This window comes from Streptomyces sp. NPDC059499 (assembly GCF_042749285.1).
Lineage (GTDB): Bacteria > Actinomycetota > Actinomycetes > Streptomycetales > Streptomycetaceae > Streptomyces.
In genome coordinates, this window is the sequence record NZ_JBHYTT010000016.1 from 57,672 (window position 1) to 113,779 (window position 56,108).

53 protein-coding genes (2 of these 53 cut by a window edge) are annotated in these 56,108 nt (G+C 70.4%); 33 read left to right on the forward strand and 20 right to left on the reverse strand.

Going from position 1 to position 56,108, the window contains the following annotated elements:
* From ACFW9O_RS29390 to ACFW9O_RS29435, 10 genes are all read left to right on the forward strand, one after another.
* Positions 1-51: the end of a hypothetical protein gene (locus ACFW9O_RS29390; protein WP_384613490.1), read on the forward strand. 387 nt of this gene lie to the left of the window's left edge; 51 of the gene's 438 nt are visible here — the last part of the coding sequence; its start codon lies off the left edge, out of view; the stop codon is at positions 49-51.
* 225 nt (positions 52-276) lie between these two features.
* Positions 277-1,098: a F0F1 ATP synthase subunit A gene (atpB, locus tag ACFW9O_RS29395; RefSeq protein ID WP_384613492.1), complete on the forward strand. Its 822-nt coding sequence runs from the start codon at positions 277-279 to the stop codon at positions 1,096-1,098.
* Positions 1,099-1,169: 71 nt separating this feature from the next.
* A complete protein-coding gene (locus ACFW9O_RS29400) occupies positions 1,170-1,409 on the forward strand; it encodes an ATP synthase subunit C (RefSeq protein WP_005311859.1) in 240 nt (79 codons plus the stop codon).
* A 37-nt stretch (positions 1,410-1,446) separates the two neighbouring features.
* Entirely contained in the window at positions 1,447-1,992 is a 546-nt protein-coding gene (locus ACFW9O_RS29405) for a F0F1 ATP synthase subunit B (protein ID WP_351165893.1), read from the forward strand.
* A complete protein-coding gene (locus ACFW9O_RS29410) occupies positions 1,989-2,804 on the forward strand; it encodes a F0F1 ATP synthase subunit delta (protein ID WP_351165891.1) in 816 nt (271 codons plus the stop codon). The genes ACFW9O_RS29405 and ACFW9O_RS29410 overlap by 4 nt, the downstream gene beginning before the upstream one ends.
* A 143-nt stretch (positions 2,805-2,947) precedes the next feature.
* Positions 2,948-4,519 carry a F0F1 ATP synthase subunit alpha gene (gene atpA / locus ACFW9O_RS29415; RefSeq protein ID WP_329207311.1) on the forward strand — a complete coding sequence of 524 codons (1,572 nt, stop codon included), beginning with the start codon at positions 2,948-2,950 and terminating at the stop codon, positions 4,517-4,519.
* Between the two features lie 3 nt (positions 4,520-4,522).
* On the forward strand, positions 4,523-5,440 hold the full coding sequence (locus ACFW9O_RS29420; protein ID WP_329207309.1) for a F0F1 ATP synthase subunit gamma: 918 nt from the start codon (positions 4,523-4,525) through the stop codon (positions 5,438-5,440).
* Positions 5,440-6,882: a F0F1 ATP synthase subunit beta gene (gene atpD / locus ACFW9O_RS29425; RefSeq protein WP_329207307.1), complete on the forward strand. Its 1,443-nt coding sequence runs from the start codon at positions 5,440-5,442 to the stop codon at positions 6,880-6,882. Before ACFW9O_RS29420 ends, atpD begins: the two co-directional genes overlap by 1 nt.
* A gap of 109 nt (positions 6,883-6,991) precedes the next feature.
* Positions 6,992-7,366, forward strand: coding sequence for a F0F1 ATP synthase subunit epsilon (locus ACFW9O_RS29430; protein WP_351165886.1), 375 nt, complete (start codon positions 6,992-6,994; stop codon positions 7,364-7,366).
* 141 nt (positions 7,367-7,507) lie between these two features.
* Entirely contained in the window at positions 7,508-7,954 is a 447-nt protein-coding gene (locus ACFW9O_RS29435; protein WP_351165883.1) for a DUF2550 domain-containing protein, read from the forward strand.
* Between the two features lie 155 nt (positions 7,955-8,109).
* Here ACFW9O_RS29435 and ACFW9O_RS29440 read toward each other — a convergent pair whose 3' ends face one another.
* The 3 genes from ACFW9O_RS29440 to ACFW9O_RS29450 all read right to left on the reverse strand — a co-directional run bounded on the left by ACFW9O_RS29440 (position 8,110) and on the right by ACFW9O_RS29450 (position 12,007).
* Positions 8,110-9,990, reverse strand: coding sequence for a glycoside hydrolase family 18 chitinase (locus tag ACFW9O_RS29440; protein ID WP_351165881.1), 1,881 nt, complete (start codon positions 9,988-9,990; stop codon positions 8,110-8,112).
* A gap of 173 nt (positions 9,991-10,163) precedes the next feature.
* Positions 10,164-10,814, reverse strand: a complete 651-nt coding sequence (locus ACFW9O_RS29445; protein WP_384613496.1) for a response regulator — start codon at positions 10,812-10,814, stop codon at positions 10,164-10,166.
* Entirely contained in the window at positions 10,811-12,007 is a 1,197-nt protein-coding gene (locus ACFW9O_RS29450; protein WP_384613498.1) for a sensor histidine kinase, read from the reverse strand. The genes ACFW9O_RS29445 and ACFW9O_RS29450 overlap by 4 nt, the downstream gene beginning before the upstream one ends.
* Before the next feature lie 151 nt (positions 12,008-12,158).
* On the opposite strand from ACFW9O_RS29450, the gene ACFW9O_RS29455 reads away from it, so the two are divergent.
* Positions 12,159-12,725, forward strand: a complete 567-nt coding sequence (locus ACFW9O_RS29455) for a hypothetical protein (protein ID WP_329207298.1) — start codon at positions 12,159-12,161, stop codon at positions 12,723-12,725.
* Positions 12,726-12,753: 28 nt separating this feature from the next.
* Here ACFW9O_RS29455 and ACFW9O_RS29460 read toward each other — a convergent pair whose 3' ends face one another.
* Positions 12,754-13,326, reverse strand: a complete 573-nt coding sequence (locus ACFW9O_RS29460) for a cob(I)yrinic acid a,c-diamide adenosyltransferase (RefSeq protein WP_356423850.1) — start codon at positions 13,324-13,326, stop codon at positions 12,754-12,756.
* A 314-nt stretch (positions 13,327-13,640) separates the two neighbouring features.
* Here ACFW9O_RS29460 and ACFW9O_RS29465 point away from each other — a divergent pair, with 314 nt between their 5' ends.
* The 3 genes from ACFW9O_RS29465 to ACFW9O_RS29475 all read left to right on the forward strand — a co-directional run bounded on the left by ACFW9O_RS29465 (position 13,641) and on the right by ACFW9O_RS29475 (position 17,766).
* Positions 13,641-14,489: a 3-hydroxyacyl-CoA dehydrogenase family protein gene (locus ACFW9O_RS29465; RefSeq protein ID WP_384613500.1), complete on the forward strand. Its 849-nt coding sequence runs from the start codon at positions 13,641-13,643 to the stop codon at positions 14,487-14,489.
* Between the two features lie 245 nt (positions 14,490-14,734).
* Positions 14,735-15,058, forward strand: a complete 324-nt coding sequence (locus tag ACFW9O_RS29470; protein ID WP_384613501.1) for an STAS domain-containing protein — start codon at positions 14,735-14,737, stop codon at positions 15,056-15,058.
* A 212-nt stretch (positions 15,059-15,270) separates the two neighbouring features.
* Complete coding sequence (locus ACFW9O_RS29475; RefSeq protein WP_384613503.1) at positions 15,271-17,766, forward strand: ATP-binding protein; 2,496 nt, start codon at positions 15,271-15,273, stop codon at positions 17,764-17,766.
* A gap of 145 nt (positions 17,767-17,911) precedes the next feature.
* On the opposite strand, the gene nucS is transcribed toward ACFW9O_RS29475, so the two are convergent.
* On the reverse strand, positions 17,912-18,583 hold the full coding sequence (nucS, locus tag ACFW9O_RS29480; RefSeq protein ID WP_351165862.1) for an endonuclease NucS: 672 nt from the start codon (positions 18,581-18,583) through the stop codon (positions 17,912-17,914).
* Between the two features lie 262 nt (positions 18,584-18,845).
* Here nucS and ACFW9O_RS29485 point away from each other — a divergent pair, with 262 nt between their 5' ends.
* Complete coding sequence (locus ACFW9O_RS29485) at positions 18,846-19,238, forward strand: SCO5389 family protein (protein WP_014154035.1); 393 nt, start codon at positions 18,846-18,848, stop codon at positions 19,236-19,238.
* Between the two features lie 97 nt (positions 19,239-19,335).
* On the opposite strand, the gene ACFW9O_RS29490 is transcribed toward ACFW9O_RS29485, so the two are convergent.
* Positions 19,336-20,367 carry an LLM class flavin-dependent oxidoreductase gene (locus tag ACFW9O_RS29490; protein WP_351165859.1) on the reverse strand — a complete coding sequence of 344 codons (1,032 nt, stop codon included), beginning with the start codon at positions 20,365-20,367 and terminating at the stop codon, positions 19,336-19,338.
* Positions 20,368-20,585: 218 nt separating this feature from the next.
* Between ACFW9O_RS29490 and ACFW9O_RS29495 the strand changes: the two genes are divergently transcribed.
* A complete protein-coding gene (locus ACFW9O_RS29495; protein ID WP_329207283.1) occupies positions 20,586-20,915 on the forward strand; it encodes an ATP/GTP-binding protein in 330 nt (109 codons plus the stop codon).
* 16 nt (positions 20,916-20,931) lie between these two features.
* On the opposite strand, the gene ACFW9O_RS29500 is transcribed toward ACFW9O_RS29495, so the two are convergent.
* From ACFW9O_RS29500 to mce, 7 genes are all read right to left on the reverse strand, one after another.
* Complete coding sequence (locus ACFW9O_RS29500; protein ID WP_384613506.1) at positions 20,932-21,828, reverse strand: ABC transporter permease subunit; 897 nt, start codon at positions 21,826-21,828, stop codon at positions 20,932-20,934.
* Complete coding sequence (locus tag ACFW9O_RS29505) at positions 21,825-23,009, reverse strand: ATP-binding cassette domain-containing protein (protein WP_384613507.1); 1,185 nt, start codon at positions 23,007-23,009, stop codon at positions 21,825-21,827. Before ACFW9O_RS29505 ends, ACFW9O_RS29500 begins: the two co-directional genes overlap by 4 nt.
* A gap of 162 nt (positions 23,010-23,171) precedes the next feature.
* Entirely contained in the window at positions 23,172-23,951 is a 780-nt protein-coding gene (locus tag ACFW9O_RS29510) for an ABC transporter permease subunit (protein ID WP_384613508.1), read from the reverse strand.
* A 5-nt stretch (positions 23,952-23,956) separates the two neighbouring features.
* Positions 23,957-24,964: an ABC transporter ATP-binding protein gene (locus ACFW9O_RS29515; RefSeq protein ID WP_384613510.1), complete on the reverse strand. Its 1,008-nt coding sequence runs from the start codon at positions 24,962-24,964 to the stop codon at positions 23,957-23,959.
* An 86-nt stretch (positions 24,965-25,050) separates the two neighbouring features.
* Positions 25,051-25,989, reverse strand: a complete 939-nt coding sequence (locus tag ACFW9O_RS29520) for a cellulose-binding protein (RefSeq protein ID WP_329207274.1) — start codon at positions 25,987-25,989, stop codon at positions 25,051-25,053.
* Positions 25,990-26,173: 184 nt separating this feature from the next.
* Complete coding sequence (scy, locus tag ACFW9O_RS29525; protein WP_384613511.1) at positions 26,174-29,968, reverse strand: polarized growth protein Scy; 3,795 nt, start codon at positions 29,966-29,968, stop codon at positions 26,174-26,176.
* Between the two features lie 204 nt (positions 29,969-30,172).
* Positions 30,173-30,601, reverse strand: a complete 429-nt coding sequence (gene mce, locus ACFW9O_RS29530) for a methylmalonyl-CoA epimerase (protein WP_351165844.1) — start codon at positions 30,599-30,601, stop codon at positions 30,173-30,175.
* Positions 30,602-30,735: 134 nt separating this feature from the next.
* Between mce and ACFW9O_RS29535 the strand changes: the two genes are divergently transcribed.
* From ACFW9O_RS29535 to ACFW9O_RS29550, 4 genes are all read left to right on the forward strand, one after another.
* Complete coding sequence (locus ACFW9O_RS29535) at positions 30,736-31,938, forward strand: acetyl-CoA C-acetyltransferase (RefSeq protein WP_351165842.1); 1,203 nt, start codon at positions 30,736-30,738, stop codon at positions 31,936-31,938.
* 38 nt (positions 31,939-31,976) lie between these two features.
* Positions 31,977-32,936, forward strand: coding sequence for a methylmalonyl Co-A mutase-associated GTPase MeaB (meaB, locus tag ACFW9O_RS29540; protein ID WP_384613597.1), 960 nt, complete (start codon positions 31,977-31,979; stop codon positions 32,934-32,936).
* A gap of 193 nt (positions 32,937-33,129) precedes the next feature.
* The gene (locus ACFW9O_RS29545; RefSeq protein ID WP_384613513.1) at positions 33,130-35,595 is read left to right on the forward strand and encodes a protein kinase; all 2,466 of its coding nucleotides are present in this window, start codon (positions 33,130-33,132) and stop codon (positions 35,593-35,595) included.
* The gene (locus ACFW9O_RS29550; protein WP_384613515.1) at positions 35,592-37,847 is read left to right on the forward strand and encodes a protein kinase; all 2,256 of its coding nucleotides are present in this window, start codon (positions 35,592-35,594) and stop codon (positions 37,845-37,847) included. Before ACFW9O_RS29545 ends, ACFW9O_RS29550 begins: the two co-directional genes overlap by 4 nt.
* A gap of 45 nt (positions 37,848-37,892) precedes the next feature.
* On the opposite strand, the gene ACFW9O_RS29555 is transcribed toward ACFW9O_RS29550, so the two are convergent.
* Positions 37,893-38,477, reverse strand: a complete 585-nt coding sequence (locus tag ACFW9O_RS29555; RefSeq protein ID WP_384613517.1) for a PepSY domain-containing protein — start codon at positions 38,475-38,477, stop codon at positions 37,893-37,895.
* 116 nt (positions 38,478-38,593) lie between these two features.
* On the opposite strand from ACFW9O_RS29555, the gene ACFW9O_RS29560 reads away from it, so the two are divergent.
* A complete protein-coding gene (locus ACFW9O_RS29560; RefSeq protein ID WP_356423890.1) occupies positions 38,594-39,256 on the forward strand; it encodes a response regulator transcription factor in 663 nt (220 codons plus the stop codon).
* A complete protein-coding gene (locus ACFW9O_RS29565; protein WP_384613519.1) occupies positions 39,253-40,704 on the forward strand; it encodes an ATP-binding protein in 1,452 nt (483 codons plus the stop codon). The genes ACFW9O_RS29560 and ACFW9O_RS29565 overlap by 4 nt, the downstream gene beginning before the upstream one ends.
* Positions 40,705-40,737: 33 nt before the next feature.
* Here the strand turns inward: ACFW9O_RS29565 and ACFW9O_RS29570 are convergent, their stop codons facing one another.
* The 4 genes from ACFW9O_RS29570 to ACFW9O_RS29585 form a co-directional block, all read right to left on the reverse strand.
* Entirely contained in the window at positions 40,738-41,214 is a 477-nt protein-coding gene (locus ACFW9O_RS29570) for a MarR family transcriptional regulator (RefSeq protein WP_351178559.1), read from the reverse strand.
* Between the two features lie 95 nt (positions 41,215-41,309).
* Entirely contained in the window at positions 41,310-42,080 is a 771-nt protein-coding gene (locus ACFW9O_RS29575) for an AIM24 family protein (protein WP_384613522.1), read from the reverse strand.
* Positions 42,077-42,727 carry an AIM24 family protein gene (locus ACFW9O_RS29580; protein ID WP_329207259.1) on the reverse strand — a complete coding sequence of 217 codons (651 nt, stop codon included), beginning with the start codon at positions 42,725-42,727 and terminating at the stop codon, positions 42,077-42,079. Before ACFW9O_RS29580 ends, ACFW9O_RS29575 begins: the two co-directional genes overlap by 4 nt.
* On the reverse strand, positions 42,727-43,359 hold the full coding sequence (locus tag ACFW9O_RS29585) for an AIM24 family protein (protein ID WP_351178605.1): 633 nt from the start codon (positions 43,357-43,359) through the stop codon (positions 42,727-42,729). Before ACFW9O_RS29585 ends, ACFW9O_RS29580 begins: the two co-directional genes overlap by 1 nt.
* Before the next feature lie 169 nt (positions 43,360-43,528).
* Here ACFW9O_RS29585 and ACFW9O_RS29590 point away from each other — a divergent pair, with 169 nt between their 5' ends.
* The 3 genes from ACFW9O_RS29590 to ACFW9O_RS29600 all read left to right on the forward strand — a co-directional run bounded on the left by ACFW9O_RS29590 (position 43,529) and on the right by ACFW9O_RS29600 (position 46,103).
* Positions 43,529-43,879, forward strand: coding sequence for a DUF3817 domain-containing protein (locus ACFW9O_RS29590; RefSeq protein WP_351178566.1), 351 nt, complete (start codon positions 43,529-43,531; stop codon positions 43,877-43,879).
* The gene (locus ACFW9O_RS29595) at positions 43,876-44,169 is read left to right on the forward strand and encodes an MTH1187 family thiamine-binding protein (RefSeq protein ID WP_351178569.1); all 294 of its coding nucleotides are present in this window, start codon (positions 43,876-43,878) and stop codon (positions 44,167-44,169) included. Before ACFW9O_RS29590 ends, ACFW9O_RS29595 begins: the two co-directional genes overlap by 4 nt.
* Positions 44,170-44,282: 113 nt before the next feature.
* Complete coding sequence (locus tag ACFW9O_RS29600; RefSeq protein WP_384613525.1) at positions 44,283-46,103, forward strand: glycosyltransferase family 2 protein; 1,821 nt, start codon at positions 44,283-44,285, stop codon at positions 46,101-46,103.
* A gap of 6 nt (positions 46,104-46,109) precedes the next feature.
* Here the strand turns inward: ACFW9O_RS29600 and ACFW9O_RS29605 are convergent, their stop codons facing one another.
* Positions 46,110-47,096: a DUF5937 family protein gene (locus ACFW9O_RS29605; RefSeq protein WP_384613527.1), complete on the reverse strand. Its 987-nt coding sequence runs from the start codon at positions 47,094-47,096 to the stop codon at positions 46,110-46,112.
* A 70-nt stretch (positions 47,097-47,166) separates the two neighbouring features.
* Here ACFW9O_RS29605 and ACFW9O_RS29610 point away from each other — a divergent pair, with 70 nt between their 5' ends.
* The 4 genes from ACFW9O_RS29610 to ACFW9O_RS29625 all read left to right on the forward strand — a co-directional run bounded on the left by ACFW9O_RS29610 (position 47,167) and on the right by ACFW9O_RS29625 (position 51,274).
* Positions 47,167-48,537 (forward strand): MFS transporter, encoded by a 1,371-nt coding sequence (locus ACFW9O_RS29610; RefSeq protein ID WP_384613528.1) that lies wholly within the window; start codon positions 47,167-47,169, stop codon positions 48,535-48,537.
* A 31-nt stretch (positions 48,538-48,568) separates the two neighbouring features.
* Positions 48,569-49,078: a MarR family transcriptional regulator gene (locus ACFW9O_RS29615; protein WP_351178581.1), complete on the forward strand. Its 510-nt coding sequence runs from the start codon at positions 48,569-48,571 to the stop codon at positions 49,076-49,078.
* A 56-nt stretch (positions 49,079-49,134) separates the two neighbouring features.
* Complete coding sequence (locus ACFW9O_RS29620; RefSeq protein WP_351178584.1) at positions 49,135-49,467, forward strand: DUF3817 domain-containing protein; 333 nt, start codon at positions 49,135-49,137, stop codon at positions 49,465-49,467.
* 106 nt (positions 49,468-49,573) lie between these two features.
* Positions 49,574-51,274 carry a methylmalonyl-CoA mutase gene (locus tag ACFW9O_RS29625; RefSeq protein ID WP_384613531.1) on the forward strand — a complete coding sequence of 567 codons (1,701 nt, stop codon included), beginning with the start codon at positions 49,574-49,576 and terminating at the stop codon, positions 51,272-51,274.
* A 5-nt stretch (positions 51,275-51,279) separates the two neighbouring features.
* Here the strand turns inward: ACFW9O_RS29625 and ACFW9O_RS29630 are convergent, their stop codons facing one another.
* Positions 51,280-51,909, reverse strand: a complete 630-nt coding sequence (locus tag ACFW9O_RS29630) for a TetR/AcrR family transcriptional regulator (protein WP_351178590.1) — start codon at positions 51,907-51,909, stop codon at positions 51,280-51,282.
* Between the two features lie 316 nt (positions 51,910-52,225).
* On the opposite strand from ACFW9O_RS29630, the gene ACFW9O_RS29635 reads away from it, so the two are divergent.
* The 4 genes from ACFW9O_RS29635 to ACFW9O_RS29650 form a co-directional block, all read left to right on the forward strand.
* Positions 52,226-53,206, forward strand: a complete 981-nt coding sequence (locus tag ACFW9O_RS29635) for a tetratricopeptide repeat protein (RefSeq protein ID WP_351178593.1) — start codon at positions 52,226-52,228, stop codon at positions 53,204-53,206.
* Between the two features lie 598 nt (positions 53,207-53,804).
* A complete protein-coding gene (locus ACFW9O_RS29640; RefSeq protein ID WP_351178596.1) occupies positions 53,805-54,443 on the forward strand; it encodes a DUF6230 family protein in 639 nt (212 codons plus the stop codon).
* A 98-nt stretch (positions 54,444-54,541) separates the two neighbouring features.
* The gene (locus tag ACFW9O_RS29645; RefSeq protein WP_351178599.1) at positions 54,542-55,126 is read left to right on the forward strand and encodes a DUF6114 domain-containing protein; all 585 of its coding nucleotides are present in this window, start codon (positions 54,542-54,544) and stop codon (positions 55,124-55,126) included.
* Positions 55,116-56,108, forward strand: partial view of a hypothetical protein gene (locus ACFW9O_RS29650; protein ID WP_384613534.1) — the 5' portion only. Its footprint extends 291 nt past the window's final position; only the first 993 of its 1,284 coding nucleotides appear in the window; it begins with the start codon at positions 55,116-55,118; the stop codon falls past the right edge of the window. The genes ACFW9O_RS29645 and ACFW9O_RS29650 overlap by 11 nt, the downstream gene beginning before the upstream one ends.

Genomic DNA, 56,108 nt, shown 5'->3' on the forward strand with positions numbered 1-56,108 from the left:
CCCGAGTCCAGCGAGGGTGACAAGCCCAAGAAGAAGGGCCCGTCGGCGTGAAGGGTAGGGGCGGAATAAGGGCGCTCTCCGGACCCTGCTATCGTCCGGTTTCAACTGCGGCACTGCGGGCGCGGGCATGTGAGCTGACGCCTGCTCGATCGCGAGGCTCAATGCCTGACTGCCGCTCACACATTCGTAACACCAGTCCAGTGCCGAACCGCGGCCGTGCGCCGCGCCGACACATCGAGGTTGCCGTACCTATGCGCCACGCTGAAGGAGCCCGCGGTGAGTGCTGACCCGACACAGGTGCTCGCCTTCGAGACCGATTGCCACATCTTCGACGGTTGTGGTTTCCCGGCACCCGGCTTGCACTCGTTCCTGTTCGAGCCGCTGTGGGGTGACCCGGACAGCAACTTGTACTTCAACAAGCCGATGCTGCTGGCGCTCCTCGGCTCGATCATCATCGTCGGTTTCTTCTGGGCGGCGTTCCGGAAGCCCAAGATGGTCCCCGGCAAGCTGCAGTCGATCGCGGAGATGGGCTACGACTTCATCCGTCGCGGCATCGTCTACGAGACCATCGGCAAGCGCGAGGGCGAGAAGTACGTCCCGCTGGTCGTGTCGCTGTTCTTCTTCGTCTGGATGATGAACCTCTGGTCGATCATTCCGGTCGCCCAGTTCCCCGTGACGTCGATCATCGCGTACCCGATCGTGCTGGCCCTGCTCGTGTACGTCCTGTGGGTCAGCCTGACCTTCAAGCGTCACGGTTTCGTCGGCGGGTTCAAGAACATCACCGGCTACGACAAGTCGCTCGGCCCGGTACTGCCGCTCGCCATGACCATCGAGTTCTTCTCGAACCTGCTGGTGCGGCCGTTCACGCACGCGGTCCGACTCTTCGCGAACATGTTCGCAGGCCACACGCTGCTGCTGCTGTTCACGATCGCCAGCTGGTACCTGCTCAACGGCATCGGTATCGCGTACGCAGGCGTCTCGTTCGTCATGGTCATCGTCATGACCGCGTTCGAGCTCTTCGTCCAGGCGCTGCAGGCGTACGTCTTCGTACTCCTGACCTGCACCTTCATCCAGGGCGCGCTCGCCAAGCACCACTGAGCACCGCGCACCGACCCTTATTCGTCCGGTGGCCAACCCCCATCGGTCCTTGAAAGAGAAGGAAGACTGGCATGTCCCAGACCCTCGCCGCTGTCACTGGCGACCTGAAGGCTCTCGGCTCCATCGGTTACGGCCTCGCCGCCATCGGTCCCGGCGTCGGCGTCGGCATCATCTTCGGTAACGGCACCCAGGCCCTCGCCCGCCAGCCCGAGGCCGCCGGCCTCATCCGCGCCAACCAGATCCTCGGCTTCGCCTTCTGTGAGGCGCTCGCCCTCATCGGTCTGGTCATGCCGTTCGTCTACGGCTCCTGATCTTCAGGTCTGACGAACCGAGACGAAAGGCACTGATGTGAGCCAGCTGATTACGGTCGCGGCTGAGGAGTTGGAAAACCCCCTCATCCCGCCGGTTCCAGAGCTCGTCATCGGCCTCATCGCCTTCCTCATCGTCTTCGGCTTCCTCGCCAAGAAGCTCCTCCCGAACATCAACAAGGTTCTGGACGAGCGCCGCGAGGCCATCGAAGGCGGTATCGAAAAGGCCGATGCGGCCCAGACCGAGGCCCAGAGCGTTCTTGAGCAGTACAAGGCTCAGCTCGCCGAGGCCCGCCACGAGGCCGCCCGTCTGCGCCAGGAGGCGCAGGAGCAGGGTGCCGTCATCATCCAGGAGATGAGGACGGAAGGTCAGCGGCAGCGCGAAGAGATCATCGCCGCCGGCCACGCCCAGATCGAGGCCGACCGCAAGGCCGCGGCTTCCGCGCTGCGTCAGGACGTGGGCACGCTCGCCACCGCCCTGGCCGGCAAGCTCGTCGGCGAGTCCCTCGAGGACCACGCCCGGCAGAGCGGCACCGTCGACCGTTTCCTCGACGAGCTCGAGGCGAAGGCCGAGGCTGTCCGATGAACGGAGCGAGCCGCGAGGCACTGGCTGCCGCACGTGAGCGTCTCGACGCGCTGACCGACAACACGTCGGTCGACGCGGCGAAGCTCGCCGAGGAGCTGGCAGCCGTCACCGCGCTGCTCCACCGCGAGGTATCGCTGCGCCGGGTCCTCACCGACCCGTCGCAGGGCGGCGAGGCGAAGGCCGAGCTGGCCGGACGGCTGCTGCGCGGTCAGGTGGGCGGCGAAGCCGTGGACCTGATCTCCGGCATGGTCCGGTCCCGCTGGTCGCAGTCGCGTGACCTGGTCGACTCGGTCGAGGAACTGGCGAACACCGCAGACCTCACCGCCGCCCAGCGCAGCGGCGCACTCGACGATGTCGAGGACGAGCTGTTCCGGTTCGGCCGGATCGTGGGTTCCGACAAGGGACTGCGTTCCGCGCTGACCAGCCGGACGGCGTCCACCGCCGCCAAGGGCGAGCTGCTCCGCAGCCTGCTCGGCGGCAAGGCGCAGCCCGTCACCGAGCGCATCGTCACGCGTCTCGTGACCCAGCCCCGTGGACGTAGCCTGGAAGCGGGACTCGACTCCCTGTCCAGGCTCGCCGCGGAGCGCCGGGACCGCATGGTCGCCGTCGTCACCTCGGCGGTGCCGCTGTCCGATCGCCAGAAGCAGCGCCTCGGCGCCGCCCTGGCGAAGATCTACGGCCGGCAGATGCACCTGAACCTGGACGTGGACCCCGCGGTCCTCGGCGGGATCTCGGTGCGCGTCGGTGACGAGGTCATCAACGGCACGATCGCGGAGCGCCTCGAAGAGGCCACCCGCCGGATGGCCGGCTGACAGCGAGCAGCGCAACCGCACCAACTGAACGAGCAAGAACAGCGGCCCGGTTGGGCCGTGCAGAAATTGCAGAAGATTCCTGGGGGTCGCCCCCAGACCCCCTTAAGAAACTTCGGGCCCAACAAGGAGAGCAGGGAACCCAGATGGCGGAGCTCACGATCCGGCCGGAGGAGATCCGGGACGCACTGGAGAACTTTGTCCAGTCGTACCAGCCGGACGCGGCCTCGCGCGAGGAGGTCGGTACGGTCAGCGTTGCCGGCGACGGCATCGCGAAGGTGGAGGGCCTGCCCTCCGCCATGGCGAACGAGCTGCTGAAGTTCGAGGACGGAACCCTCGGTCTCGCCCTCAACCTCGAGGAGCGCGAGATCGGTGCGATCGTCCTCGGCGAGTTCAGCGGAATCGAGGAGGGCCAGCCGGTGCAGCGCACCGGTGAGGTGCTCTCCGTCGGCGTCGGCGAGGGTTACCTCGGCCGCGTCGTCGACCCGCTCGGCAACCCGATCGACGGTCTCGGCGAGATCGCGACCGAAGGCCGCCGCGCCCTCGAGCTGCAGGCCCCTGGCGTCATGGTCCGCAAGTCGGTGCACGAGCCGATGCAGACCGGCTACAAGGCCGTCGACGCCATGGTGCCGATCGGCCGCGGCCAGCGTCAGCTGATCATCGGTGACCGTCAGACGGGTAAGACCGCTCTGGCTGTCGACACGATCATCAACCAGCGCGACAACTGGCGCTCGGGCGACGTGAACAAGCAGGTGCGCTGCATCTACGTCGCCATCGGTCAGAAGGGCTCCACCATCGCCTCCGTGCGAGGTGCCCTGGAAGAGGCCGGCGCGCTCGAGTACACGACCATCGTCGCCGCCCCGGCGTCCGACCCGGCCGGCTTCAAGTACCTGGCGCCGTACACCGGTTCGGCCATCGGTCAGCACTGGATGTACGACGGCAAGCACGTTCTGATCATCTTCGACGACCTTTCGAAGCAGGCCGACGCCTACCGCGCCGTGTCGCTTCTGCTGCGCCGTCCGCCGGGCCGCGAGGCCTACCCGGGCGACGTCTTCTACCTGCACTCGCGTCTGCTGGAGCGCTGCGCCAAGCTCTCCGACGACATGGGCGCCGGTTCGATGACGGGCCTCCCGATCGTCGAGACCAAGGCGAACGACGTGTCGGCGTTCATTCCGACCAACGTCATCTCCATCACCGACGGCCAGTGCTTCCTGGAGTCCGACCTGTTCAACGCGGGTCAGCGTCCGGCGCTCAACGTCGGTATCTCGGTCTCCCGAGTCGGTGGCTCCGCCCAGCACAAGGCCATGAAGCAGGTTTCCGGCCGTCTGCGCGTGGACCTCGCCCAGTACCGCGAGCTGGAGGCGTTCGCCGCCTTCGGTTCCGACCTGGACGCGGCCTCCAAGGCTTCGCTGGAGCGCGGTAAGCGCATGGTCGAGCTGCTGAAGCAGCCCCAGTACGCCCCGTTCCCGATGGAGGAGCAGGTCGTCTCCGTCTGGGCCGGCACCACGGGCAAGATGGACGACGTCCCGGTCGAGGACATCCGTCGCTTCGAGGGCGAGCTGCTGGAGTACCTGCGCCGTGAGCGCAAGGACCTCCTGACCAGCATCGCCGAGGGCGGCAAGATGTCCGACGACACGCTGCAGTCGATCGCCGACGCGATCGCAGCCTTCAAGCAGCAGTTCGAGACCTCGGACGGCAAGCTTCTGGGCGAGGGCTGATCGATGGGCGCTCAGCTTCGCGTTTACAAGCGCCGCATCCAAGCCGTCACCGCGACCAAGAAGATCACCAAGGCGATGGAGATGATCGCCGCCTCGCGCATCGTCAAGGCGCAGCGCAAGGTGACGGCGTCGATGCCGTACGCGACCGAGCTCACCCGCGCGGTGACCGCGGTGGCGACCGGCTCCAACACCAAGCACCCGCTCACCACCGAGGCCGACGCCCCGGTGCGGGCCGCGGTCCTGCTCCTCACGAGCGACCGCGGTCTGGCCGGCGGCTACTCCTCCAACGCCATCAAGGCGGCGGAGCGGCTGCGTGAGCGGCTGGCGGCCGAGGGCAAGGAGGTCGACACGTACATCGTCGGCCGCAAGGGTGTCGCCTACTACGGTTTCCGTGAGCGCAAGGTCGCGGAGTCGTGGACCGGCTTCACCGACAGCCCGGAGTACGCGGACGCCAAGAAGATCGCCGCACCCCTGATCGAGTCCATCCAGAAGGACACGGCCGAGGGTGGCGTCGACGAGCTGCACATCGTCTACACCGAGTTCGTGTCGATGATGACGCAGAACGCGGTCGACGGCCGGATGCTGCCGCTCTCGCTCGACCAGGTCGCGGAGGAGAGCGGTGCGAAGGACGAGATCCTTCCGCTGTTCGACTTCGAGCCGTCGGCCGAGGACGTCCTCGACGCTCTTCTGCCGCGCTACGTCGAGAGCCGCATCTACAACGCACTGCTGCAGGCAGCCGCTTCCGAGCACGCTGCCCGCCGCCGCGCGATGAAGTCGGCGACCGACAACGCCGGGGATCTGATCAAGAGCCTCTCCCGGCTTGCCAACGCGGCCCGCCAGGCCGAAATCACCCAGGAAATCAGCGAGATCGTCGGCGGTGCAGGTGCGCTGGCCGACGCGTCCGCGGGGAGTGACAAGTAATGACGACGACAGTTGAGACGGCCGCTGCCACGGGCCGCGTCGCCCGGGTCATCGGCCCGGTCGTCGACGTGGAGTTCCCCGTCGACGCGATGCCGGAGATCTACAACGCCCTGCACGTCGAGGTCGACGACCCGGCCGAGGCCGGCGCTCGTAAGACGCTGACCCTCGAGGTCGCCCAGCACCTGGGTGACGGCGTGGTCCGCGCGATCTCGATGCAGCCCACCGACGGTCTGGTCCGCCAGGCCCCGGTGACCGACACCGGCAAGGGCATCATGGTGCCGGTCGGTGACATCACCAAGGGCAAGGTGTTCAACACCCTCGGTCAGATCCTGAACGAGCCCGAGGCCGAGTCGCAGATCACCGAGCGCTGGCCGATCCACCGCAAGGCCCCGGCCTTCGACCAGCTCGAGTCCAAGACCGAGATGTTCGAGACCGGCCTGAAGGTCGTCGACCTGCTGACCCCGTACGTCAAGGGCGGCAAGATCGGTCTGTTCGGTGGTGCGGGCGTCGGCAAGACGGTCCTCATCCAGGAAATGATCATGCGTGTGGCGAAGCTGCACGACGGTGTGTCGGTGTTCGCCGGTGTCGGCGAGCGCACCCGTGAGGGCAACGACCTCATCGACGAGATGACCGACTCGGGCGTCCTGGAGAAGACCGCGCTGGTCTTCGGCCAGATGGACGAGCCGCCGGGCACCCGTCTTCGGGTCGCGCTGTCCGCCCTGACCATGGCGGAGTACTTCCGCGATGTGCAGAAGCAGGACGTGCTGCTCTTCATCGACAACATCTTCCGCTTCACGCAGGCCGGTTCCGAGGTCTCCACGCTGCTCGGCCGTATGCCGTCCGCAGTGGGTTACCAGCCGACCCTGGCCGACGAGATGGGTGTGCTCCAGGAGCGCATCACCTCGACGCGTGGTCACTCGATCACCTCGATGCAGGCGATCTACGTCCCCGCGGACGACCTGACCGACCCGGCCCCGGCCACCACGTTCGCCCACCTCGACGCGACGACGGTTCTTTCCCGTCCGATCTCCGAGAAGGGCATCTACCCGGCCGTGGACCCGCTGGACTCCACGTCCCGCATCCTGGACCCGCGCTACATCGCGCAGGACCACTACGACACGGCCAGCCGCGTCAAGGGGATCCTGCAGAAGTACAAGGACCTCCAGGACATCATCGCGATCCTCGGTATCGACGAGCTGGGCGAGGAGGACAAGCTCGTTGTCCACCGTGCCCGTCGCGTCGAGCGCTTCCTGTCGCAGAACACCCACGCCGCCAAGCAGTTCACCGGCCTGGACGGTTCGGACGTGCCGCTCGACGAGTCGATCGCCGCGTTCAACTCGATCTGCGACGGTGAGTACGACCACTTCCCCGAGCAGGCGTTCTTCATGTGCGGTGGCATTGAGGACCTCAAGGCCAACGCCAAGGAGCTCGGCGTCTCCTGAGCCTCCGGCTCACCGAGGGGGGTGGGTGTGTCCCGCCCCCCTCACCACGCCCCGTAGAATTGACCCAACACCCGGCATGACCGCCGGGTGGTGACCCGAGGAGCCACCCTTGGCTGCTGAGCTGCATGTCGAGCTGGTCGCCGCGGACCGCAGTGTCTGGTCCGGCGAGGCCACCCTCGTTGTCGCACGTACCACGTCCGGCGACATCGGCGTCATGCCCGGTCACCAGCCGCTCCTGGGTGTGCTGGAATCGGGCCCGGTGACGATCCGTACGAGCGACGGCGGGACTGTTGTCGCCGCTGTGCACGGCGGTTTCATCTCGTTCGCTGACGACAAGCTCTCGCTTCTGGCGGAGATTGCCGAGCTTGCGGACGAGATCGACGTCCAGCGTGCCGAGCGCGCGCTGGACCGTGCGAAGTCGGACACGGACGCCGCCGCCGAGCGGCGTGCCGATGTGCGACTGCGTGCGGTGGCGGTGTCCTGACACCCCCACGATGTGTTTTTTACTCAGCCGCGGCCCGAGCTGGAATTATCCAGACCGTGTCGCGGCTGAGGCGATGCAGGTGCAGTTCGGTTCGGCTCGGTTCGGTATCCGTTACTCGACGATGCGAGGAGGTCGGTGGAGATGGTCCTCGCATTGTGGGTGGGCGGTCTGGTAGTCGTACTGGTCGCGGTGGGTCTGTTCGTCTTCGGCCTGCGCAGGCGGCTGATCCAGCGTTCGGGCGGGACCTTCGACTGCAGTCTGCGCTGGGACGTGTCCCAGGAACCGGACCCGTCCGGCAAGGGCTGGGTGTACGGCGTCGCGCGCTACAGCGGTGACCGTGTCGACTGGTTCCGGGTCTTCTCCTACGCGCCCCGTCCGCGCCGCGGCCTGGAGCGCTCCGCGATCGAGGTGGTCGCGCGCCGGCTGCCCGAGGGCGAGGAGGAGCTGGCACTCCTGTCCGACTCCGTCGTGCTCGGCTGTCTCCACCGGGGGATCCGCCTGGAGCTGGCGATGAGCGAGGACGCGCTGACCGGCTTCCTCGCCTGGCTGGAGGCGGCTCCGCCCGGCCAGCGAGTCAATGTGGCTTAGGCAAAAGGGCGCTCGCTGATTGAGGTCCCCCCGAACGGAACGGGGGACGGCGAACGTGGCCTGACGGCCGCAGACATGCGAAAACCGGGGAGACAGGGGGCGGACCTGTCTCCCCGGCGCTTTTTCGGGGGCGTGCGTGCCTACGGCGTGGGGATCTAGTTGAGGCCGTTGTCCATGGCGCTCACGAGCTCGCCGTTGGTGGTGTCACCACTGAACTCCCAGAAGAACGCGCCTCCCAGGCCCTGGCTGTTCGCCCAGGCCATCTTGGACGTGATCGTCGCCGGGGTGTCGTAGCTCCACCAGTTGGTGCCGCAGTGGGCGTACGCGGTGCCGGCGATGGTGCCGGTGGCGGGGCAGGTGTTCTTGAGGACCTTGTAGTCCTCGTTGCCGGCCTCGTAGGTGCCCGGGGCCGCACCGGTCGCCGTGCCGCCGGGGGCGGACTGGGTGACGCCGGTCCAGCCGCGGCCGTAGAAGCCGATGCCGAGGAGCAGCTTCGAGGCGGGGACGCCCTGGGCCTTCAGCTTGGCGATCGCCGCGGCGGAGTTGAAGCCCTCCTGCGGGATGCCGGTGTACGAGGTCAGCGGCGAGTGCGGGGCCGTCGGGCCCTTGGGTGCGAAGGCGCCGAAGAAGTCGTACGTCATCACGTTGTACCAGTTCATGGACTGCGCGGCGCCGGCGTAGTCGGCGGCGTCGATCTTGCCGCCCGTCGAGCCGTCCGCGGTGATCGCCGCGGTGACCAGGTTGTTGGCGCCGAACTTCGTCCGCAGCGCGGAGGCGACGTTCTTCAGTGCCGCCGGACCGCTGGTGTCACAGGTGAGACCGCAGGCGTTGGGGTACTCCCAGTCGATGTCGATGCCGTCGAAGACATCGGCCCAGCGGGGGTCCTCGACCAGGTCGTAGCAGGACTGCGCGAAGGCGGCCGGGTTCTGGGCTGCCTGCGGGAAGCCGCCGGACCAGGTCCAGCCACCGAAGGACCAGAGGACCTTGATGTGCGGGTACTTGGCCTTCAGCTTGCGCAGCTGGTTGAAGTTGCCGCGCAGCGGCTGGTCCCACGTGTCGGCGACGCCGTCGACCGACTGGTCGGCGGTGTAGGCCTTGTCGTAGTCGGCGTAGGAGTCACCGATGGTGCACCTGCCGTTCTGGACGTTGCCGAACGCGTAGTTGATGTGCGTGATCTTGGCGGCGGAGCCGGAGGTCACGAGGTTCTTCACGTGGTAGTTGCGTCCGTAGACGCCCCACTCGGTGAAGTAACCGAGGTTGATCTTGTCGCCGGTGCCGGGGCCCGGGTCGGTGGTGCCGGTGGTGCGGACGGCCACCGAGGAGCTGACCGGACCGGTCTGGTCGGCGGTGTCGCGGGCCTGCACCGTGTAGGAGTAGTCGGTGCCCTTGGTGAGACCGGTGTCGGTGTACGTCGTCGTGGTGACCGTGGCGACCTTGGCGCCGTCGCGCAGGACGTCGTAGTTCTTGATGCCGTTGTCGTCGGTGGCGGCGCTCCAGGTGAGCTTCGCCGAGGTGTCCGTGACGTTGCTGGCGGTGGGCGTACCGGGCTTGGACGGGGCGTTGTCGCCGGGGACGCTGCCGCCGTCACAGGAGGCGCCGTTCAGCTTGCAGCCGGAGGGGGAGCCGGTGCCGGTGCCGTTGAAGCCGAAGCTGATGCTGGCTCCCGGGGCGACCGTACCGTTCCAGCTGAGGTTCTTGGCGGTCCAGTGGGTTCCGGAGCTGGTGACGGCGGCGTCCCAGGCGGAGCCGACCGCGGTGCCGGAGGGGAAGTCCCACTCGATCGTCCAGGAGGAGAGGGCCGTGGTGCCGGTGTTCTTGACCGTCCACTGGCCCTCGAAGCCGGTGCCCCAGTCGGACTTCTTGACGTAGGTGGCCGTCGCCGAGGTGGCTGCCTCGGCGGGGGAGGCCAGGCCGACCATCGCGGCGAGCGGCAGAAGCAGCGCGGTGAAGCCCGCGACAGCCTTCGATCTGGTGGCTCCGCCGGCTCCGAGTCTCCATCTGAGTCTCGATCGGCGTAGGGGGGTTTCAGTGCTCAACGGTGCTCCTCGGGTGAGGTCCGACAAACGGGGGGTGGTCCGTGGACTGCAAACCCTGCGTCGCCCTGAGAGCGCCTTGTCATGGCGTACTCACCGCAGTGTGCGTGTTCGGTGAGATTAGGAAGGTCTGGACCAATCGTCAAGAGGTCCAGACCAAAGATCAGAGCTAAACCTCAGAGATCCAACTCCTGGGCGAGCACTGCCGCTTGGACCCGGCTCCTCAGTTCCAGCTTGCCCAGCAGCCTGCTGACGTGCGTCTTCGCCGTCGCCTCCGCCATCGAGAGCCTCGCCGCGATCTCCGCGTTCGACAGCCCCTCACCGAGAGCGCCCAGTACCTCGCGTTCCCGCCGGGTCAGTGCGTCGAGCACCGCCGGATCCGGGGCGTCCGGCCGGCGTGCGGGCGCGGTCACGGCGAACTCCGCGATCAGCCGCCGCGTCACGGCCGGCGCGATCATCCCCTCGCCGCGCGCCACCGTACGCACCGCGTCCAGCAGGTCGTGCGCGTCGGTGTCCTTCAGCAGGAAGCCCGCCGCGCCCGCCCGCAGCGCCCCGAAGACGTACTCGTCCAGATCGAACGTCGTCAGCACCAGTACGTCGGCGAGCCGCTCCGCCACGACCTGCCGCGTCGCCGACACCCCGTCGAGCCGGGGCATCTGGACGTCCATCAGCACCAGATCCGGGCGCAGTTCGCGGGCCAGGCGCACCGCGCTCTCGCCGTCCCCCGCCTCGCCCACCACCTCGATGTCCGGTGCGCTGCCCAGGATCAGTACCAGCCCCGCGCGCACCGCCGCCTGGTCCTCGGCGACCAGTACCCGGATCGTCATGTCCCCAACGCCCTCTCCTCGACAGGCAGTTCCGCCCGCACCTGCCAGATCTTCGTACCGTCCCCCGCGGAGACGGGCCCCGCCCCGATCGTTCCGCCGAGCAGGGCCACCCGCTCCCGCATCCCCACCAGGCCGGCTCCCGAACCGGGTGCACGCGGTCCCGGGCGGCTGCCGAACACACTGGTGACCTCCACCGTCAGAAGGTTCCCCGAGCGGCCGAGGCCGACCGCCACCGGGCCCGGCGCGGCATGCTTCAACGCGTTCGTCAGGGACTCCTGGACGATGCGGTACGCGGCCAGCTCCACCGGTGCGGGCAGCCGTCCCGGCTCCTCACGGGTGTCGGTGAGCGTGACGGTCAGTCCGCTGGACGCGGAGTTCGCCCCCGCCTGTTCGACGAGGGCGTCCAGGGACGCCAGGGTCGGTGCCGCGCTCGGCCGGGCGTCGGCGCCGCCGGCGCGCAGCAGCCCGATCAGCCGCCGCATCTCCGCGAGGCCGTCGACGCTGTTCTGCCGGATCACCCCGAGGGCGTCGCGCGAGGTATCCGGTTCGTCGATGGAGAGCGCGGCGGTGGAGTGGATGGCGATCGCCGACAGGTGGTTGGCGACCATGTCGTGCAGTTCGCGGGCCATCCGGGAGCGCTCGGCGGTCACCGCCTGGGCCCGGTCCATCTCCGCCAGCAGCGCCGTCTGGTCGGCGCGCAGCCGGGCGGTCTCGGCGGCGTCGCGGTGGTTGCGGACGCTGACGCCGGTGATGGCGGGGCCGAACGAGACCAGTCCGGTGACGACGCCGATCAGCAGCGCCTCCGCGGTGCGGTACCAGGCGAGGAAACCGATCGTGACCGCGACGGTGACCAGGAACGTGGTCACCGGGATCCGGCGGGCCGCGGCCGGCGTCCCGTACAGCACGGCGGCGTACATGATGTCGGTGAACATCAGCACGGTGGCCAGACTGCCCGTCGTGAACTGATCGGCGACCAGGGTGAGCGTGCCGATGACCAGCGCCGTCCGCGGTGCGCTCCGCCGGAGCAGTTCCAGCCCGGCCATGACCGCGAGCGGCACGAGGGCCACCCAGTGCGCGTCGAGGAGCCTGCCGTTCTGCGTGTGCAGGCCCGCCAGCCAGAGCACCAGACCGCCGGACAGCCCGATGACCGCGATCAGTACGTCGTGGCGGTGCGGGCGCGCGAAGAGGGACACCCGTCCATCCAACACGTCGGGGCGCCGCCGGACGTCCGTACGACGGGTGAGGCGCGGCTACATCGAAGGATGCAGTCACGATTCGTCACTGCCGACGACGCCCCGGGGCCCGGCGGACGGGAGGCTGGAGGGGACCGGGAGGAGAAGTGCCGTGATCGTCACACTGATCGTGCTCTGCGAGGTCGGCTTCTGGGTGCTGCTCGCAGCCGGACTGGCGCTGCGGTACGTCGCGAGGAAGCCCCGGCTGGGTGCGGCCGTGCTGCTGTGCGAGCCCCTGCTGGAGGTCGTCCTGCTGGTGGTGACGGCCATCGACCTGAAGAACGGCGCGGAGCCGGACTGGAAGCACGGCCTGGCCGCCGTCTACATCGGCTTCACCGTGGGACTCGGCCACTCCACCATCAAGTGGGTCGACGCCAGGGTCGCCCACCGCTTCGCGGGCGGCCCGCCGCCGGTGAGGCCCCCGAAGTACGGGATGGCGCGTGCCGCCCACGAGTGGCGCACCGCGGCCCGCTGGACGGTGGCCGCCGTGACGGCGACGGCCCTGCTCCAGCTGGCGATCTGGTACGTGGGCGGCGACGGGGACATCGGGTCGCTGCGGATGTGGCAGCAGAAGATGCTCTGGGTGATCGGGATCAACGTGGTCATCGCCGGGAGCTACACGCTGTTCCCCAAGGCGGAACCGGACAACCCCGCGAAGCGGGTGAAGGCGGACCGCTGAGCGCCCGGGCGCCGCAGGGCGGGCGGGCTCAGCGCTCGCCGCCCGGAACCCAGAGCACGTCCCCGACCTCCTTGTTCGCCGTCCTCGCCAGGATGAACAGGAGGTCGGAGAGGCGGTTCAGATAGGTCGCCGTCAGCGCGTTCATCGAGTCCCCGTGCACCTCGAGCGCCGACCAGGTGGACCGCTCCGCCCGCCGCACCACCGTGCACGCCTGGTGCAGCAGGGCCGCTCCCGGGGTGCCGCCCGGCAGGATGAAGCTGCGCAGCTTCTCCAGGTCCTCCAGGAAGGTGTCGCAGTCCCCTTCCAGCTTGTCGATGTAGGACTGCTCGACCCGCAGCGGCGGGTACTCGGGGTTCTCCACGACGGGTGTGCACAGATCGGCGCCCACGTCGAACAGGTCGTTCTGGACGCGGACGAGGACCTTCACGACGTCCTCGGAGAGCTGCCCGAGCGCGATCGCCGCGCCGATGGCCGCGTTGGCCTCGTTGGCGTCGGCGTACGCCGAGATCCGCAGATCGGTCTTGGCGGTCCGGCTCATGTCGCCGAGGGCGGTGGTGCCCTGGTCGCCGGTACGGGTGTAGATGCGCGTCAGATTGACCATGCGGCCAGCCTAGTTACGCTCCGGCCCCGCGGAGGACACGTGTGCCGACCGTCACGGCCAGGAGGCGAAGCCGAGCGGGACGCCGGGCCCACCCCCGGCAGCGTTGCCCGCAGGTCCACGGACAGGGCTGCGAGGACGAGCGGCGGGCGTACCCAACTACGCGCGGCGCGCCGCCGAATGACCTCCGGCGGTGTGATGTCCGTCATGTGAGACGTGACGCGCATCTCTTCGCGGCCCCAGGGCCCCTCACGGGTACTAATCTCCGCCGGAGAGCATGTGGAAGAACCGGTTGTTGAATGCATAGGGGTGCGAACGTGGCCAGGAAGCTCGCCGTCATCGGCGCCGGACTCATGGGGTCCGGTATCGCGCAGGTCTCCGCCCAGGCGGGCTGGGACGTCGTGCTGCGCGATGTCACCGACGAGGCCCTGGCCCGCGGTCGTGGCGGCATCGAGGCCAGCTACGACCGGTTCGTCTCCAAGGGCAAGATGGATGCGGCCGACGCCGAAGCCGCACTCGCCCGGATCACCACGACCACGGATCTCGACGCGGTGGCGGACGCGGATGTCGTCGTCGAGGCCGTCTTCGAGAAGCTCGAGGTCAAGCACGAGATCTTCCGGACGCTCGACAAGGTCGTACGGGAGGACGCCGTCCTCGCCTCCAACACTTCCGCCATCCCGATCACCAAGATCGCGGCCGTGACGGAGCGGCCGGAGCGCGTCGTCGGTGTGCACTTCTTCTCGCCGGTGCCCATGATGCAGCTCTGCGAGCTGGTGCGCGGCTACAAGACGAGCGACGAAACCCTCGCCACCGCGCGGGAGTTCGCCGAGTCCGTCGGCAAGACGTGCATCGTCGTCAACCGTGACGTCGCGGGCTTCGTCACCACCAGGCTGATCTCGGCTCTCGTCGTCGAGGCCGCCAAGCTGTACGAGTCCGGCGTCGCCTCGGCCGAGGACATCGACACCGCGTGCAAGCTGGGCTTCGGCCACGCCATGGGCCCGCTCGCCACGGCCGACCTGACCGGCGTCGACATCCTCCTGCACGCCACCGGCAACATCTACACCGAGTCGCAGGACGAGAAGTTCGCCGCCCCGGAGCTGATGCGCCGGATGGTCGATGCAGGTGACATCGGCCGCAAGAGTGGGCAGGGCTTCTACACCTACTGATCGTTTCCGGGCCCCCGGCCGCCTGATCTGCCGTCGATCAGGCCCGGGAGCCTCGGAGTCCGGCGCGTCGACCGGGATCCGGATCGCGTAGCTCCGGCGGGCCGCCTTCACCCCTCAGGGTGAATTCGGTATCGGTTCGCTTACAGACGGCAACTTCTCCGTCGCCGGGGCAGTCAGTGGTGGCAGAGGCAGAAGAGAAAACCAGACAGACCGACCTTGCTACGGGGTACTTCCGGGGAGCGCATATGTACATCAGGGGCGACCATGCCCAGCTGGTCGTCGGGGGCCGCCTCGACGTCCGAAGCGCGGCGGACGCCCGTACGGTTCTGCACTCGGCCGTCGACGACGGAGCCGGCGACCTCGTGCTGGACCTGACCGAGCTGGACTCGTGGGACGCCACAGGACTCGGCGTCATCATGGGCGCGCACCGCAGAGCCGGCCGGGCAGGCCGGCGGCTGGTGCTGCGCGGGGTGCCGCCGCAGATGCAGCGCCTGCTGGTGGCGACCAGACTGCATCGCATTCTGGCCATCGAGGGCGGAATCGCCGCAGACTCCCTGCCGCGCGTCTGAGGCGACCGCGCCGCGGACCACGCACAATCCTCACGAGACTGTGATGTCTTGGGCGGCGCGGCCCCCCACTCGTTCGTAGATACTGTGCGAGGGTTTAGGGTTCGGCCGTCTGCCGACGACTGACCCGAAGAGCAGACACCGGACCGGAGCGACAGCGGGCGTGCGAGGCCGGGAGGGGCAACCGCGCGCTACGCGTCTGGGGGGCTTTGACGATGGACCCGATCAACCGGGGACCGGATGAGTACGGCCGTGAACACGACCGTTCCGGGGAGGACGCCGCGCGGCGTCGGCAGTCCCGCGATCCTCTGACGCCCGACTTCGGGCACCAGACGCCACAGCAGTCACGCACGGTCCAGCTCATATCGGGCGACTTCCTGCTCACGATCAATCCGGTCGACGGCAGCGAGATCGAGCCCTGCAGGCCGGGCGAGCAGCCCGCCACCCCCGTACGGCACACGGCCGCGGAGCGTGCCGAACACGAGCGCGCCACCGCACCGCCCGTACCGCCGGGGCCTCCGGGACCCCAGCTGCCCCTGCTGGAGCGCCAGGAGGAGCGGGAGCGGCTGGTGCGGCTGCTGGCACGGGGCCGCTCGGTGCGGCTGACCGGTCCGGCCGGCTCCGGCCGCACGGCCCTGCTCAGTGCCGTGGCCGCCGACTGCGCGGACCTGGCACCCGACGGTGTCGTACGCCTCTCCGGCTACAAGCGCACCACCACCGACCTGCTGTACAACCTCTTCGAAGCCGTCCACCAGGCTCCGCTGCACCGGCCCGACCGCGAGGGGCTCCTGGCGCTCGTCCACGGCATCGGCGCCGTCGTCGTCCTCGACGACCTGGAGTTCGGCGGCGCCGCGCTGCAGGAACTCCTCGACGCGACGCCCGAGTGCGCGTTCCTGCTCGGCACGACACCCGACGTCGCCGCGCCCACCGCCGAGTCGAACCTCGAAGAGGTCTTCCTCGCCGGACTCGGCCGCAGCTCCTCGATCGAGCTGCTCGAGCGCGTCGTGGAGCGCCCCCTCACCGACGACGAGGCGAACTGGGCGGGCGACCTCTGGTTCGAGTCGGAAGGGCTGCCGCTGCGCTTCGTCCAGGCGGGCGCGCTGCTGCGCCAGCGCGACGAGCTGCGCACCGACCCGGAGACCTTCGGCGACGAATTCGACGACGAGCCCGGCGACGCGCCGTTCGGCCGGGCCGAGGCCCAGGACACGCCGCTGCCCAGCCTCGGGGAAGGCGCGGCGCCCGCCGCCCTGCTCGCCTCCCGGCTGAGCGAGGCCGCGCGCGACACCCTGCACTTCGCCGTCGCGCTCGGCGGCGAGGTCCCGCACCAGGCGCACCTGCCGGCGTTGGTGGGGGACACCCACGCCGATGCAGCGATGGGCGAACTGGACGCGTGCGGACTGCTCTCCCCGGCGGGCTCCCGCTACCGGCTCGCCGCGGGCATCCTGGCCCAGCTGGAGGCGAGCGGATACGGCGAGGACGCGAACGTGCGCGCCCGTACCGCCGCCCAGCACTACACCTGGTGGGCGGGCCACCCCTCCGTCACTCCCGAGCGTGCGGTCGCCGAGGCCGACGCGGTCCTCGCGGCCATGGCACGCCTCGTCCTGGGCGACCGGGCAGGGCAGGCCAGCGCGGCGGTCCTGCTGGCCCGCAGCGCCTCTCCGGCCTTCGCGGCGGGAATGTACTGGGGCGCCTGGGAGAAGGCCCTCAGGATCGGCCAGGAGGCCGCCAGGATCGCCGGAGAGGTGGCCGAAGAGGCCTACTTCCACCACGAGTTGGGCGTCCTGGCGCTGTGTACCGGCAATCTGGACCGGGCCAGGGCCGAGCTGGAGGCATCCATCGGCATGCGCGGCGCGCTCGCCGACAAGTCCGGCGCGGTCGCCGGACGCAGGGCGCTCGCCCTGGTCGCGGACCGCTCCGGCGGTCCGGGACAGAGCGATCGCACGCCCGCGGGCGAGGAGATACCGGCCGCGCGCCACGACGAGTCGGCCTCGCCGCCCGGCGGCATACCCGCGGCCATGCCCCTGTTCCCCCGCCAGACGGAGGAGCCGGCCACGCTGGTCACCCGGCAGGGTTCCCCCGCGGCGGGCAAGGGCGGGCTCGGCGGATTCAGCGGCCGTGTCGCGGTGCTCCAGGGCGCCCGGCGCAATCTGGTCGCCGTGGGTGCCGGCGCACTGCTGGCCGCCGTCCTCGGCACGGTGGTGACCCTGGGCGCGACGTCCGGCAGCGAGGACCCCGAGGGCCAGAACGTCACGACCGAGCAGTCGGCGAACGAGGACGACAGCGAGAGCGGCCTCTCCGCGGACGAGCCGACCGACGGTGCGGCCTCCGGCGACGCCAAGCCCGGCAAGGACGCCACCCCGGGCGCATCGGGCCGGGCCACCCCGTCCGGCAGCGGCACCCCGTCACCGGGCACATCGGGTTCGGGCTCGGGCCCGACGACGGGCACCACGTCGAGCGGCAGTCCCAGCGGCCGGCCCACGTCCGGCAACCCGTCGCCGACGAAGAAGCCGACGAAGACGCCGACCACTTCGCCCACCACACCGTCGACGCCCCCGACAGAGTCTCCTGACCCGACGGAGTCGCCGACCACGCCGGCGCCCACGACCGACCCGGAAACGTCCGACTCGGCCAGCGGCCCGGCGACCGCCTCGGCGACGAGCCCGGGCACCGGCCAGGCGGAGACGCCCGACAGCACGGCCACCGTGGCCTGAAACGGAACATCGCCGGACGGGACACTCGGGCCCGTCCGGCGATGGCGTGCGAGGGCGCCCGTACACGCCCCGCGGTGGCCGGGACCCGTACCGCCGGACGGTCCGGAATTCAAGCCCGCCCGGCGGCCGAGGACCCCGCCACGGCTCAGAACAGTCGCAGCTTGTCGTCCTCGATGCCCCGCATCGCGTTGTAGTCGAGGACCAGACACCCGATCCCGCGGTCCGTCGCCAGCACGCGGGCCTGCGGCTTGATCTCCTGGGCCGCGAACACACCCTTGACGGGCGCCAGATGAGGGTCCCGGTTGAGCAGCTCCAGGTAGCGGGTCAGCTGCTCCACACCGTCGATGTCGCCCCGCCGCTTCAGCTCGACGGCCACGGTCGCACCGTCCGCGTCCCGGCAGAGGATGTCGACCGGACCGATGGCGGTCGGGTACTCGCGGCGGATCAGGGTGAAGCCCTCACCGAGGATTTCCATCCGGTCGGCGAGAAGCTCCTGGAGGTGCGCTTCCACACCGTCCTTGATGAGCCCTGGATCGACACCCAGCTCATGGGACGAGTCGTGGAGGATTTCCTCCATCGTGATGATCAGTTTCTCGCCCGCTTTGTTCACCACGGTCCAGACGCCTTCGTTGTCGTCGGCGCCCTCCTTCAGGGTGCACGGCGGGGACATCCAGTTGAGGGGTTTGTAGGCCCGGTCGTCGGCGTGGATCGAGACGCTGCCGTCCGCCTTCACCAGGATCAGACGGGGGGCGGAGGGCAGGTGGGCGGTGAGCCGGCCCGCGTAGTCGACGGAGCAACGGGCGATGACGAGACGCATGGTCGGCAACGCTACTCGACTGCGGGCGGTCCACGCGATTCCCGTACGGGCCGCCGGCCCACCCCTTGACGGGCGCGCATCTGGCTTGCCCCTCTTTGCAACCGTTCGTAATTGGCCGGTTGTGTTCCCAATCTCCTGGTGCGGCCCGGACTGCGCCCTTAACGTGGAAGCAGGAGGTCGCCGTCTGTGTACACAGCGTCGCCGTCCTCCTTCCCTGCCCGTAAGGCCCCGGCCACCTGCCGGGGTCGCGAGAGGAGAACCCATGTCGCTCGACGTCTCACCGGCGCTGTTGGAACAGGCCGAGCGAGGCGAGGTCGACGAAGCCGACTTCGTCGACTGCGTCCGGACTTCCCTGCCCTACGCATGGGAGATGATCAGCTCTCTGGTGGCCCAGCTGAAGGTCGACGGCGGTCAGTTCGCCGACAACCAGACGCCCCCGCCGGACGAGCAGGCACGTGGTCAGCTGCTGCGCGCGCTCGCGAGTGATGCGATACGCGGCGCGCTGCAGCGGCACTTCGGGGTGCGCCTGGCATTCCAGAACTGCCACCGCGTCGCAGTGTTCCCGCTGGACGCCTCGGTCGACGAGCGCTTGGCCCGATTCACCTCGGTGAGGGGCCAGTTGCTCAATCAGTCGCCCGAACTACGGGACTGCTGAACGCTCCTGCTGCCGCTTCGGGCCGCGGGAGGTGCAACTGGCTCCGGGGCGGCAGCTCCCGCACCACCGCACCACCGGGACGACCTGTATGAACGGATCACTTCAGCAACGGCAGCACTTCGGTGCCCAGCCGTTGCACGTTCTCCTCGGTCGCCGCGAGATCGCCCGAGCCCTCCACCAGGAGTGCGAAGCGGGTGATGCCCGTGCGCTCCGCCGTGGCCGCGAGCCGGTCGGCCGCGAGCCGGGGCGGACCCACCGGATGCAGACCGCACAGGAACTCCGTGTACGCGACGGGGTCGCGCATCACCCGGTGCCTGCCGTCGACCGTCACATGGGCGTCGAGGCCCTGCCGCAGCCAGCCCGGCATCGCCTTCACGAGGGTCTCCGTCGCGTCGGCGGGACGGTCCGCGATCTGGGCCACCCCTGCGGACACATGTGCGACCGTCTCCACCACGTCCGCCGGCTGACCGGCCTCCCGGGCCGCCGACCGCCACAGCGCGACCATGTCGGCCTTCTCCTCGTCACCGCAGTGCATGCCGAGAAGCATGGGCAAACCCTTCCCAGCGGCGAGTTTCACGCTTTTTGGCGAGGTGCAGGCCACGATCACCTCGGGGCCCGCAGGACCGTCCCCGAGGAGCTCGTCCGCCCGCGGTACGACCGCCACCTCCCGGAAGCCGTAGCGCTCCCCGCGACCCGCCACCCGCGGCTTGCCCAGCCAGTCGAGCAGCAGCTCCAGCGACTCCGGGAAGTGCTTCTCGTACGCCTCCAGGCCGCCTCCGAACACCTCCAGGTCCACCCAGGGCCCGCCGCGCCCCACACCCAGCGTGAAGCGGCCGCCGCTGGTCAGATGCAGCAGTGCCGCCTGCTCGCCGAGCGCGACGGGATGCTGGGACGGCAGCACGCTCACCGCCGTGCCCACGCGGATTCTGCGGGTGCGGCCGAGCAGCAGCGCGGCCAGTGTCACGGCCGACGGGCAGACCCCGTACGGCACGAAATGATGTTCGGCCAGCCAGACCGAATCGAGCCCGGAATCCTCCGCGACCTCGGCGGACCGGACGGCTCGGTGCAGGGCTTCTCCCTGCCCCTGGCCCGGAAACTGGGCTGCCAGTACGAATGTTCCCACGCGCATCGCCTATTGCCTCCTTGCGGCCGACGCGGCTCCCCCTACCCGCAACAACGTCTGACACGTGCCAAAGGCACGGTCCGGAGAGAAGTTGTTGCGATTTTCCGGTAACTCACCCGTCTCGCGGGTGCGCTCACGCCACAACCGGACACGAAGGCTCTTCCGATGGCTCTACGCTGGACGGGATCCGTCCGTACTGCCCGTACCGCCCCGTGAGGTGTCACGTGTCCCCGCGCCGCAACCGCCCCCGAGGCGGCGAGAGTCCCACCGGTAACGCCCGCGAGGCGGCGGAGCGGTACGGCGGGGGCGGAGACACCGAGAGCTGGCAGGGCGAGGAGTGGTCCGTGCGTCCCGTGAGCGGCGCGAGCGCGATGGGCAAGCGGTACCGCTGCCCCGGCTGCGACCAGGAGATCCCGTCCGGTGTGCCGCACCTCGTCGCCTGGCCGGAGTTCGGCGGGATCGACGACCGCAGGCACTGGCACAAGGCCTGCTGGAACGCGAAGGACCGCCGCACCACGAGGGTGCAGCGGTCCAGGAACGCGCCACGCTACTGACCGGGCGCCGCGTGCGTCACACGTCGCGCCGGTCCAGGGACGCGAAGGCGCCGGCCATGGCCACCGCGGTCACGCCGAGGATGATCCACAGCGGGTCCCAGCCGGTCGGTCCCGACGAGGTCATCGACTCACCGTAGAAGGCGCTGAGCTGGCTGGGGATCGAGTACTCGAAGAGCGCCTTCTGGAGGTCGGCCAGCGTCTCGGAGAACATGAACATCGCCAGTACGAGCGGCAGCAGCACCACCGCGATCATGATCGTGATCGCGCCCGCGGAGTGCCGGATGAGCGCACCGAGCGCCAGCGAGAGCAGCCCGAGCGTCGCGATGTAGAGGCCGACACCCACCGTGGCGCGCAGCCAGTCGCTGCCGCTGGGCGTCCCGCCGTCCAGCATGGCCGTCTGCAGCACACCGACGATCCCGGTCGTGACCGTCGTGATGGTGAAGGAGAGCAGGAAGAAGACGATCGACTTCGCGATCAGCACCCGCGCCCGGCTGGGGCAGGCGGTCAGCGTCGTACGGATCATTCCCGTGCCGTACTCGGAGGCGATGGTCAGCACGCCGAGGGTGATCACGCAGATCGAACCGAGCAGCACCCCGAAGAAGCCGAGGCTGAGCACCGGGGTGTCGCCGAGATCGGCGTCGGAGGCGCTGACGGCGAACGCGGACAGCAGCCCGATGCCGAGCAGCAGCACGATCATCACGCCGAGGGTCCACATCGTGGAGCGGACCGAGCGGATCTTCGTCCACTCGGAGGAGATCGCGTCCCCCAGGCCGGGACTCCGCACGGGAATCGGCGAGGCGTACTGGCCGACCGGGCCGCCACCCTGCCAGTTCTGCTGGGCCGGGGGCCGGTGCGGCTGCTGGTAGGGCGCCTGGGGTGCCTGCGGGGACGGCGGGGTTGCCGGCGTAGTCATCGGGAGTCCTCGCTGGTCTCGCTCTTGGTCAGGTCTGCGGGGGCGGCCGGAGCCGGAGCGGGCGCGGCCGGTGCGGGCGCCGGAGTGGCGGCGTACGGGTTCTGTCCCGGCGGCGGCGGTGCGTACCAGCCCTGCTGCGGCACCTCCACCGGAGGCTGCTGCGGATGGCCGGGCTGCCCGTGGGCCCCGTACCCCGGCTGCGGACCGTAGCCCGGCTGGTACCCGTACCCGGGCGGCGGCTGCTGGAGCCCCGCCTTCGCGTCGGCCGTCGAGCGGTAGTCCACGGCGCCCTGCGTCATCCGCATGTACGCCTCCTCCAGGGACGCCTGGTGCGGCGAGAGCTCCCACAGCCGGACGTCCGAGGCATGCGCCAGATCGCTGATGCGGGGCAACGGGAGTCCGGTGATCCGCAGGGCGCCGTCGGGCTCCGACATGACCTGGCCGCCCGCCTCCGTCAGCGAGGCGGTCAGCTTCTCCCGCTGCTCCGGCCCGTCCGCGGGGACCCGGACCCGGGCGAAGTCCGCGGAGTTGGCCGAGATGAAGTCGGTGACGCTCATGTCGGAGAGGAGCTGGCCCCGTCCGATCACGATCAGATGGTCCGCGGTGACCGCCATCTCACTCATCAGGTGGCTGGACACGAAGACCGTGCGCCCCTCGGAGGCCAGCTGCTTCATGAGATTGCGGACCCAGAGGATGCCCTCGGGGTCGAGGCCGTTGACCGGCTCGTCGAAGAGGAGCACCTGCGGGTCGCCGAGCAGCGCCGCGGCGATGCCGAGCCGCTGCCCCATACCGAGGGAGAAGCCCTTGGACCGCTTCTTCGCGACGTCCTGCAGGCCGACGACGCCGAGGACCTCGTCCACCCGGGCGCTCGGGATGCCGGCCAGCTGGGCCAGCGACAGGAGGTGGTTGCGGGCACTGCGCCCGCCGTGCACGGCCTTGGCGTCCAGCAGGGCGCCCACCTGGCGCGGTGCGTTCGGCAGGCTGCGGAAGGCGTGGCCGCCGATCGTCACGTGTCCCGCGGTCGGCCGGTCCAGGCCGAGCATCATGCGCATGGTCGTGGACTTGCCCGACCCGTTGGGACCGAGGAACCCCGTGACGGCCCCCGGCCGCACCTGGAAGGAAAGGTTGTACACGGCTGTCTTGGCGCCGTAGCGCTTCGTCAGGCCGACTGCCTCGATCATTCTCCAGCCCCATCGACTTATCTGTCGGTCGGGGCCCAGGCCGACCGGCCGCACGCCCCCGTAAGAGTTAGGAGGATAACCAGCTCGTGACGGTTCCGGCGAAGTCGTTGTGCGGAACACCGGATCTTCCCGTACGGCCTGTACGGGCTTCCTGCTCCCGGGCTACGCGTCCCGCTTCTTGAGTACGAGATAGCCGCCGGCCACCGCCGCCACCACCCACAGGGCCATGATGCCCAGCCCGCCCCATGGCCCGTACGGTGCCGGATCGCTGTTCATGGCGTCCGGAACCACCTGCATGATCTTGGATCCGGCCTGGTCGGGGAAGTACCGGGCCACGCTCTTGGCACCCGGGACCGCCGACAGGATCTGCGAGACGAGGAAGAAGAAGGGCATCAGGATGCCGAGCGAGAGCATCGAGCTGCGCAGCATCGTGGCCACGCCCATGGAGAAGACCGCGATCAGGCCCATGTAGAGCCCGCCGCCGAAGACCGCGCGCAGTACGTTGTCCGCGCCGATCTCCGTACGGTGGTCGCCCAGCAGGGCCTGGCTCAGGAAGAAGGTCACGAAGCTGGTGGCGAGGCCGACCACCAGGGCCAGGAGGCCGGCCACCGCGATCTTGCTGAACAGGAACGAGCCCCGCTGCGGTACGGCCGCGAGCGAGGTGCGGATCATGCCGGAGCTGTACTCGGTGCCGACCACCAGGACACCGAAGACGACCATCGCGAGCTGGCCGAGGATCATCCCGGAGAAACCGACGAACGTCGGGTCGAACGTCGCGCGCTCCGCGTCGGACAGGTCGTCGAACTGGGCGTTCAGCAGGGCGCTGAGCGCCGCCCCCATCGCGACGGTGACGGCGAACGCGGAGATCAGGGTCCAGGTGGTCGAGGAGACCGTACGGATCTTGGTCCATTCGGAGTTGAGGACCGCGGGCACCGATGCCATCGCCGTCACACTCCCTTCGCTTCGTCGCCGGGAGCAGCGCCGCCGGGCTGCTGGTTCCACTGGTCGCCCCAGTGAGGGCCCACGGGCGGGGGCTGCTCCTCGTCCCGGTCGGAATGTGCGTGGTACTCCACGGAGCCCGCCGTCATCTGCATGAAGGCCTCCTCCAGCGAGGCCCGCTGGGAGCTGAGCTCGTGCAGGACGAACCCGTGCCCGGCGGCGAACTCGCCGAGCCGTTCCGTGGTGGCGCCGTCGATCTCCAGCGTGCCGTTGCCCGACTCGACCGCCACGATGCCCTCGGCGTGCAGCGCGTCGCGCAGCCTCTCCTGCTCCGGGGAACGCATCCGCACATAACTGCGGGAGTTCTCGTGGATGAAGTCGGCCATGGAGGTGTCCGCGAGCAGTCTGCCCTGGCCGATCACGATCAAGTGATCCGCGGTGAGAGCCATTTCGCTCATCAGATGGGAGGAGACGAAGATCGTCCGGCCTTCCGAGGCGAGGGCTTTCATCAGATTCCGGATCCAGTGAATTCCCTCGGGGTCCAGACCGTTCACCGGTTCGTCGAACATCAGGATCTCGGGATCGCCGAGCAGCGCCGCCGCGATTCCCAGCCGCTGGCCCATACCGAGGGAGAAACCCTTGGACTTCTTCCTCGCCACCGCGCTGAGGCCGACCGTGTCGAGCACGTGGGAGACCCGGCTCTCGGGGATGCGGTTGCTCTGTGCGAGACAGAGGAGATTGTTGTACGCGCTGCGCCCGCCGTGCATCGACTTGGCGTCCAGCAGGGCCCCGATGTGCTTCAGCGGCTCCTGCAGCTCGCGGTAGTGCTTGCCGTCGATGAGCACCGAACCGCTGGTCGGGTTGTCGAGGTCGAGCATCATGCGCATGGTGGTGGACTTGCCCGCCCCGTTCGGGCCGAGGAATCCCGTCACCATTCCCGGTCTGACCTTGCATGACAAATGGTCGACGGCAACCTTGTTGCCGAAGCGTTTGGTGAGGCCGTCGAGCTCGATCATGCGTTCACGCTAGAACGGCCGCGCGCCCGGCGCCACCACAAAGGCGGAACCGGGCGCGCAAGGGGTACAGCTGATGTACGGACGGGTCAGCGGGTCTGCTGGGCCGGGACGCCGCGGGAGGCGGGCTCCTCGTCGGCGGGGGAGCCGGCGGCGGCCACGGCGGCACCGGTCAGCGTCGCCAGCATCTCGCGGACGTTGGTCAGCTGCGCGTTGATCGAGTCGCGGCGGTTGGTGAGCGCCGCCAGCTCGCGCTCGGACTCGCTGCGGATCCGGTCGGCCTTGGCGTTCGCGTCGGCCACGATGTCCTCGGCCTGGCGCTGCGCGGTCTCCACCGTCTGGCGGGCCCGGCGCTCGGCGTCCGTGCGGAGCTTCTCGGCCTCGAGGCGGAGCTGCTCGGCGCGGTGCTCGATCTCGGCCAGACGCTTCTCGGCCTTCGCCTGACGGGACGCGAGGTCGCGCTCCGACTGCTCGCGGCGCTTGGCGAGGTTCGTCTCGAAGTCCGCGGCGGCCTGGGCGGCCTTGGCGCGGGTCTCCTCGAAGAGGGCGTCCGCCTCCTCGCGCTTCTGCTGGGCGTCCTTCTGGGCGTCGGTGCGCAGCGTGCTCGCTTCGCCCTTGGCCTTCTCGACGATGCGAACGCCCTCGTCCTCGGCCTTCGACTTGCGCTCGGCCGCGAACGACTCCGCGTCGTTGCGCACCTGCTGGGCGGCCGACTCGGCCAGCTCGCGGTGCTGCTCGGCCGCGCGACGGGCCTCCTCACGCAGGTCCTTCGCCTCCTCCTCGGCGAGGCGGAGGATCTTCTCGACGCGGGCGCCGAGACCGGCGTACGACGGCTCGGCCTCGTTGACCTGGGCCTGGGCGTTCTGCGTCTCGAGGTGAAGCTCCTCGATGCGCTTTTCCAGAGAGGTGATACGGGCGAGAGCACTATCACGGTCGGCGACGAGTTTGGTAATGCGGTCGTCCACCTGACCGCGGTCGTATCCACGTCGCACGAGCTCGAAGCCGAAGGGGGAGGAAGGGTCGCTCATGGGGTTCCTGTCGAATGAGACCGGTGAGGTGTTAGAGGGAATCCTAGGGGCCTGGGCGGCGTGTCAACGTGAAGATGCCGCTTTGGTATGGAGAATGACACCCCTTTTGAGTGGCTGACCTCGGGAGCTCTTGCCACCCGAACGTTTGAATGTTCATGCCGAAGTTCGCGATACGGCGGACCGATCACCCGTCCGAGGCCTTGCCACCCGCTCGCGTACCCGCGGCGGCCCCCGCCTTGACGCCCGCGGCGTTGCCGCCCGCCGCCTTGCCGGTCCCGCCCGGAGCCTCGAAAGACTCCAACGCCTCGAGCACGTCCTGGACACGGGAAATTTCCGTATTGATGTCCTCGCGCCTGCGGACGAGCAGATCCAGCTCGCGACGGCCCTCGTCCACCATCTGCTTCGCTTCCACCTCGGCGTCCGCGCGCAGCTTCTCGGCCTCGCGGGTCAGCCCGGCCTTCTTGAGCTCGGCTTCCTTGAGGAGCGACTCGGCACGCTTCACCGCGGCGATACGGACCTTGCTCGCCTCCGAGTTCGCGTCCGCCAGCAGCTCCTTGGCCTTCGCCTCGGCCTCCGCGCGCTGTTCGGTCGCCGCCTTCATCAGCTTGTCGACGCGCTCGCCGGCCGTCTTCATCTGCTCGGACGTCTCCCGGCGGGCGCGCTGGTGCAGCTCCTCGATCTCGCTCTCCAGCCGGGCCCTGAGCTCCTCCGCCCGCTCCCGCGTAGCGGTCGCGTCCCGGCGTGCGCCGACCAGCAGTTCGTCCGCGTCGGTACGGGCCCGCTCCACCAGGGAGTTGCCCTCGACCGTCGCCTCCGAGGTGATCCGTACGGCCTCGTTGCGCGCGGCCCCGACCATCCTGTCGGCCTGTCCCTCGGCCTCGGTGGCGGCGCGCAGCGCCTCCTCCTGGGCCTTGTTGACGAGCTGGTCGGCCTGTTCGGCGGCTTCGGTGCGGCGCTTCGCCGCAGCGTCGCGCGCCTCGTCGAGCATCCGGTCCGCCTCCTGGCGGGCCTCCGCGCGCATCTGCTCGGCCGCGGACTCCGCGTCGGAGCGCACCCGCTCCGACTCCTCGCGGGTACGGGCCGCGTGCTCCTGCGCCGAACCGACGGTCCGGGCGGCTTCCGCACGCAGCCGCTCCGCCTCGTCGGTGGCCTCGCCGAGGAGGCGCTCCGACTGCTCCCCGGCCTCCGTACGGACGCGCTCGCTCTCGCTCGTCGCCTCGCCGATGAGCCGGTCCGCCTGGGCCGCCGCCTCGGAACGGATCCGGTTGGCGTCCTCCCGGGAGTCGGCGCGGGCGCGCGAGGCGTCCTGTTCCGCCGAGGCGAGCGCGTCGGACGCCTCGGTACGGACCCGCTGGCTGTACTCCGCGCTGTCCGAGCGCAGCTTCTCCGACTCGGCGATCGCCTCGGAGACGGTCCGCTCGGCCAGCGACTTCGCGGCCTCCGACTCCCCGTGCGCGACCTGGCGGATCCGGTTGGCGTCCTCGGTGGCCCGCTCGCGCTCGGCGTAGGCGTCGGCGCGTACCCGGTCCGCCTCCTCCTGGGCCTCGGTCCTCGTACGCTCCGCGGAGTGCTCCGCGGCGGACCGCAGCCCGGCGATCTCCTGCTCGGCCTGTTCCTGGAGCCCGGAGACGGAGTCCCGCACCTGCTGGGCGGTCTGCTCGGCCGCGGAGACCATCTCGGTCGCGCGGGCGTCCGCCTCCTCGACCAGACGTTGGGCCTCGGTCTGCGCCTCCTCGACCCGCTTGCGGGCCGAGGCCAGCAGCTCCTCGCTCTGCTCGCGGGCCCGCTCGCGCTCCTGCTCCGCCTCGGCGCGCGCGGCACCGAGCGTCTCCTCGGCCTCGCGGCGGCGCCGGTTCGCCTCCTCCTGCGCGGCGGCGAGGGCCTCTGCGGCCTCCGCACCCACGCGCTCGGCGGCGGCGGCGGCCTCGGAGCGCACGCGGTCGGCGCTCTCCTGTGCCTCGGTCCTGAGCCGCTCCGCCTCGGTGGCGGCCTCGGTGCGCAGCCGTACGGCCACGGACTCGCCCTCGGCACGGGACTGGGCGGCCTCGGCGGCGGCTTCGTCCCGGAGGCGGTCGGCCTCCGTCGCGGCCTGCTCCTGGAGCGTGCGCAGCCGCTCGGCTGCCTCCGCGCGCAGCCGCTCGGACTCCTCGCTCGTCTCGCGGCGGATCCGCTCGGCCTCCGTACGGGCCTCGCTCAGCGCCTGCTCGGCCGCGGTGACCCGGGTCTCGGCCTCCGTGTGCAGCCGGGTCAGCTCATCGGCGGCGTCGTCCTTGCGGGCCTCTATGGCGCGCTCGGTCTCCGCGCGCAGGCCCTCCGCGGCCTCCTCGGCGGCGGCGGTCAGGGAAGCGGCCTGCTCCTCGGCCTCGGCGCGCAGCTTGTCCGTCTCGGTACGGCTGCGCTCCAGCGCTTCGTCGGCCTGCTTGCGCAGGTTGGCGGCGCGTTCGACCGCCTCGGTCCTGACGCGCTCGCTCTCCGCCCCCGCGGAGGTACGCAGTTCGTCGGCGTCCGACCTGGCCTTGGTCAGCAGTTCCTCGGCGGTGCGGGCACCCTCCTCGATCTGCTGGACGGCCTCGCGGCGGGCCTCGCCACGGATCCGCTCGCCCTCGGCGACCGCCTCGGAGCGCAGCTGCTCGGCCTCGCCGCGCAGCCTGCGCGCCTCCTCCTGCAGCTCGACCGTCTTGGCCCGGTACTCCTTGGTGTCGTCCTTGGCCGCGCCCTTGAGCTGGTCGGCCTGCTCGGCCGCCTCGCCGCGCAGCCGGTCCGCCTCGGACTCCGCCTCGCGGCGAATCCGCTCGGCTTCCTCGCCGGCCGCCTTGGTGGTGGACCTCGCGTCGTCGGAGGCCTTGGTCAGGACCTCCTCGGCGGAGCGGGCCGCCTTGGCGAGCTGGGCCGCGGCGTCCTCGGCGGCGACCGTGCGGGCCTTCTCGCCGGCCTCGGCGACCAGCCGCTCGGCCTGGGCGCGGGCGTCGGCGAGCGCCTGCTCGGCCTCTTCCTTGAGCGTCTCGGCGGTCTTCGTGGCCTCGCCGACCAGCCGTGCGATCTCGGACTTGGCCGTACGGGTGCGCTGCTCGTTCTGCGACTCGGCGCCGGCCAGCCGCTTGACCGCGGCCTCCTTCGCCTCGGCGACGACCTTCTCGGCCTCCAGACGGGCCTCGCGCAGCCGGGTCTCGGCCTCCTGCATGCGCTGTTCGGCGGCGCGGTTCAGCTCCGCGGTCTGCTGCCGGGTCTGGTCGGTCTCGACGGTGGCCGTCGAGCGCAACTGCTCGGCGTGACTGGTGGCTTCCTGGGCCTGCGTGGAGGCGGCGTTGAGCAGCCGTTCGGCGTCCCGGCGGGCCCGCAGCAGCGTGGCCTCGGCCTCGGAGCGGGCCGATTCGGCCTCGGCGCCGACGCGCTGGCGGGTCTCCTCCGCGAGCCGGGCCGACTCGCTGCGGGCGGCGGTCAGGGACTGCTCCGCCTCGGCGCGCGACTCCTCCAGGAGCCTGCGGGCCTGGGACTCGGTGCGTGCCCGCAGCTGCTCGGCCCAGGCGACGTTCTCGTTGACGTGGGACTCGACGGTCTGGCGGCGCTCCGCCAGCTCCTGGTCGAGACGCTGGCGCCGCTGGACCGCCTCGGTGTGCAATTCGGCCTGGAGACGGGCCTGGTGCTCCGCGTGCTCCTGCAGGATCCGCTGGGTCTGGGCCCTGGCGTCGCGCAGCTCGCGCTCGGCGTCGGTGCGCAGCTGGTCGGCCTGGACCTGGGCATTACGGAGCAGCTGTTCGGCCTGGTAGCCGATGTCCGCGCTGTCGTGCGCGGGACGGGTCGCGAGATTGCGCCGGGCCTCGTGCAGCTTGGCACGCAAGACCTCGACCTGGTAACCGAGGTCCTCGGCGTGCTGGACGGCCTTCTCCCGGTCGGTCTTCAGCCGGTCCATCTCGGCTTCGAACCGCGAGAGATGGTCGTCTTCAGCTCGGTGGCTCTGCTGGCTTTCGTAGCCCCGCACTGCGCGGTCCCATCCTTCCCCGAGCTCTCAACTTCGTTCGAGCAGGGGAGACCCCAACCCTGGTCGCAATTCTCCAAGCGAGTACCGCTCGCCGGCGAACGGTCCCCCGGGGAATGGTGACAGATCAACGGCGAGGACGCGGCGCGGCCCCGACCCGGCCCCGGCCCGGAACCGCCCACTCTACCGGGCCGGGTATCGGTCAGGTCAGTGCTCTGCCCGGGCAGTAACCAGTTCTGTCAGTACACCGTGGCAGTCCTTGGGGTGAAGGAAGGTGATCCGGGACCCCATCGACCCGGTCCTGGGCTCGTCGTACAGCACCCGGACGCCCTTCTCACGGATGTCCGCGGCGTCCTCGTCCACGTTCGCGGTCCCGAAGGCGATGTGGTGGACACCCTCCCCATTCTTTGCCAGCCACTTGCCCACGGCCGAGTCCTCACGGGTCGGCTCCAGCAGCTGGAGGTACGAGGCCCCGCCGTCCGAGGTGTCGTTGATCTTGAGCATGGCCTCCCGGACGCCCTGCTCCTCGTTGATCTCGGAGTGGTGCACCTCGAACCCGTAGGTCGCGCGGTAGAACTCCACCGTCTTGTCGAGGTCGAAACAGGCGATTCCGATGTGGTCGATTCGCGTCAGCATGGAACCAGTGCAGCGCTACGGGCATGGTTACGCAACGTGCGCGCGATCACACCCGCTGCCGGATGACGGGCGCGGTACTGCTCAGTACATTCAGGTAAACCCTCGTTCACAACCAATCCAAGGGGCTGCGCCTCATGTCAGGAACGACCGGTACCACCTCAGTGATCGTCGCGGGCGCCCGTACGCCCATGGGCCGTCTCCTCGGCTCGCTGAAGACCTTCTCCGGAGCCGACCTCGGAGGCGTCGCCATCAAGGCCGCTCTCGACCGGGCCGGCATCGGCGGCGACCAGGTCGAGTATGTGATCATGGGCCAGGTGCTCCAGGCCGGGGCAGGGCAGATCCCGGCGCGCCAGGCAGCGGTCAAGGCCGGGATCCCGATGAACGTTCCCGCGCTCACCATCAACAAGGTGTGTCTGTCCGGACTCGACGCGATCGCGCTCGCCGACCAGCTGATCCGCGCCGGTGAGTTCGACGTCGTGGTGGCCGGCGGCCAGGAGTCGATGACCAACGCCCCGCACCTGCTGCCGAAGTCCCGCGAGGGCTACAAGTACGGCGCGATCGAGATGCTCGACTCGATGGCGTACGACGGTCTGACCGACGCCTACGAGAACATTCCGATGGGCGAGTCCACCGAGAAGCACAACACCCGCCTCGGACTGGACCGTGCGGCCCAGGACGAGATCGGCGCCCTGTCCCACCAGCGTGCCGCGGCCGCCCAGAAGAACGGACTCTTCGAGGCCGAGATCACCCCGGTCGAGATCCCGCAGCGCAAGGGCGACCCGGTCCTCTTCTCCAAGGACGAGGGCATCCGCCCCGAGACGACCGCCGAGTCGCTCGGCAAGCTGCGCCCCGCGTTCGCCAAGGACGGCACGATCACCGCGGGTACCTCCTCGCAGATCTCCGACGGCGCCGCCGCGGTCGTCGTCATGAGCAAGGCCAAGGCCGAGGAGCTGGGCCTGGACTGGATCGCGGAGATCGGCGCCCACGGCAATGTGGCGGGCCCGGACAACTCGCTCCAGTCGCAGCCGTCCAACGCCATCCGGCACGCGGTGAAGAAGGAGGGCATCGGCGTCGAGGACCTCGACCTCATCGAGATCAACGAGGCCTTCGCGGCCGTCGCGGTCCAGTCGATGAAGGACCTCGGCGTCACCCCCGACAAGGTCAACGTGAACGGCGGCGCCATCGCCCTCGGCCACCCGATCGGCATGTCCGGCGCCCGCGTGGTGCTGCACCTGGCGCTGGAGCTGAAGCGGCGCGGCGGCGGCACCGGAGCGGCCGCACTGTGCGGTGGCGGCGGTCAGGGTGACGCGTTGATCATCCGCGTTCCGGGCAAGTAGTCGGCCGTACGTATGAGTGAGCGAGGAGACCGAGCGTGATGGTGGACGTCCCCACCCTGGTCGAGCAGGCACGCGAGGGCAGGCCACGTGCGGTGGCCCGGCTCATCTCCCTGGTGGAGGGGGCCTCGCCCCAGCTGCGCGAGGTGATGGCGGCGCTGGCACCGCTGGCGGGCCACGCGTACGTCGTCGGGCTCACGGGCTCGCCGGGTGTCGGCAAGTCCACCTCGACCTCGGCGCTGGTCTCCGCCTACCGGAAGGCCGGGAAGCGGGTCGCGGTCCTCGCCGTCGACCCGTCGTCCCCGTTCTCCGGGGGCGCGCTCCTCGGTGACCGGGTCCGGATGTCGGAGCACGCATCCGACCCGGGCGTCTACATCCGCTCGATGGCCACCCGCGGCCATCTGGGCGGCCTCGCCTGGTCCGCCCCGCAGGCGATCCGGGTGCTGGACGCGGCGGGCTGCGACGTGATCCTCGTGGAGACGGTGGGCGTCGGCCAGTCGGAGGTGGAGATCGCCTCCCAGGCCGACACCTCCGTCGTCCTGCTCGCCCCGGGCATGGGTGACGGCATCCAGGCGGCGAAGGCCGGAATCCTGGAGATCGGCGATGTGTACGTCGTCAACAAGGCCGACCGGGACGGTGCGGACGCCACCGTCCGCGAGCTCAACCACATGCTGGGGCTCGGGGAGTCCAGGGGGCCGGGCGACTGGCGGCCGCCGATCGTGAAGACGGTCGCCGCCCGGGGCGAGGGCATCGACGAGGTCGTCGAGGCGCTCGAGAAGCACCGGGCCTGGATGGAGGAGCACGGCGTCCTGGCCGAGCGGCGCACGGCACGTGCCGCCCGCGAGGTCGAGACGATCGCCGTCACCGCCCTGCGCGAGCGGATCGCCGATCTCCACGGAGACCGGCGGCTGGACGCACTGGCGGCCCGGATCGTGGCCGGCCGCCTCGACCCGTACGCGGCGGCGGACGAGCTGGTGGCGGGACTCACCGGCGTGAACTGACGGTCCCGGGGCGGCGTGCGGGCCGCCCGGGGACCGTACGACGGCGCCCCCGTCCCCCGTCCCTCCCGGCCGAGGGTGCGGGTGCTCCTTCTCGTGCCGCGATCTCCCCTTCCGTGACTGACGGGGCGTGAGAACATGCGGCGGAACGGGCGCGTGGGGTGCGCATCCGGAGCCGGGCACATCGGGGGGATGCATGCTGGGGCCGTTACGCGAGGACTCACCGCGACACATCGGTCCGTACACGGTGCTGGCCAGGCTCGGCGCCGGCGGCATGGGCGAGGTGTTCCTCGGGCTTCGCGAGGGCTCCGACGGTCCCGGCGGGCGTCCGGCTCCTGTCGCCGTCAAGACGGTCCGCCGTGACGTGGCCCAGGACACCGGTTTCCGGCAGCGCTTCCGCCGGGAGATAGCGGTCGCCCGGTCGGCGACCGGCCCCGCCCTGGCCCCGGTCCTGGACGGCGACGCCGACGCGGACGTGCCGTGGCTTGCCACCGACTACATCGCGGGCCCCACCCTGTCGGCCGCGGTACGCCGGTCCGGCGCGCTGGACGAGGAAGAGGTCCGGATGCTCGGGGCCGGGCTCGCCCGCGCCCTGGAGACCGTCCACGCGGCCGGGATCGTGCACCGGGACGTGAAACCCGGCAACGTGCTGCTCGCCGCCGACGGGCCACGCCTCATCGACTTCGGGATCGCCAGGGGCGCGGGCGCGGCCCCGCTCACGACGACCAGCCGCATGATCGGCAGCCCCGCGTTCATGTCGCCCGAACACGTCGCGGGCAGCGGACGCGTGGTGCCTGCTTCCGATGTCTTCTGCCTCGCGTCCGTGCTGTGCTTCGCGGCAACCGGCCGCCACCCCTTCGGCGACGGCCCGGTGGCCGCGGTGCTGTACCGGGTCAAGTACGTCGAGGCCGACCTCGAGGGAGTGCCCGCAGCCCTGCGCGCGGTGCTCCAGGACTGCCTGGTGGCAGACCCCTCCGCCCGCCCCGCTCCCGGCGGACTCGCCGCGCGCCTCGCGCCGGAGGGGCCGGTGCGGTGGCCCGGCCCGGTCGCGGCCCACATCGCCGAGTACGAGGGGGAGCTGGCCTCCGTACGGGCGCTGGGCGGGCCGCTGCTGCCGGGGTACACACCGACCGAGGGGGCCACGGGCAGCCGGACACCGCTGGACCGACTCCCCACTCATGGCCCGGGCGGGGCGTCGGCGGACCAGCTCCCCACCCAGGGACCCGGCCTGCCGGCCATCCCGCCCCGTCCCGCCCGCCGCCGTCGCCTCCTCGGTGCGGCCCTGGCCGCGATCGTCCTGGCCGGGGCGGTCACGGGCGGCCTGCTGGCGCGGCGGGACGGAAGTGGGAGCGAAGGAGGGGATGAGGGCGGGAAGGCGCCCGCCCGGATCGTGGCGGGCGTCGACACGGGCGGCGGGCCGGACGGGTCCGGCACCGTGTCGTACGGCCGTGGAGTCCGTCCCACCGCCTGGAAACCCTGGAAGGGCACGCTCACCGGCACCCCGCTCGGCTGCGCGGCGGGCCGGGACGTGCTGGTGTGCCGGCGGACGGACGGCTCGTACGAGGCGGTGTCGGCGGCCGACGGCAGGCAGCTGTGGGAGTACGCGACGGACGAGGAGCAGGAGGTGGGCGCCCGCTTCAGCGGTACCGGGCAGTTCTTCATGCCCGGGGGGTCCACCCGTCCGGCGGTTCATGACGGCTCCGTGTTCTTCGCCACCGGGAACCGCCTCGTCGCGGTGGACGCCCTGACCGGAAAGCCGCGTTGGGACATCCGGTCCGGCGGGGCGTACATGCTGGAGAGTGCTCCGATCGTGGCCGACGGGCTGGTGTTCGCGAACATCGGCGACCAGCCCAGCGGTTCGGAGATCGCGGCTTTCGATCTGGGGTCCGGCAAGGAGGTGTGGCGCAAACCGCTCGTCGCTCAGGAGCTGGCCAAGGCCCAGATGGGCAACTTCTGGCCGCTCGCGACCAGGGACGGTGTGCTCTACATCAGGAACGAGGAGGGGCTGCGGGCCCTGCGGACGAAGGACGGGGCGGAACTGGGCCGGATGACCGACGAGGACACCCGGTGCTACGGGGCGCTGGCGCGCCCCGGTCTTGTGTACTGCGGCTCGTACTCCGACGGTGGGGCCGCGCTGAACCGGCTCGACGCCGGCTCCCTGGGCGTCGCCGGACAGGTCTCCGTACCGGCCGCCGAAGTCAACGAAGCGCCTCTGGTGGCAGTCGACGACCACGTGAGCGTCATCGTGCGCGGCAGCCTTCCCTGGGAGGACGACTCGGGCAGTCCCGAGATCGTCCTGATGCAGCGGGACAGCGACAAGGTGCTGGGCCGCTACCCGCTCGACAAGAGGATCGAAGGGTCACCGACCAACCCGGCGTCGGTTCCTGTGATCATCGAGGACACCCTCCTCTGGGCCGACACCACGAACCTGTACACCGTCGCGCTGAACGGCGCGGGCACGCCGGGCCCCGTCCGCCGGACCGCCCTCGCGGGTTCGCCCGGGCCCGTCGTCGAGCCGAAGTACGACATGGGCGGGTGGGGCGTCCGGATGGACAAGGAGAACCTGCCGCCCGAGGTCCTGCCCACCGGCGGAGCGGTCCATGTCATCTACCACCAGGGCACCGTCCTCTCCGTCGCGCTGCCCGGCCAGGACGCCTCATGATCGGTCCCCTGCCCGCCGGCAGCCGCACCCGCATCGGCCCGTACCGGCTCCTGGGGCTGCTCGGCGCGGGCGGCATGGGCGAGGTGTACCTGGCGCGCGCGGACCATGCCCCGGTGGTTCCCGGCGCACCGCTCGCCGGACTGGTCGCCCTCAAGACCGTGCTCACAGGACTCGACCTCGACGACGGATTCCGGACCCGTTTCCGCCGGGAGATCGAGGCCGCCGGTGCTGTGCGCAGCCCGCACTCGGCGGCCCTCGTCGCGGGGGACGCCGCCGCGGCGACGCCGTGGCTCGCCACGGAGTACGTCCCGGGTCCGTCGCTCGCCGAAGCTGTCTCCCGTACCGGCCCGCTGCCCGAGGCGGTGGTCCGTGCGGCCGGTTCGTGCCTCGCCCTGGCGCTCGACGACATGCACGCCGTACGGGTGCTGCACCGTGATCTCAAGCCGGGCAACGTCCTGCTCGGTGCCGACGGGCCGAAGGTGATCGACTTCGGGATCGCCCAGGCCTTCGAAGCCACTCAGCTGACCCGGACCGGGGTGGTGGTCGGCAGTCCCGGCTACATCTCGCCCGAGCACGTCAACGGCTCGCGGGCGCTGGTCCCGGCCTCCGACGTGTTCTGCCTGGGCGCGGTGCTCGCCTATGCCGCGAGCGGGCGCGGACCGTTCGACGATTCCGACATGGCGGCCGTGATCTTCCGGATCGCCCACGGGGAGCCCGAACTGGACTCCGTGCCGGTCTCGCTGCGTGGCGTGATCGAGCAGTGCCTGAGCAGCCGTGCCGAGGACCGGCCGGAGCCGGCGGAGCTGGCCCGTCTGCTGCTGCCGCGGGACCTGCCCGAGCCGTTCCCGTGGAACGACGGGGTGCGGGAGCAGCTCACCGCCCACGCGGTGGCGGCCGTGGCCTGCGCCGAGGCAGCCGGCCCGGTCGGTCCCGAGCGGGTGCCGTGGACGGTTCCACCGGCCACCTATGTGCCGACGGCGGTCCCGGGGCCGTCGGGCAGGCCGGACGCCGGGCGTCGTCGTTGGTGGCCGGTGCTCGCCGCGGCCGCGGCCGCTGTCGCGGTCTGCACGGTCCTCGGCGTCGTCCTGGTGCCGGGCCTCCTGGACGGGAACGACGGGACACCGGCGGCGGGCGCCGGAGCCGCGACGCCCGGGCCCACCGAGTCCCGGGCCGGGGCGGCGGGTGTGGTGATTCCCGGCGCGGATGCGGGGCGTACGGGCGACTTCGGGACACAAGGCGCGGACGAGTCCTTCCGTCCGGCGGGCTGGCGGCCCTGGAAGTACGAGCAGAAGGTCGCCGAGAACGGCTGCGTCCTGGCCGGCCCTGTTCTCGTCTGCTCGGGCGGACGGGGTGTCACGGCTCTGGACGCGTCGTCCGGCGCGCGGCGGTGGACCGTGCCGGAACCACGCAGCACGGCGGCCCCTGGCACCGCGGGCCATTCGATCGCCGCTGTCGAGGCGGGCACCGTCTACGCGTTCATGGGCGACGCGCTCGTCGGACTCCGGCTCGACGACGGCAAGGAGCTGTGGCGCAAGGCGATGCCCGACGGGTACATCGGGATGGGTCCCGCGTACGCGGACGGAGTGCTCTTCTACGTCGCGCAGCAGGTGGGAGGCGGCCGGGGCACGCTCGTCGCCCAGCAGCTGACGGGCGCCCGCCCCGAGAAGTGGCGGAGGCCGTACGCCGAGTTCGATTTCACGCTGACCGCCGGGGGCGGCCGGCTGGTGGCGACCGGGAGCGGTATCGACGTGTTCGACCCGGAAACGGGTGAGCCGCAGGCCTCGGGAGGCGCCGAATACACGGGCTGCGGGTACCCGGTGCTGACCGGGAGGGAGTTGCTCTGCTCCGGCGAGGACGGCCTCACGGTGGTGGACCTGTCCGATCCGTCGAAGCGCCGCACACTCGCGGAGGGAGTGCCGATCCGGGTCAGGCCGGCGCTCTCGCGCGACGGCACGGTCGTGGTGTCGAGCGGGGAGGAGGCGTACGCCTACGGGCTCGCCGACGGTCAGCAGCTCTGGAGCACCACGGACCAACGGATCAGCGACGTGCTGATCTCAGGCGACAGCGTGCTGTTCGGCGACGGGCCGGGCGTCGCCGCCTACGACGTGAAGGCGTCGGGGGAGGACAGGCAGGAGACGGACTCGAAGTACTTCGGTGGTCCGAGGACAGGTGAGTCCGACATGCTCGCTGCCGGTGACGTCCTCTTCCTGTTCTTCGACGACGGCACGGTCCTGTCCGGCTTCGCGCCGTGAGGCGGAGCCGGCCAGGACCGAAGGATCGTCGGCCCGAGGGGCGGATCAGTTGTCGTCACCGTCGTTGTCGTTGTCGTCGTCCTTGCTCCCGCTGACGTCGGCCGTCCTCGCGTCCACGTCCAGCTCGTGGTTCCTGCCGTCCTTGCCCGCGATGTCGACGTCCCAGACCGGTGCGCCGTCGTCGCCGTCCAGGTCCACGGACGTCACCGTGCCCGGCTCCGCCCCTCGTGCGGCGTCCACCGCGGCGATCACCGAGACACGGTCCGAACCGGGCACCGGGCGCCGGTTGTCGGCGTCGCCCCGGTCGGACAGCACCTTCGCGTTGTCCGCGTCGACCTTCACGTCGTGCCAGACCTTGTCGGAGCCGTAGACATCGAGCTCCCAGACCTGCCCGTCGCTGTCGTCGTCCTCCAGCTCCGCCTCGATCACCCTGCCCGGGACGGCCTTCAGCGCGGCGGCCACGGCGTCGTCGACGGTGACCGAGCCGTCCTTCACCGCGACCGGGGACGAGTCCTGCCGGCTGCTGCTGTCGCCGCTGCTCCCGTTGTCCGTGAACGCGGCGGCGGCCGCGGCCCCGCCGCCGATGAGCACGGCTGCGGCGACGGCGATGACGGCGATGTTGCGCTGCATGAGGTTCCTCCCCGATGGATGTGCGGTGCGACGGGACCCACACTGGCCCAGCGATGCTGAACGCAGCCTGAAGCCACCTGAAGCCGCCTTCAGGTTCGGTTTGGGAGGCTGTCCCCATGCGCCTGTTGATCGTGGAGGACGAGAAGCGTCTTGCGGTGTCCCTGGCCAGGGGACTCACCGCCGAGGGCTTCGCCGTGGATGTCGTGCACGACGGCCTCGAAGGGCTGTACCGGGCCCGTGAGGGCGTCCACGACCTCGTGGTCCTGGACATCATGCTGCCCGGCATGAACGGCTACCGGGTCTGTGCCGAGCTGCGCGCCGCCGGCCACGATGTGCCGATCCTGATGCTGACCGCGAAGGACGGGGAGTACGACGAGGCGGAGGGCCTCGACACCGGGGCGGACGACTACCTGACCAAGCCGTTCTCGTACGTCGTGCTCGTCGCCCGGGTCCGGGCGCTGCTGCGCCGCCGGGGCGGCGGCACCGCCTCGCCGGTGCTCACCGTCGGCACGCTGCGGATGGAGACCGCCGCGCGGCGGGTCCACCGGGGGGAGGACGAAGTCACCCTCACGACCAAGGAGTTCGCCGTTCTCGAGCAGCTCGCTCTGCGGGCCGGCGAGGTGGTCAGCAAGGCCGACATCCTGGAGCACGTCTGGGACTTCGCGTACGACGGCGACCCGAACATCGTCGAGGTCTACATCAGCACCCTGCGGCGCAAGCTCGGCGCGGCGTCCATCCGTACGGTTCGCGGGGCGGGCTACCGCCTGGAGGCGCTGTGAGGTCCGTACGGGCCAGAGCCGCCCTGGGCGCCACCCTGGTCGTCACCGTGGCCCTGGTGGCCGCCGGGCTCGTCGTGCTCCAGGTGCTGCGCGGCAACCTGATGGACCGGGCCGGCCTGGAGGCGGAGGTCGTGGCGCGCGAGGTGGCCGGGCAGGTCGCCCTGGACGTCCCGTACGAGGACCTGGACCTGAGCGACGAGGACGTCCACCCGGTCCAGGTGACCGACGAGGAGGGGCACGTCCTGGTCGTCTCGGAGGGCCTGGAGGCCATTTCCGGGACCACCACGTCAGAGGTCGCCCCGACTCCCTCCGCGTCGGCCGGGAGCTCCGCGGACGACTCGGGCCGCGGTGACGACGGCGAGGACGAGGACGACGGCAGCCGCGGCGGCGACCCGGACCGCGGTGAAGTCTCCTCCGACGACCCCGACTTCAGCAACGGGAGCGCCACCGTCGAGGGCGACACGGCCGACTACCGCTTCGCCGCCGTCGAGGCCGTCACACGGACGGGTCTCCCGGTGATCGTCCACGCGGGCGCCCCGCTCGCCGCCGAACAGGAGGCCGTGGACTCCGTACGGACCACCATGCTGACCGGGCTGCCCGTCCTGCTGCTCGTCGTCGCCGGGGTCACCTGGCTGGTCACCAGGCGCGCGCTGCGACCGGTCGAGGGCATCCGGCGGGAGCTGGCCGCGATCACCGCGTCCCAGGACCTCGGCCGCCGGGTTCCGGAGCCGGGCTCGCGCGACGAGATCGCCCGGCTGGCCCGCACCACCAACGAGACCCTGACCGTGCTCGAGGCCTCGGTGGACCGGCAGCGCCGCTTCGTCGCGGACGCCTCGCACGAGTTGCGCAGCCCCATCGCCTCGCTGCGCACCCAGCTGGAGGTGGGAGCCGCGCATCCGGAGCTCCTGGACGTGCCGGGCGCGGTCGCCGACACCGTACGACTGCAGGTGCTGGCCGCGGATCTGCTGCTGCTGGCCCGGCTGGACGCGGGGGAGCGGCCGGGGCGGGCGGTGGTGGATCTGGGGGCGCTGGTACGCGAGGAGGTCCCGCAGCGCACGGGGGACCGCATCGCGGTGGCGGTGTCCGTCGCGGGGTCCGGGCCGCTGGAGGTCCGCGGTTCGCGCGGGCAGCTGACCCGGGTGGTCGGCAACCTGCTGGACAACGCCGAGCGCCACGCCGAGCGTTCGGTGGCGGTCTCCGTGTCGGCGGACCGGGGCGATGTGCTCATCGCGGTCACTGACGACGGCCCCGGGGTCCCCGAGGAGGAGCGCGACCGGATCTTCGAGCGCTTCGTCCGTCTCGACGACGCACGCAGCCGGGACGACGGAGGGGCGGGCCTGGGCCTGGCCATCGCTCGCGATGTGGCGATCCGCCACCGCGGCACGCTCACCGTGGGTACGGCGCCGCAGGGCGGGGCGCTGTTCACGCTACGGCTGCCGCGGTCGTAGCCGGCCCTGCGGGCGCCCTGAGCGGGTGGGGCCCTACGGCTTGCCGCGTCGTCCGCGCAGGTGGTCCGCGATCGGTGTCAGTGCCGCGTGCAGATCCGCGAGCGCCTCCGGGGACAGCAGGTCCATGAAGTGCCTGCGCACCGATTCGACGTGGTGCGGTGCGACCTTGCGCATCGTCTCCGCCCCGAGGTCGGTGAGTACCGCGTACAGCCCTCGCCGGTCCGACTCGCAGTGCTCACGCCGCACGAGACCCGCGGTCTCCATGCGGGTGATCTGGTGCGAGAGCCTGCTCTTGGACTGGAGGGTGGCTGCGGCGAGGTCGCTCATCCGCATGCGCTGGTCGTCCGACTCGGAGAGGTTGACGAGGATTTCGTAGTCGTTCATGGTCAGCCCGAACGGCTGGAGGTCCTTCTCCAGCTGGTGGGTCAGCAGCCTGCTGACGTCCAGGTGGGTGCGCCAGGCGCACTGCTCCGCATCGGTCAGCCAACGGGTGGCCGTCTCGGTCTCCATGTATGGATTCTACCTAAGAAGTTGAAAGACGGACGAAATTGGGGGGTGTGACACCGCGCACGCGATGCCCCGCGTCACACTCCGCAGAGTACCGTTCACAATCCGAAGCGACGCTGGAGGTCCCCCAGCTGACCGGGCATGCGGGGCGTGGACCCGGGTTGACCCGCGCCGCCGCCGCCCGGAACCCCCGGCTGGTTCGGGGTCATGCCCGTCGCCTGCTCGGGCATCAGCACCTCGGTCGACTGCAGCAGGACCGTGCCCGCCCCGACGAACTCGAATTGGTGCTCCTCGCCCGACGTACCGCCGATCCCGGTCAGCGACCGGATGCCGCCCATCACGCCCGTCATGTAGCCGTGGTCGTAGTGGTGGCACGGTGAGGGGCAGTCGGCCCAGCCCACCAGGGCCTGCGGGTCGACCCGCACCGGCGGCTCCATGAAGACGACCGGGCCGTTGGAGGCGGCCACGAACTTCCCCGTGCCGATCAGGGTCAGGAAGCCCGGCACGATCGACTGCTTCAGCGCCAGCGTCGGCTGGTACGCCAGCAGGTTCCCGGACCGGATCGTCAGATTGCCGTTCTCCAGGTCGAAGGAGTTCACGTCGAAGGCCCGGTCCGCCAGCAGCATCTTCCCGCTGCCCTCGGCCACCACCCAGTCGCTCGCGTGCAGCGGGGAGTGGAAGCTCGTGCGGATCAGCCGGTCGAAGCGGCCGTGCCCTATGCCGTTGAAGTCGATCCGCCCGTAATAGGCGATCATCTTGCCCTTCTGCAGGAACCACTGGCTCCCCTTGAGCTCCACGCAGAAGGTGTACGCGTTGACGTTGTCGTCCGACGGCAGTGTCATCGGATCGTGGATCACGGGCGTGCTCACAGCTTCTCCTCCGACGCCTGGACGTACACCGCGCCATTGCCGCTGAGCTCCAGCTGGAACGCCTCACCGGAGCCGCGCCCCACCATGTCGCGCCAGCCCAGCGCGGTGGAGAGCTTGTTCGTCACGTCGCCGTGGTGGGCGACGTACGCCTGCGGGTCCACGTGCACCGGGCGCCCCGGGGTGATCGGCAGTTCGATCACTCCGCCGTGCGCCATCACGGCGACCGCCCCATGGCCCTTGAGCGTCGTGGTGAACAGGCCCTGACCGGTCACCTGACCGCGCACCATGCCCATGACGCCGCCCTGCGAGCCCATGAACATCGTGCCCTGCTGGAGCGTCCCGTCGAAGGCGAGCAGGCGGTCGGCCTCCACGTAGAGGGTGTCGCCGGACAGCCCGATCACCTGGACGTGGTGGCCGCCGTGGCCGAACATCACCGTGCCGCTGCCCTCGACCGTCATCAGCGGGGTCGCCTCGTTGGCGACCCGCCGGCCGATCATCGATGCCAGGCCGCCCTGTCCGCCCTGGATGTTCGGGGTGAACGACACGTCGCCGCGGTAGGCGAGCATCGCGCCCCGCTGGCTGTACATCTTCTGGCCCGGAACCACCGTGGCCTCGACCATCTTCGAGTTGATCTCACGGAACGGCATCAGACATCGCCTCCGACGGTGTTCCGCTCGCTCGGCTGCACGTAGACGAGGCCGTCCCCCTCGAAGCGGATCTGGAACGACTCCCCGGAGCCCTCCCCGATGAACGTCCGGAAACCGACCCCGGACTGGAAGTGCTGCTGAAGATTTCCCTGGTGCGCTATGTAGGCGCCCGGGTCGACGTTCAGCGGGTACTGGGGCGTCACCCGCAGCACCACGGCCGAGCCGTCCGACATGATCGCCGCCTGACCCGTGCCCTCGACGGTGGTGGTGAACAGCCCGTTGCCGCTCGCCCCGCCGCGCAGGCCGGTGAAGGTGGTGCCGGTGCGCAGCCCGGCGTCGGTGGCCAGCAGATTGCTCGCCTCGACGTACAGCTTGTCGCCGCGCAGCGAGACCAGATTGATCTCGCTCGCCCGGTCGGCGAAGTAGCAGGTCCCCTGCCCCTTCACCTCCATCATCGTCATCTGTTCGCCGGTCAGCCGGCGGGTCACCATGCCTCGGACACCCTCACCGCCGCCGGACATCTTCTTGAAGGCCATCCGGCCGTCGTACGCGACCATCGAGCCGTTCTTCGCTCTGACCGCATCGCCCGTCAGATCGACGGCGAGCGTCTTGCTGCCCTGGAGCCGGAACATTGCCACGAAGCGACGGTAGCCCGACCGCACCCGGCGGAACAGGGCCCCTGCGGACGATGTGTCCCGGAGTGGACCCTCGGGGACAACCCGGCCGGGGTCGATGCCACAATGGCTGTGCTTGTGCCTGCGTTCACAAGCCGTCACGCCCCCTCCCACCGAAGGTGCCCACGTGGACATCAAGACCGCCAGCGCCCTGCACCGGCTGCGCCTCATCTCGGTTCCCGAGGCGCTCTCCTTCCCCGCGCTGCTCATTTTCGGCTCGCTCCTGATGCGCGTCTCGGACATCGACTTCCTGATGCCGCCCCTCGGCGCCCTGCATGGCCTGCTCTTCACGATCTACGTGGTGTTCCTGCTGGACGTGTGGTTCAAGGCCAAGTGGCCGCTCAAGCGCGTCGCGCTGTTCTTCCTCCTCGCGGTCGTGCCCTTCGGCGGGTTCTACGGCGACAAGCTGCTCAAGAAGTACGAGGCTGACGGTGTCATCGCCGCCCGCGCCCGTGCCGAGGGCAAGGTCAGCGCATGATCGTCGCCTTCTCCGTGAGTCCCCTGGGTGTGGGCGAGGACGTCGGTGAGTACGTCGCCGACGCCGTGCGGGTCGTCCGCGAGTCCGGACTGCCCAACCGTACGGACGCGATGTTCACCTCCCTCGAAGGCGAGTGGGACGAGGTCATGGACGTCGTCAAGCGTGCCGTCGCCGCGGTCGAGGCCCGCGCCGGACGGGTGTCCCTGGTGCTGAAGGCCGACATCAGGCCGGGTGTCACCGACGGGCTGACCTCCAAGGTCGAGACGGTCGAGCGGCACCTCGCGGGCTGACGCCCCGTCCGCCGTACCGCGCACACCGAGCCCCCGGCGCCACGCCGGGGGCTCGTCCCGTTCGGGGGACGAAAAACCCCTCACTCGGACCTGCCGGCTCGACACTCCGAGGGATGTCCCCTTCTGTGGGGGTACCAACCCGTTCGACAGTGGGAGGCGTGGTGCCGTCGGAGGGCTATGACTACGCCGGCTACAGCCGGCTCGCGGGTCCGCTCACCGAGCCGGCCGCGACCGGGTACCGGGTGGAGTACCGGAGCCTCCTCCCGGCGGAGAAGCACCGGACGGGAGCAGTCGCCCTGATGGCGCTCGCCCCCGTCCTCACCGCGATCCTCCTGTTCCACCTGCTCCGGCCCACGCACCGGACCGAGCGCGGGAACGGCGGGCCGTGGCCGGTCCCGGCCGACATGGTGGTGCTCGTCCCCATCGGTCTGATCGGACTGCTCCTGCTGGTCGACGTGGTCTCGATCGCGTACGCCACGACGGTGGCCAGGGACCCCGTCCCGGTGATGCCCGAGCCCGGTACGAGGGTGGCCTTCCTCACCACGTACGTCCCCGGCAAGGAGCCCCTCGCCATGGTGCGGGCCACCCTGAAGGGCGCTGTCGCGGTGCGGCACTCCGGGCCGATGGACGTGTGGCTGCTCGACGAGGGCGACGACCCCGGGGCGAGGATGCTCTGCGCGGAGCTGGGGGTCCATCACTTCACCCGCAGCGGTGTGCCCGAATGGAACCGTGCGAAGGGCCCGCACAGGGCGAGGACCAAGCACGGCAACTACAACGCCTGGATCGCCAGGCACGGCGGCGCCTACGACTTCTTCGCCTCCGTCGACACCGACCACGTCCCGCAGCCCCACTTCCTCGAACGGATGCTCGGCTACTTCCGTGACCCGGACACCGCCTTCGTCGTCGGTCCCCAGGTCTACGGGAACTACGAAGCGGCCGTCACCAGGTGGGCCGAGTCCCAGCAGGTCCTGTTCCACGCGCTGATCCAGCGCGCCGGCAACCGCTACGGCGCACCCGTACTCGTCGGCACCAACAACGTCGTACGCGTCGCGGCACTGCGCCAGGTCGGCGGGCTCCACGACTCGATCACCGAGGACCTGGCGACCGGCTTCGAGATCCACCGCCACCGCAACCCGCTGACCGGACGTCACTGGCGCTCCGTCTACACCCCGGACGTGCTGGCCGTCGGTGAGGGGCCCGCTTCCTGGACCGACTTCTTCACCCAGCAGCTGCGCTGGTCGAGGGGGACGTACGAGACGATGCTGAGGCAGTACGGCAGGGCCCTGTTCAGGGTGCCGCCCGGACGGCTCCTCAGCTGCACGCTGCTGTTCGTCCATTACTCCGTCAACGCCGTCACCTGGCTGCTCGGTGTGCTGAGCTGCATGGTGTTCCTCTGGCTCGGATCCCTCGGCACCCAGGTCACCGCCTCGCTCTGGCTGCTGCTGTGCGGCGAGGCCGCGGCACTCCGGATCGGGCTCTACCTGTGGAACCGCCGCCACAACGTCTCCCCGCACGAACCCGAGGGTTCCGGAGGCCTCGCCGGCATGGCGATGTCGGCGCTCTGCGCCCCGGTCCACCTGAAGTCGCTGGGCGCCGCCGTACTGCGTACCGACAGCCGGTTCGTCGTCACCCCCAAGGGCGGTTCCGCCAGCACGGACCGGCTGCGCACCTTCCGGCTGCACCTCGTCTGGGCGGCGCTGCTGCTGGCCTCACTCGTCGCGTCGGTGGTGCTGGACCACACCCCGGCGGTGATGCGGACCTGGGCGGCGCCGGCCCTGGTGATCGCCCTCGCCCCGGTCGCGGTGTGGTCGTTCGGACGGCTGCGGGAGCGCAGGGCGGGCGCGGTCCGGCCCGCCGGTTCGGGGCAGGAGGCGGAACCGGCACTCGTCACCCCCGCCGCGAGCACCCCCGCGGGAGGGAACGGGGCCGGCTGAGCGCGCTCACGGGTCCTGTGCCGTCAGGGCGATGCCGAGCGGCGTGCGTTCGTACAGCACCTGGTGCCCGTACCGCCGTGAGGTGAGCAGTCCCGCCGTGCGCAGCACCGACAGATGCGCCGACACGGACGAGGGCGCGAGCGAGAGGCGGTGCGCCAGGGCGCTGGTCCCGGCGGGTTCGTCCAGCGCGCACAGCACATCGGCGCGGGCCCTGCCGAGCAGCCGGGCGAGTGCTTCGGGAGTCCGCTCGGCCGACTCCGTCCACAGTCCGCCGATGCCGCGCGCCGGGTAGATCACCGCGGGCAGCCACGGCGGCTCGTAGCCGCCGACGACGTCGGGCCACACGAAGACGCTGGGCATGAGGACGAGCCCCTGGCCGCCCAGGACCCGGGTGTGGTTCCCCCGGGTGCCGACCACGGTGAGGGTCGACCCGGACCAGCGCAGCTGCGGGCTGATCCCGCCGAGCAGCCGCTCGAAGCCGACCTCGGCGAGGCGCCGCGAGTGGTAGGCGATGTCCGCTTCGAGCAGGGCCCGCAGCCGGGGCCAGTGCGGTTCGATCAGGACCTGCCAGGCGAGTTCCAGCAGGTCCGCGAGCTCCTGGACCGCCCGTGCGGGGTCTGCCAGCATCCGCCGCCCGGTGGGCGAGTCCAGGCTGCCGGGCCTGTCGGCGAGCGCCCGCGCCATGTCGTCCCTGGCGACGAGCGGATCGACCGCGCGTACGGCGGCGATCTCCTCCTCGAAGGTGGTGAACGGGCCGACCGGCGGCGGGCACACGAAGTCCGGGTTGTGACCGCCCTCGGGCATCAGCCGCCAGAGCGGTTCGAGATCCAGGGCGGCGGCGTCCTCGCGGATCCGGCGCAGCCAGGGCAGGTGGTAACCGTGCCGCCCGGGACGCGACAGCGTGCGTACCGCCTCCTGGGTCTCCCAGAGCGGCGAGAGCGCGAAGCGGCAGCGGAGCAGGTCGCTCTCGTCGAAGTGCAGGTGGAACGGCATGGGCCCCGTCAAGTTTCGGCGTCAGCCGAAAGTCTACGGGCGGGCGGGCCCGGAGGGGCAGGCTGCGCCCATGCCGAGCGACGACCGCAACCAGGCGGGCACACCCCGCACCGTTCCCGCCCCCGATGTGCCGCCCCCGGCCGTACCCCCGGAGCGTGCCGCCCACCCCGGCCAGGGCCCGGCGCCCGCCCTCCGGGAGCAGCCTCCGCCGGCCGGGAAGCCCGCGGGGGGCTACGGTGCCGTGTTCGCCGTACGGGAGTTCCGTGCCGTGTTCGCCGCGCACCTGCTGTCCCTCCTCGGTGTCGTCGTCAGCGAACTCGCACTCACCGTCCTCGTCTACGAACTGACCGGATCGCCCCTTCTCTCCGCGCTCACCTTCGCGCTCGGCTTCCTCCCGTACCTCGTCGGCGGGACGCTCTTCGCCGGGGTCGCCGACCGGTACCCCGCCCGCCGGGTCCTCGTCGCCTGCGACCTGATCTGTGCCGGCTGCGTCGCCGTGATGGTGCTGCCGGGCACCCCTGTCGGAGGGCTCCTCGCGCTGCGCTGCCTCGTGGCCGCCGTGGCGCCCGTCTTCACCGGGACGCGGATGGCGGCCCTCACCGACATCCTCGGCGAGGGCGACCTCTACGTCCTGGGGCGTTCGCTGCTGCGCCTCGTCTCGCAGAGCGCCCTGCTCATCGGCTTCGGAGCGGGCGGGGTGCTGCTCGCGGCGCTGTCCCCGCGCGGGGCGATCACGATCACCGTGGGCACGTTCCTCTGCTCCGCCGCGCTGCTCCGCCTCGGCACCCGCGCCAGGCCCGCCCGCACCGGCGGCGAGGGGGGCGGTGCGCTCATGAGGGACTCGCTCGCCGGCGCCCGTGTCGTCCTCGCCGACCGCAGGATCCGGGCGCTGATGCTCCTCTTCTGGGTGCCCGCGCTCTTCGTGGTCGCTCCGGAGGCGCTCGCCGCCCCGTACGCGGACGCGATCGGTGCCGGACCGGCCGCGCTCGGACTGCTGATGTGCTCCATGGCCGTCGGCCACATCGGCGCCGAGCTGTACACGGGGACCGTCCTCGGCCCCCGGGCGCGCTCGCGGATCGTCCTGCCGGTGGCGGCGGTCGGGCTGCTGCCCCTGGTGATGTTCGCCTTCCGGCCCGGCATGGCGCCGACCGTCGCGGTCCTCGTGCTGGCGGGGGCGGGGGCGGCGTACGTCATCGGGCTCGACCAGTGGTTCGTCGACGCGGTTCCGGAGCACCTGCGGGGCCGGGCGATGACCCTGCTCACCGCCGGTCTGATGACGGTCCAGGGCATCGGCATGGCCCTGGCCGGTCTGGCTGCCGAGTTCTTCCCGGTGCACCAGGTGGTCGCGGCCTCCGGGGCGATCGGCACGGTGTGCACCCTCTTCCTGGTCGCCGAGGTACGTAGAACAGGCGTCCGGTACCGAAGTGCGAGACAGGGCTGACCGGCATGTGACCAGTGGGTAAGGTCGTGCCGTGCCGAAGCCGCTCAGCCTTCCCTTCGATCCCATCGCCCGCGCCGAGGAACTCTGGCACCGGCGCTGGGGGCCGGTGCCCTCCATGGGAGCGATCACCTCGATCATGCGGGCCCAGCAGATCCTGCTCGCCGAGGTCGACGCGGTGGTCAAGCCGTACGGGCTGACCTTCGCCCGCTACGAGGCACTGGTCCTGCTCACCTTCTCCAAGGCCGGTGAGCTGCCCATGTCCAAGATCGGCGAGCGGCTCATGGTGCACCCCACCTCCGTGACCAACACCGTCGACCGGCTGGTGCGGTCCGGTCTGGTCGACAAGCGGCCCAACCCCAACGACGGCCGCGGAACACTCGCCTCCATCACCGGGAAGGGCCGTGAGGTGGTCGAGGCGGCCACGCAGGACCTGATGGCGATGGACTTCGGGCTCGGGGTGTACGACGCCGAGGAGTGCGCCGAGATCTTCGCGATGCTGCGCCCGCTCCGGGTGGCCGCCCAGGACTTCGAGGACCGGTGACCGCGGGGGGCAGGGCGCTGCAAGATCGCCCTGGCCGTCCGGTTACGCTCGATGCCATGAAACGCAGTGTGCTGACCCGCTACCGGGTGATGGCCTATGTCACCGCCGTCATGTTGCTGGTGCTGTGCACCTGCATGGTCTTCAAGTACGGATTCGACACCGGCGAGGGCCTCACCCTCGTGGTCTCGCAGCTCCACGGTGTCCTCTACATCATCTACCTGATCTTCGCCTTCGACCTCGGTTCCAAGGCGAAGTGGTCGATCGGCAAGCTGCTCTGGGTGCTGGTCTCCGGCACCATCCCGACGGCCGCGTTCTTCGTCGAGCGCAAGGTCGTCCAGGAGGTCGAGCCGCTGATCGCGGACGGCTCCGCCCAGGCCGTCAAGGCCTGACCGGTACGCCGGGTCCGCAGCCTCCACGCCCCACCGAACCGCCCCGTGCAAAGCACCGGGCGGTTTGCCATCGACATTTACTAGGACGTCCTAGTAAATTTGAACCATGGACGCTCACGCGATCGAGGAAGGCCGCCTCCGCTGGCAGGCCCGTTACGACAAGGCCCGCAAGCGCGACGCCGACTTCACCACGCTCTCCGGGGATCCGGTGGAGCCTGCGTACGGGCCCCGCCCCGGCGACACGTACGAGGGGTTCGAGCGGATCGGCTGGCCCGGCGAGTACCCGTTCACCCGGGGGCTCCACGCGACCGGGTACCGAGGCCGCACCTGGACCATCCGCCAGTTCGCCGGCTTCGGCAACGCCGAGCAGACCAACGAGCGCTACAAGATGATCCTGGACGCGGGCGGCGGCGGCCTCAGCGTCGCCTTCGACATGCCGACCCTGATGGGACGCGACTCCGACGACCCCCGCGCCCTCGGCGAGGTCGGCCACTGCGGTGTGGCCATCGACTCAGCCGCCGACATGGAGGTCCTCTTCAAGGACATCCCGCTCGGCGACGTCACCACCTCGATGACGATCAGCGGCCCCGCCGTTCCGGTCTTCTGCATGTACCTGGTCGCCGCCGAGCGCCAGGGAGTCGACCCGGGAGTCCTCAACGGGACGCTCCAGACCGACATCTTCAAGGAGTACATCGCGCAGAAGGAGTGGCTCTTCCAGCCCGAGCCCCATCTGCGCCTCATCGGCGACCTGATGGAGCACTGCGCCCGCGACATCCCCGCCTACAAGCCCCTCTCCGTCTCCGGCTACCACATCCGCGAAGCCGGAGCGACGGCCGCGCAGGAGCTCGCCTACACGCTGGCCGACGGCTTCGGCTACGTGGAGCTCGGCCTCTCCCGCGGGCTCGACGTGGACACCTTCGCCCCGGGTCTCTCCTTCTTCTTCGACGCCCACCTCGACTTCTTCGAGGAGATCGCCAAGTTCCGTGCCGCCCGCCGCATCTGGGCCCGCTGGATGAAGGAGACGTACGGAGCGAAGACCGACAAGGCGCAGTGGCTCCGCTTCCACACCCAGACCGCCGGCGTCTCGCTCACCGCCCAGCAGCCGTACAACAACGTCGTACGCACCGCGGTCGAGGCGCTCTCCGCCGTCCTCGGCGGCACCAACTCGCTGCACACCAACGCCCTGGACGAGACCCTCGCGCTTCCCTCCGCGCAGGCCGCCGAGATCGCCCTGCGCACCCAGCAGGTACTGATGGAGGAGACCGGCGTCGCCAACGTGGCCGACCCGCTGGGCGGTTCCTGGTACGTCGAGCAGCTCACCGACCGCATCGAGGCCGAGGCCGAGAAGATCTTCGACCAGATCAGGGAGCGCGGCACCCGTGCCCACCCGGACGGCAAGCACCCGATCGGGCCGATGACTTCGGGCATCCTGCGCGGTATCGAGGACGGCTGGTTCACCGGCGAGATCGCCGAATCGGCCTTCCAGTACCAGCAGTCGCTCGAGAAGGGCGAGAAGCGGGTCGTCGGCGTCAACGTCGCGCTCGGCTCGGTGACCGGCGACCTGGAGATCCTCCGGGTCAGCCACGAGGTCGAGCGTGAGCAGGTGCGCGATCTCGCCGGACGCAAGGAGAGCCGGGACGCGGCCCGGGTCGGCGCCGCGCTGGACGCGATGCTCGCCGCCGCCCGCGACGGCTCGAACATGATCGAGCCGATGCTGGAGGCGGTACGGGCAGAGGCGACCCTGGGCGAGATCTGCGGCGTGCTGCGCGACGAGTGGGGCACCTACACGGAGCCGCCCGGCTTCTGAGGCGCCTACTGGACGGAGGCTGCTCCCAGCCCCGAGAGCAGCAGCAGTGTGAAGCGCCGGGCCCAGTCGGCATCGACGGGCTCGGCGCTCACCAGTGCCCGGTGCACGACCGCACCGGCGATCACGTCGAAGATCAGATCCGCGGTGCGGGCCGCCGCCTCCGCATCCGGCTCGGCGGGCAGTTCGCCGCGCTCCTGCGCGCGCGCCCGGCCCTCCAGGACCAGGCGTTTCTGCCGGTCCACGATGGAGTTCCTGATCCGGTCACGCAGCGCCTCGTCGCGGGTCGACTCCGCGACCACGGCCATCAGCGCCGTCTTCGTCTCCGGCCGCTCCAGCAGCGCCGCGAACTGCAGCACCACGGCCTCCACGTCGGCCGACAGGCTGCCCAGGTCCGGCAGCTCCAGCTCGTCGAAGAGAACCGCGACCGCGTCCACGACCAGCTCGTTCTTCCCGGCCCAGCGGCGGTAGAGGGTCGTCTTGGCGACCCCCGCGCGGGTCGCCACATCACCCATCGTCAGCTTCGACCAGCCGAGGTCGACGAGCGACTCACGGGTCGCCTCCAGGATCGCCTCGTCGGCCGCGGCACTGCGCGGACGTCCCGATCGGGTGGGTTTGGGGTGGCTGCGGCTCAGCATGCGGTGACCATACCGGCCGGTAAGTACCACTGACCGGTCCCGGTGCCCGTGAGACAGATCACCGGCCACTCTTGCCCTGGAGGGGGTCCGGCCAGTTACGCTACGGGTCGTAGCGTAAGGACGATGGTTCATCGGTCCTGCGCCACGACTGATCGACAGCCACAGGTGCCGGGTGGGGATCCGGCACCGAGAACGGGGCTTTTCAGGGCCCCGGAACCGTTTCCGTCCACGCGCCGCGCACACCGGCGTGGCTGTGGACGGAGGCGGTTCACGGATCGCTTTCCGAATCCGTGCGCACAGGGGGGAGGATGTACGTATGCAGCCTAGGAACATGTCCATGAGCGGCGTCGTCGACCTCGCCGCTGTGAAGGCGGCCGGCGAGGCCAAGGCGAAGGCGGAGCAGGCCCGAGCGGAGTCCGCCAGGCAGGGCGGTGGCGGCGGAGTCGCCCCCGCCTCCCTGGTGATCGACGTCGATGAGGCGGGATTCGAGAACGACGTCCTCCAGCGCTCCGCCGAAGTCCCGGTAGTCATCGACTTCTGGGCCGAGTGGTGCGAGCCGTGCAAGCAGCTCGGCCCGCTCCTGGAGCGCCTCGCCACCGAGTACAACGGCCGCTTCGTGCTGGCCAAGGTCGACGTCGACGCCAATCAGATGCTGATGCAGCAGTTCGGGATCCAGGGCATTCCCGCGGTCTTCGCCGTGGTGGCCGGGCAGGCACTCCCGCTCTTCCAGGGCGCGGCCCCCGAGAGCCAGATCCGCCAGACGCTGGACCAGCTGATCCAGGTGGCCGAGGAGCGGTTCGGCCTCACCGGGATCGTGGTCGACCCGGACGGAGCGGTGGACGCGGAGGAGGACGGTGTCCCGGCCGATGTGCCCGCGGGGCCGTACGACGCGCTCCTGGAGGCCGCCGCGCAAGCGTTGGACGCCAATGACTTCAGCGGTGCCGTCCAGGCGTACAAGAACGTGCTCGCCGACGACCCGGCCAACACCGAGGCCAAACTCGGCCTCGCCCAGGCCGAACTGCTCGGCAGGGTCGCCGACCTGGATCCGCAGCAGGTCCGCAAGGACGCCGCGGACAACCCGGCCGACCCGGCGGCCCAGCTGGCCGCCGCGGACCTGGATCTCGTCGGTGGCCATGTCGAGGACGCCTTCGGTCGCCTCGTCGAGACCGTCCGCCGCAATTTCGGTGACGACCGGGACATGGTGAGGGTGCGTCTTCTGGAGCTTTTCGAGGTGATCGGCCCGGACGATCCCAGGGTCGTCGCCGCGCGAACGGCCCTTGCGCGCGTCTTGTTCTGATGTGACAACACGGTCGTGGTGCCCAGGGGGCGCCACGGCCGTTTTCGCGGGCGAACGCCGACATACGCCTTCGCTTTACCAAATCTTGATAAAACTGCGCGCTGTTACTCGTAGTAAATCGCGCCCTGGGATCTGTCCGCTTTAGGACCCCAATCACACCGTTCGCACGCCCCTTTGGTGCCACCCTGTGTGGCCGGACGGTACCCCCCTGTCGCACCCTGGTTATCGGGTCGTTACTAGCGAGTAACGACCCCCCTTGTGTCGCGGCCGCGAATGCACCACGATCGGCCACGCTCGGTCCAATAACCGCCAGCCCGACGGCCAGTCGGCGTCGGCGGTCAGTTGGGTCCCCACCGGGTGGTCGGCGGCAGTGGCGCCGATCGCGGACAGGGGGGTTCCTGCCTTCGGCAGGGCCTGTCCGAACCGGTTGCGCAGACGCGTGACCAGTGGTTGTCGCTCGGGGGTGATCGCCGGTGATTCGGATGCGGTACGCGCCTCCGGTCCGGGCGCTCTCCTTCCCGAGGACGTAGCACTTCTCCCATCCCAGGACGGGCACGATGCCCGTACCGGAGATGTACGTCCGAGAAGGAGGAAATTTATGAGTTCCCAAGTTCGCGGTGGCACCAGATGGAAGCGTTTCGCTCTGGTCATGGTGCCGAGCGTTCTCGCGACCGCCGCGGTGGGCGTCGGGCTTGCGCAGGGTGCGCTCGCCGCGTCGTTCAGCGTGTCGGGCCAGTCGTTCAAGGTGTCGGCCGACTACCTGGACGGCCACGGCTTCTCCCAGTACGGCGGCATAGACACCGGCTACGCGGAGATGAAGGGTGACAAGAAGACTCTGCACCCGGTCGCGATCTCGTCGTTCAAGACGGCTGAGATCACGAACATGTGCCAGTCGGTCGTCACGCCGAACATCCCGCTGCTGGGTTCGGTCAGCCTTCAGCTGAAGGCCGGTGGCGGCAAGACGCCGGTTTCGGCCGAGAACCTGTACATCGACGTCGCGGACCTGTCGGCCGATGCCGAGTTCACCAACATCGACATCGGTGTTGCGGCGAAGGACGCCACCAAGGGTCCGGCCATCAAGTCCGGCGAGAACGTCGCCGAGAACGGTTTCGCCCAGCAGGCGGAGCGGGCACAGCTGCGGAACGTGAAGCAGACGGCGTGGGCGACCACGGCCGGAACCTTCAAGCTCAGCGGCCTGAGCATGAAGCTCTACAACGGCGTCAAGGAGTGCTACTAAGCACTCCGCCCGGACGGGCGGGGCGGCGGCCACGCCGGCCCGCCCGTCCGACTCCCTCTTCTTCTCACAGCACGACCGGTTCCAGGGAGCTGTTTTCCATGAGCGCCGAGACCACAGGCACCCGCGACTTCGCCTACTGGCGGCTGCGGTTCCGTGACTGGCGGCACACCCGGCCTTTCTGGGCGGGCCTCCTGACCGCGCTCGGTGGCGGTCCGATCGCGTACTTCCCGTACGCGAATCTCAAGATCGGCCATCTGACGCTGGCCATGGCGACCACGGCGGGCGCGGGCTCACTGATCATCGGTGTCCTGCTGATCACGCTCGGTCTGACCATGTGGTACCACCACATCGTCCGGGTGTTCGCCGGTGTGGCCTCGATCCTGCTGGCGCTGGTCTCCATACCGGTGTCCAACCTCGGCGGCTTCCTGATCGGGTTCCTGCTGTCCATGATCGGCGGCTGCCTCGCCCTTTCCTGGGCTCCGGGCACACCGGACGCCGAGCGGGCAACGGCCAAGCACGCCGCCGTGTACGCACCGCAGGAGCCGCAGAACGAGTCGCAGTACGGCGCCGATCCGGCGCAGGCGGCCGAGCCGTCGCACGGTGCCGACGCATCCGAATCGTGGAGCGACGGCAGCACGAACGGACACGTTGACGCCAACGGCGGGAGGAACAGTGCGGGGTGACGAGACGCAGCCGGACTCGACCGGGGAGGACACCCGGGTGAGAAGCGGGCCGCGCCACGCGGCCCCCAGGAAGTCGCTGCTGACGAAGCTGCACATGCCCGCGGGGAAGAAGGCCTTCGCGCTCGCCGCGATGCCCACGGCGGTCTTCGTGGGCATGGGGCTCACCCCCAAGCTCGCCCTGGCCGACGACAACGGGGACATACCCTTCGCCCCCGGTCCCTGTGTGACGCGCTCCGACGAACCGAGCGAGTCGCAGGAGCCCGAGGCCAAGCCGACCCCGAGCGCCACGTCCACCGGCGAAGCCGCCGACAAGGACGAGGAGCAGGGCAAGGACGAGGAGCAGGGCAAGGAGAAGACCACCGCGCCCGAGCCCTCGGCGAGCGCGAGTGCTCCCGCGGCGGACGGCACGGCCGACAACAAGGCCCAGGCGGCGCCCACTCCCACGCCCACCGAGTCGAAGAACCCTCTCGACCCGCTGGGTGTCGGTGACGCGCTCAAGGACCTCCTCGACGGACCGGACAAGGAGACGGCCAGTCCGTCCCCCAGCGCCACCACAGAGGCTCCGAAGCCCACGGAGAGCGCCACCACCAAGCCCGTCGAGGAGGCCACCGAGCCCGTCGAGGAGGCTGCGGACGCGGCGAAGGACACGGTCGACGAGACCGCCGACGCCATCCGTGACGCCGCCGACAAGGCGGGCAAGGACGTCGAGGAGCTCGAGGACGAGGCCAAGGGCCTCGACCCGGTGAAGGACGAGGACATCCCGGACGGCGCCAAGGAGCGCTTCCCGTGCCCGACCGCCGATCCCGAGGCGCTCGCCGCGGCCGACCTGGAGCAGGGCATCCCGCTGCTCCCGAACGACCCGTGGATCCTCGAGTCGTCCAGGCTCACGCTCAACGGGCTGGACTACAAGGGCATCGTCGAGGTGAGGAAGGGTGACGGCAGCACGAAGAAGGTGCTGAAGTTCACCGCGAGCTCCATCGAC

Excerpts from the sequence above, each read along its gene's own strand:
- ACFW9O_RS29400 (WP_005311859.1), top strand. The coding sequence starts at position 1,170 with ATGTCCCAGACCCTCGCCGCTGTCACTGGCGACCTGAAGGCTCTCGGC.
- ACFW9O_RS29410 (WP_351165891.1), top strand. The coding sequence starts at position 1,989 with ATGAACGGAGCGAGCCGCGAGGCACTGGCTGCCGCACGTGAGCGTCTC.
- atpA (WP_329207311.1), top strand. The coding sequence starts at position 2,948 with ATGGCGGAGCTCACGATCCGGCCGGAGGAGATCCGGGACGCACTGGAG.
- ACFW9O_RS29420 (WP_329207309.1), top strand. The coding sequence starts at position 4,523 with ATGGGCGCTCAGCTTCGCGTTTACAAGCGCCGCATCCAAGCCGTCACC.
- atpD (WP_329207307.1), top strand. The coding sequence starts at position 5,440 with ATGACGACGACAGTTGAGACGGCCGCTGCCACGGGCCGCGTCGCCCGG.
- ACFW9O_RS29435 (WP_351165883.1), top strand. The coding sequence starts at position 7,508 with ATGGTCCTCGCATTGTGGGTGGGCGGTCTGGTAGTCGTACTGGTCGCG.
- ACFW9O_RS29445 (WP_384613496.1), bottom strand. The coding sequence starts at position 10,814 with ATGACGATCCGGGTACTGGTCGCCGAGGACCAGGCGGCGGTGCGCGCG.
- ACFW9O_RS29460 (WP_356423850.1), bottom strand. The coding sequence starts at position 13,326 with ATGGTCAATCTGACGCGCATCTACACCCGTACCGGCGACCAGGGCACC.
- ACFW9O_RS29470 (WP_384613501.1), top strand. The coding sequence starts at position 14,735 with ATGTACATCAGGGGCGACCATGCCCAGCTGGTCGTCGGGGGCCGCCTC.
- ACFW9O_RS29475 (WP_384613503.1), top strand. The coding sequence starts at position 15,271 with ATGGACCCGATCAACCGGGGACCGGATGAGTACGGCCGTGAACACGAC.
- nucS (WP_351165862.1), bottom strand. The coding sequence starts at position 18,583 with ATGCGTCTCGTCATCGCCCGTTGCTCCGTCGACTACGCGGGCCGGCTC.
- ACFW9O_RS29485 (WP_014154035.1), top strand. The coding sequence starts at position 18,846 with ATGTCGCTCGACGTCTCACCGGCGCTGTTGGAACAGGCCGAGCGAGGC.
- ACFW9O_RS29490 (WP_351165859.1), bottom strand. The coding sequence starts at position 20,367 with ATGCGCGTGGGAACATTCGTACTGGCAGCCCAGTTTCCGGGCCAGGGG.
- ACFW9O_RS29500 (WP_384613506.1), bottom strand. The coding sequence starts at position 21,828 with ATGACTACGCCGGCAACCCCGCCGTCCCCGCAGGCACCCCAGGCGCCC.
- ACFW9O_RS29505 (WP_384613507.1), bottom strand. The coding sequence starts at position 23,009 with ATGATCGAGGCAGTCGGCCTGACGAAGCGCTACGGCGCCAAGACAGCC.
- ACFW9O_RS29510 (WP_384613508.1), bottom strand. The coding sequence starts at position 23,951 with ATGGCATCGGTGCCCGCGGTCCTCAACTCCGAATGGACCAAGATCCGT.
- ACFW9O_RS29515 (WP_384613510.1), bottom strand. The coding sequence starts at position 24,964 with ATGATCGAGCTCGACGGCCTCACCAAACGCTTCGGCAACAAGGTTGCC.
- ACFW9O_RS29520 (WP_329207274.1), bottom strand. The coding sequence starts at position 25,989 with ATGAGCGACCCTTCCTCCCCCTTCGGCTTCGAGCTCGTGCGACGTGGA.
- mce (WP_351165844.1), bottom strand. The coding sequence starts at position 30,601 with ATGCTGACGCGAATCGACCACATCGGAATCGCCTGTTTCGACCTCGAC.
- ACFW9O_RS29535 (WP_351165842.1), top strand. The coding sequence starts at position 30,736 with ATGTCAGGAACGACCGGTACCACCTCAGTGATCGTCGCGGGCGCCCGT.
- meaB (WP_384613597.1), top strand. The coding sequence starts at position 31,977 with ATGGTGGACGTCCCCACCCTGGTCGAGCAGGCACGCGAGGGCAGGCCA.
- ACFW9O_RS29545 (WP_384613513.1), top strand. The coding sequence starts at position 33,130 with ATGCTGGGGCCGTTACGCGAGGACTCACCGCGACACATCGGTCCGTAC.
- ACFW9O_RS29550 (WP_384613515.1), top strand. The coding sequence starts at position 35,592 with ATGATCGGTCCCCTGCCCGCCGGCAGCCGCACCCGCATCGGCCCGTAC.
- ACFW9O_RS29555 (WP_384613517.1), bottom strand. The coding sequence starts at position 38,477 with ATGCAGCGCAACATCGCCGTCATCGCCGTCGCCGCAGCCGTGCTCATC.
- ACFW9O_RS29560 (WP_356423890.1), top strand. The coding sequence starts at position 38,594 with ATGCGCCTGTTGATCGTGGAGGACGAGAAGCGTCTTGCGGTGTCCCTG.
- ACFW9O_RS29570 (WP_351178559.1), bottom strand. The coding sequence starts at position 41,214 with ATGGAGACCGAGACGGCCACCCGTTGGCTGACCGATGCGGAGCAGTGC.
- ACFW9O_RS29580 (WP_329207259.1), bottom strand. The coding sequence starts at position 42,727 with ATGCCGTTCCGTGAGATCAACTCGAAGATGGTCGAGGCCACGGTGGTT.
- ACFW9O_RS29585 (WP_351178605.1), bottom strand. The coding sequence starts at position 43,359 with ATGTTCCGGCTCCAGGGCAGCAAGACGCTCGCCGTCGATCTGACGGGC.
- ACFW9O_RS29595 (WP_351178569.1), top strand. The coding sequence starts at position 43,876 with ATGATCGTCGCCTTCTCCGTGAGTCCCCTGGGTGTGGGCGAGGACGTC.
- ACFW9O_RS29600 (WP_384613525.1), top strand. The coding sequence starts at position 44,283 with ATGTCCCCTTCTGTGGGGGTACCAACCCGTTCGACAGTGGGAGGCGTG.
- ACFW9O_RS29605 (WP_384613527.1), bottom strand. The coding sequence starts at position 47,096 with ATGCCGTTCCACCTGCACTTCGACGAGAGCGACCTGCTCCGCTGCCGC.
- ACFW9O_RS29610 (WP_384613528.1), top strand. The coding sequence starts at position 47,167 with ATGCCGAGCGACGACCGCAACCAGGCGGGCACACCCCGCACCGTTCCC.
- ACFW9O_RS29620 (WP_351178584.1), top strand. The coding sequence starts at position 49,135 with ATGAAACGCAGTGTGCTGACCCGCTACCGGGTGATGGCCTATGTCACC.
- ACFW9O_RS29625 (WP_384613531.1), top strand. The coding sequence starts at position 49,574 with ATGGACGCTCACGCGATCGAGGAAGGCCGCCTCCGCTGGCAGGCCCGT.
- ACFW9O_RS29630 (WP_351178590.1), bottom strand. The coding sequence starts at position 51,909 with ATGCTGAGCCGCAGCCACCCCAAACCCACCCGATCGGGACGTCCGCGC.
- ACFW9O_RS29635 (WP_351178593.1), top strand. The coding sequence starts at position 52,226 with ATGCAGCCTAGGAACATGTCCATGAGCGGCGTCGTCGACCTCGCCGCT.
- ACFW9O_RS29640 (WP_351178596.1), top strand. The coding sequence starts at position 53,805 with ATGAGTTCCCAAGTTCGCGGTGGCACCAGATGGAAGCGTTTCGCTCTG.
- ACFW9O_RS29645 (WP_351178599.1), top strand. The coding sequence starts at position 54,542 with ATGAGCGCCGAGACCACAGGCACCCGCGACTTCGCCTACTGGCGGCTG.